This is a genomic window from Blastococcus mobilis (assembly GCF_900188025.1).
Lineage (GTDB): Bacteria > Actinomycetota > Actinomycetes > Mycobacteriales > Geodermatophilaceae > Blastococcus_B > Blastococcus_B mobilis.
Genome location: NZ_FZNO01000033.1, coordinates 1 through 43,652, shown reverse-complemented (window position 1 = coordinate 43,652; position 43,652 = coordinate 1). Strand labels below are relative to the sequence as shown.

General features: G+C 73.6%; 46 protein-coding genes, 1 tRNA gene and 1 rRNA gene. 39 read left to right on the top strand and 9 right to left on the bottom strand.

The features are described 5' to 3' along the window. A 5S ribosomal RNA gene (gene rrf, locus CHB94_RS21575) occupies positions 1-82 on the top strand; the annotation flags it as partial. A 279-nt stretch (positions 83-361) separates the two neighbouring features. Here the strand turns inward: rrf and CHB94_RS24690 are convergent. Beyond that, complete coding sequence (locus CHB94_RS24690; RefSeq protein ID WP_141137598.1) at positions 362-1,012, bottom strand: hypothetical protein; 651 nt, start codon at positions 1,010-1,012, stop codon at positions 362-364. A gap of 273 nt (positions 1,013-1,285) precedes the next feature. On the opposite strand from CHB94_RS24690, the gene CHB94_RS21565 reads away from it, so the two are divergent. Together CHB94_RS21565 and CHB94_RS21560 are read left to right on the top strand one after the other, a co-directional pair. Further along, positions 1,286-2,224 (top strand): tetratricopeptide repeat protein, encoded by a 939-nt coding sequence (locus tag CHB94_RS21565; RefSeq protein ID WP_141137597.1) that lies wholly within the window; start codon positions 1,286-1,288, stop codon positions 2,222-2,224. Positions 2,225-2,324: 100 nt separating this feature from the next. Further along, positions 2,325-2,684 (top strand): single-stranded DNA-binding protein, encoded by a 360-nt coding sequence (locus tag CHB94_RS21560; RefSeq protein WP_089338605.1) that lies wholly within the window; start codon positions 2,325-2,327, stop codon positions 2,682-2,684. Positions 2,685-2,698: 14 nt separating this feature from the next. Here the strand turns inward: CHB94_RS21560 and CHB94_RS21555 are convergent, their stop codons facing one another. Beyond that, positions 2,699-3,904 carry a DUF1015 domain-containing protein gene (locus CHB94_RS21555; protein WP_438264949.1) on the bottom strand — a complete coding sequence of 402 codons (1,206 nt, stop codon included), beginning with the start codon at positions 3,902-3,904 and terminating at the stop codon, positions 2,699-2,701. A 220-nt stretch (positions 3,905-4,124) separates the two neighbouring features. Between CHB94_RS21555 and CHB94_RS21550 the strand changes: the two genes are divergently transcribed. Continuing rightward, positions 4,125-4,517, top strand: a complete 393-nt coding sequence (locus CHB94_RS21550; protein WP_089338603.1) for a tetratricopeptide repeat protein — start codon at positions 4,125-4,127, stop codon at positions 4,515-4,517. Positions 4,518-4,537: 20 nt separating this feature from the next. Continuing rightward, positions 4,538-5,614, top strand: a complete 1,077-nt coding sequence (locus CHB94_RS21545) for an HAD-IIA family hydrolase (protein WP_089338602.1) — start codon at positions 4,538-4,540, stop codon at positions 5,612-5,614. A gap of 13 nt (positions 5,615-5,627) precedes the next feature. Here CHB94_RS21545 and CHB94_RS21540 read toward each other — a convergent pair whose 3' ends face one another. Continuing rightward, positions 5,628-5,945, bottom strand: coding sequence for an SCP2 sterol-binding domain-containing protein (locus tag CHB94_RS21540; RefSeq protein ID WP_254920832.1), 318 nt, complete (start codon positions 5,943-5,945; stop codon positions 5,628-5,630). A gap of 193 nt (positions 5,946-6,138) precedes the next feature. Here CHB94_RS21540 and CHB94_RS21535 point away from each other — a divergent pair, with 193 nt between their 5' ends. The 5 genes from CHB94_RS21535 to CHB94_RS21515 all read left to right on the top strand — a co-directional run bounded on the left by CHB94_RS21535 (position 6,139) and on the right by CHB94_RS21515 (position 10,873). Continuing rightward, positions 6,139-6,345, top strand: a complete 207-nt coding sequence (locus CHB94_RS21535) for a hypothetical protein (protein ID WP_089338600.1) — start codon at positions 6,139-6,141, stop codon at positions 6,343-6,345. Continuing rightward, on the top strand, positions 6,345-7,142 hold the full coding sequence (locus tag CHB94_RS21530; RefSeq protein ID WP_089338599.1) for a TlyA family RNA methyltransferase: 798 nt from the start codon (positions 6,345-6,347) through the stop codon (positions 7,140-7,142). The genes CHB94_RS21535 and CHB94_RS21530 overlap by 1 nt, the downstream gene beginning before the upstream one ends. A gap of 73 nt (positions 7,143-7,215) precedes the next feature. Beyond that, positions 7,216-8,274, top strand: coding sequence for an NAD kinase (locus tag CHB94_RS21525; RefSeq protein ID WP_089338598.1), 1,059 nt, complete (start codon positions 7,216-7,218; stop codon positions 8,272-8,274). Then, positions 8,249-10,078, top strand: coding sequence for a DNA repair protein RecN (recN, locus tag CHB94_RS21520; RefSeq protein ID WP_254920831.1), 1,830 nt, complete (start codon positions 8,249-8,251; stop codon positions 10,076-10,078). The genes CHB94_RS21525 and recN overlap by 26 nt, the downstream gene beginning before the upstream one ends. A gap of 84 nt (positions 10,079-10,162) precedes the next feature. Beyond that, positions 10,163-10,873, top strand: a complete 711-nt coding sequence (locus CHB94_RS21515) for a class I SAM-dependent methyltransferase (protein ID WP_089338597.1) — start codon at positions 10,163-10,165, stop codon at positions 10,871-10,873. 164 nt (positions 10,874-11,037) lie between these two features. Here the strand turns inward: CHB94_RS21515 and CHB94_RS21510 are convergent, their stop codons facing one another. After that, on the bottom strand, positions 11,038-11,883 hold the full coding sequence (locus CHB94_RS21510; protein WP_254920830.1) for a TetR/AcrR family transcriptional regulator: 846 nt from the start codon (positions 11,881-11,883) through the stop codon (positions 11,038-11,040). Positions 11,884-12,047: 164 nt separating this feature from the next. On the opposite strand from CHB94_RS21510, the gene steA reads away from it, so the two are divergent. Genes steA through CHB94_RS21470 form a run of 8 tightly spaced genes read left to right on the top strand, consistent with a single transcriptional unit; the run spans position 12,048 to position 22,538 of the window. Then, positions 12,048-13,235, top strand: coding sequence for a putative cytokinetic ring protein SteA (gene steA, locus CHB94_RS21505; RefSeq protein ID WP_089338596.1), 1,188 nt, complete (start codon positions 12,048-12,050; stop codon positions 13,233-13,235). Beyond that, positions 13,232-14,182: a copper transporter gene (locus CHB94_RS21500; protein ID WP_089338595.1), complete on the top strand. Its 951-nt coding sequence runs from the start codon at positions 13,232-13,234 to the stop codon at positions 14,180-14,182. The genes steA and CHB94_RS21500 overlap by 4 nt, the downstream gene beginning before the upstream one ends. A gap of 11 nt (positions 14,183-14,193) precedes the next feature. Then, on the top strand, positions 14,194-15,030 hold the full coding sequence (locus CHB94_RS21495) for a hypothetical protein (RefSeq protein WP_089338613.1): 837 nt from the start codon (positions 14,194-14,196) through the stop codon (positions 15,028-15,030). Beyond that, positions 15,027-16,709 (top strand): murein biosynthesis integral membrane protein MurJ, encoded by a 1,683-nt coding sequence (murJ, locus tag CHB94_RS21490; RefSeq protein ID WP_089338594.1) that lies wholly within the window; start codon positions 15,027-15,029, stop codon positions 16,707-16,709. The genes CHB94_RS21495 and murJ overlap by 4 nt, the downstream gene beginning before the upstream one ends. Next, complete coding sequence (locus CHB94_RS21485; protein WP_089338593.1) at positions 16,702-17,853, top strand: glycosyltransferase family 4 protein; 1,152 nt, start codon at positions 16,702-16,704, stop codon at positions 17,851-17,853. Before murJ ends, CHB94_RS21485 begins: the two co-directional genes overlap by 8 nt. Then, complete coding sequence (locus CHB94_RS21480; protein ID WP_089338592.1) at positions 17,850-20,210, top strand: hypothetical protein; 2,361 nt, start codon at positions 17,850-17,852, stop codon at positions 20,208-20,210. Before CHB94_RS21485 ends, CHB94_RS21480 begins: the two co-directional genes overlap by 4 nt. After that, positions 20,185-21,924, top strand: a complete 1,740-nt coding sequence (gene pyrG / locus CHB94_RS21475) for a CTP synthase (RefSeq protein WP_089338591.1) — start codon at positions 20,185-20,187, stop codon at positions 21,922-21,924. Before CHB94_RS21480 ends, pyrG begins: the two co-directional genes overlap by 26 nt. Next, complete coding sequence (locus CHB94_RS21470; protein ID WP_089338590.1) at positions 21,924-22,538, top strand: NUDIX domain-containing protein; 615 nt, start codon at positions 21,924-21,926, stop codon at positions 22,536-22,538. The genes pyrG and CHB94_RS21470 overlap by 1 nt, the downstream gene beginning before the upstream one ends. A 123-nt stretch (positions 22,539-22,661) precedes the next feature. Here the strand turns inward: CHB94_RS21470 and CHB94_RS21465 are convergent, their stop codons facing one another. Continuing rightward, positions 22,662-23,270: a hypothetical protein gene (locus tag CHB94_RS21465; RefSeq protein ID WP_089338589.1), complete on the bottom strand. Its 609-nt coding sequence runs from the start codon at positions 23,268-23,270 to the stop codon at positions 22,662-22,664. 273 nt (positions 23,271-23,543) lie between these two features. On the opposite strand from CHB94_RS21465, the gene ald reads away from it, so the two are divergent. The 12 genes from ald to CHB94_RS21405 all read left to right on the top strand — a co-directional run bounded on the left by ald (position 23,544) and on the right by CHB94_RS21405 (position 33,403). After that, positions 23,544-24,659 carry an alanine dehydrogenase gene (gene ald / locus CHB94_RS21460; RefSeq protein ID WP_089338588.1) on the top strand — a complete coding sequence of 372 codons (1,116 nt, stop codon included), beginning with the start codon at positions 23,544-23,546 and terminating at the stop codon, positions 24,657-24,659. Continuing rightward, on the top strand, positions 24,656-25,606 hold the full coding sequence (locus CHB94_RS21455) for a site-specific tyrosine recombinase XerD (protein WP_089338612.1): 951 nt from the start codon (positions 24,656-24,658) through the stop codon (positions 25,604-25,606). The genes ald and CHB94_RS21455 overlap by 4 nt, the downstream gene beginning before the upstream one ends. A 214-nt stretch (positions 25,607-25,820) precedes the next feature. Next, positions 25,821-26,723 (top strand): ParA family protein, encoded by a 903-nt coding sequence (locus CHB94_RS21450; RefSeq protein WP_089338587.1) that lies wholly within the window; start codon positions 25,821-25,823, stop codon positions 26,721-26,723. After that, on the top strand, positions 26,720-27,232 hold the full coding sequence (locus CHB94_RS21445) for a hypothetical protein (protein ID WP_089338586.1): 513 nt from the start codon (positions 26,720-26,722) through the stop codon (positions 27,230-27,232). The genes CHB94_RS21450 and CHB94_RS21445 overlap by 4 nt, the downstream gene beginning before the upstream one ends. 169 nt (positions 27,233-27,401) lie before the next feature. Beyond that, on the top strand, positions 27,402-28,232 hold the full coding sequence (locus tag CHB94_RS21440) for a segregation and condensation protein A (protein ID WP_254920829.1): 831 nt from the start codon (positions 27,402-27,404) through the stop codon (positions 28,230-28,232). Continuing rightward, positions 28,229-29,092 carry an SMC-Scp complex subunit ScpB gene (gene scpB / locus CHB94_RS21435; RefSeq protein ID WP_089338584.1) on the top strand — a complete coding sequence of 288 codons (864 nt, stop codon included), beginning with the start codon at positions 28,229-28,231 and terminating at the stop codon, positions 29,090-29,092. The genes CHB94_RS21440 and scpB overlap by 4 nt, the downstream gene beginning before the upstream one ends. A gap of 197 nt (positions 29,093-29,289) precedes the next feature. Next, positions 29,290-30,135, top strand: a complete 846-nt coding sequence (locus tag CHB94_RS21430) for a pseudouridine synthase (RefSeq protein ID WP_089338611.1) — start codon at positions 29,290-29,292, stop codon at positions 30,133-30,135. A gap of 168 nt (positions 30,136-30,303) precedes the next feature. After that, positions 30,304-30,666 carry a chorismate mutase gene (aroH, locus tag CHB94_RS21425; protein ID WP_089338583.1) on the top strand — a complete coding sequence of 121 codons (363 nt, stop codon included), beginning with the start codon at positions 30,304-30,306 and terminating at the stop codon, positions 30,664-30,666. After that, the gene (gene cmk / locus CHB94_RS21420) at positions 30,663-31,358 is read left to right on the top strand and encodes a (d)CMP kinase (protein ID WP_089338582.1); all 696 of its coding nucleotides are present in this window, start codon (positions 30,663-30,665) and stop codon (positions 31,356-31,358) included. Before aroH ends, cmk begins: the two co-directional genes overlap by 4 nt. Then, the gene (der, locus tag CHB94_RS21415) at positions 31,355-32,701 is read left to right on the top strand and encodes a ribosome biogenesis GTPase Der (protein WP_089338581.1); all 1,347 of its coding nucleotides are present in this window, start codon (positions 31,355-31,357) and stop codon (positions 32,699-32,701) included. The genes cmk and der overlap by 4 nt, the downstream gene beginning before the upstream one ends. Positions 32,702-32,982: 281 nt before the next feature. After that, on the top strand, positions 32,983-33,339 hold the full coding sequence (locus tag CHB94_RS21410) for a hypothetical protein (RefSeq protein WP_089338580.1): 357 nt from the start codon (positions 32,983-32,985) through the stop codon (positions 33,337-33,339). Next, positions 33,330-33,403: transfer RNA gene (locus CHB94_RS21405), tRNA-Pro, on the top strand. Before CHB94_RS21410 ends, CHB94_RS21405 begins: the two co-directional genes overlap by 10 nt. Here CHB94_RS21405 and CHB94_RS21400 read toward each other — a convergent pair. From CHB94_RS21400 to CHB94_RS21385, 4 genes are all read right to left on the bottom strand, one after another. Continuing rightward, positions 33,395-33,691 carry a tyrosine-type recombinase/integrase gene (locus CHB94_RS21400; protein WP_176445681.1) on the bottom strand — a complete coding sequence of 99 codons (297 nt, stop codon included), beginning with the start codon at positions 33,689-33,691 and terminating at the stop codon, positions 33,395-33,397. The genes CHB94_RS21405 and CHB94_RS21400 overlap by 9 nt on opposite strands. 141 nt (positions 33,692-33,832) lie before the next feature. Beyond that, positions 33,833-34,624: a sulfite exporter TauE/SafE family protein gene (locus CHB94_RS21395; protein ID WP_089338578.1), complete on the bottom strand. Its 792-nt coding sequence runs from the start codon at positions 34,622-34,624 to the stop codon at positions 33,833-33,835. After that, a complete protein-coding gene (locus CHB94_RS21390; RefSeq protein ID WP_089338577.1) occupies positions 34,621-34,974 on the bottom strand; it encodes a rhodanese-like domain-containing protein in 354 nt (117 codons plus the stop codon). The genes CHB94_RS21395 and CHB94_RS21390 overlap by 4 nt, the downstream gene beginning before the upstream one ends. A gap of 19 nt (positions 34,975-34,993) precedes the next feature. Continuing rightward, positions 34,994-35,809 carry a GntR family transcriptional regulator gene (locus tag CHB94_RS21385; RefSeq protein ID WP_089338610.1) on the bottom strand — a complete coding sequence of 272 codons (816 nt, stop codon included), beginning with the start codon at positions 35,807-35,809 and terminating at the stop codon, positions 34,994-34,996. Between the two features lie 218 nt (positions 35,810-36,027). Between CHB94_RS21385 and CHB94_RS21380 the strand changes: the two genes are divergently transcribed. The 9 genes from CHB94_RS21380 (at position 36,028) to CHB94_RS26835 (ending at position 43,621) form a co-directional block, all read left to right on the top strand. Next, positions 36,028-36,711 carry a DsbA family protein gene (locus CHB94_RS21380; protein ID WP_254920833.1) on the top strand — a complete coding sequence of 228 codons (684 nt, stop codon included), beginning with the start codon at positions 36,028-36,030 and terminating at the stop codon, positions 36,709-36,711. Further along, on the top strand, positions 36,704-37,609 hold the full coding sequence (locus CHB94_RS21375; protein WP_089338575.1) for a cytochrome c biogenesis CcdA family protein: 906 nt from the start codon (positions 36,704-36,706) through the stop codon (positions 37,607-37,609). The genes CHB94_RS21380 and CHB94_RS21375 overlap by 8 nt, the downstream gene beginning before the upstream one ends. After that, positions 37,606-38,106, top strand: a complete 501-nt coding sequence (locus CHB94_RS21370; protein ID WP_217899424.1) for a hypothetical protein — start codon at positions 37,606-37,608, stop codon at positions 38,104-38,106. The genes CHB94_RS21375 and CHB94_RS21370 overlap by 4 nt, the downstream gene beginning before the upstream one ends. Before the next feature lie 31 nt (positions 38,107-38,137). Then, entirely contained in the window at positions 38,138-38,716 is a 579-nt protein-coding gene (locus CHB94_RS21365; protein ID WP_089338574.1) for a class I SAM-dependent methyltransferase, read from the top strand. A gap of 250 nt (positions 38,717-38,966) precedes the next feature. Further along, positions 38,967-39,449: a DUF2243 domain-containing protein gene (locus CHB94_RS21360; protein ID WP_089338573.1), complete on the top strand. Its 483-nt coding sequence runs from the start codon at positions 38,967-38,969 to the stop codon at positions 39,447-39,449. A 13-nt stretch (positions 39,450-39,462) separates the two neighbouring features. Continuing rightward, a complete protein-coding gene (locus tag CHB94_RS21355; RefSeq protein ID WP_217899423.1) occupies positions 39,463-40,308 on the top strand; it encodes a cytochrome c oxidase assembly protein in 846 nt (281 codons plus the stop codon). Between the two features lie 587 nt (positions 40,309-40,895). Continuing rightward, positions 40,896-41,285 carry a DUF302 domain-containing protein gene (locus tag CHB94_RS21345; RefSeq protein WP_089338571.1) on the top strand — a complete coding sequence of 130 codons (390 nt, stop codon included), beginning with the start codon at positions 40,896-40,898 and terminating at the stop codon, positions 41,283-41,285. Between the two features lie 52 nt (positions 41,286-41,337). Beyond that, positions 41,338-42,690 (top strand): MBL fold metallo-hydrolase, encoded by a 1,353-nt coding sequence (locus CHB94_RS21340; protein ID WP_089338570.1) that lies wholly within the window; start codon positions 41,338-41,340, stop codon positions 42,688-42,690. Positions 42,691-42,859: 169 nt separating this feature from the next. Continuing rightward, a complete protein-coding gene (locus tag CHB94_RS26835) occupies positions 42,860-43,621 on the top strand; it encodes a class II aldolase/adducin family protein (RefSeq protein WP_217899422.1) in 762 nt (253 codons plus the stop codon). Positions 43,622-43,652 lie beyond the last annotated feature (31 nt).

The following is a 43,652-nucleotide window of genomic DNA, read 5'->3' as shown; positions in this document are numbered from 1 at the left end:
CATTCCGAACCCGGAAGCTAAGCCTCTCAGCGCCGATGGTACTGCCCCGGAGACGGGGTGGGAGAGTAGGACGCCGCCGGACAACCATTCCCGAACGGGGGTCAGAGCCACGTGCTCTGGCCCCCGTTCGTTGTGTCCGGTTCTGCCGTCGGCGTTCTGCCGATGAGCGCCGCCAACCGAAGAGGTACTCCAGGTCATGACATCACCGCGACGCGGATCGGGTGGAGCGCGCGACGATCGCAGCTCCGGAGCGGGACGAGGCGCCGCAGGTAAGGGCAAGGCAGGCACCCCTCGTGGTGGCGCCGCCGGTCGTGGCAGTGCGCCCTCCGGGGGTGGAGCGCGCCATGGAGGAGCCGGTTCGTCACGGGGCTCCGTCGGCGGATCCGGCGGTCGGGCAGCGGGCGGCCGTGGCGCTGATTCCTCGCGTGACGAAAAGTCGACCTGGCAGGAGCGCCGACCACAGTCCGGCCGCCCGTCCGGTGATCGGCCGCAGTGGCAGGACCGTCGTCCGCAGGGTGACCGTCCCGCGGGTGACCGTCCGCAGTGGCAGGACCGTCGTCCGCAAGGTGACCGTCCGACTGGCGGTGGCTCCGCACGCCCCGGTGCTCCGCGCAGTGGTCGGTCCGCCGGTGATCGGCCGCAGTGGCAGGACCGTCGTCCGCAGGGTGACCGTCCCACGGGTGACCGTCCGCAGTGGCAGGACCGTCGTCCGCAGGGTGACCGCACTGACCGTCCCGGCCGTGCCGCGCCCGAGCGCGCCCCGGGCTCGCGGAACGCTCGCGGTCAGTGGCAGGAGCGGACCGAACGCAGCAGCCCTCACGGGGACCGGCCCCAGTGGCAGGACCGTCGTCCGCAGGGTGACCGTCCCACGGGTGACCGTCCGCAGTGGCAGGACCGTCGTCCGCAGGGTGACCGCACTGACCGTCCCGGCCGTGCCGCGCCCGAGCGCGCCCCGGGCTCGCGGAACGCTCGCGGTCAGTGGCAGGAGCGGACCGAACGCAGCAGCCCTCACGGGGACCGGCCCCAGTGGCAGGACCGTCGTCCGCAGGGTGACCGTCCCACGGGTGACCGTCCGCAGTGGCAGGACCGTCGTCCGCAGGGTGACCGACCGCAGCGGGCCTCGGGTCCTCGCTCCGACCGGTCGACCGGGGACCGCGCGCAGCGGTCCGGCGCTCCGGGTGGCGATCGTGGCAACTGGCGGGAGCGCCGTCCCTCCGACGACCGACGCGGTGCTCCGGCACGGGGCGCCGGCCGATCCACGGCTGGTGAGGAGCGGCGCCCGCCGTTGCCTCCCGGGCCGCAGATCCCGGACTGGGTGGATGCCCGCGATCTCGATCCCGCCGTGCGCGGCGCTCTCCGCGGCCTCGACCCCCGGAACGTCGAGCGGGTAGCCGGGCACCTCGTCGCCGCCGGGACCCTCGTGGAGGAGGACCCCGCTGCGGCGCTCGCCCACGCCCGTGCGGCTCGCGACCGGGCGTCGCGCGTGGCGGCGGTCCGCGAGGCGGTGGGCGTCGCTGCCTACCACGCCGAGGACTACGCCGAGGCGGCTCGGGAGCTGCGCGCCTACCGCCGGATGAGCGGTGACGCGAGCTACCGCGCCGTCCTGGCCGACTGCGAGCGGGCGCTGGGGCGACCGGAGGTGGCTCTGCGTCTCGTCGCCGAGGCGCTCGCGGACGATCCGGACCCGGAGGAGACCGCCGAGCTCCGGATCGTGGAGTCCGGCGCCCGGCTGGACCTCGGTGAGGCTGCCGCCGCTCGGCTCGTGCTCGAAGGTGCGCTCGGCAGCCCGCTCGACCCGGCATCTCTCGTGCCGGGGGATGCGCCCCGGCTTCGGCTCGCCGCCGCCTACGCCGATCTCCTTCAGATCCAGGGAGAGAACGAGCGCGCCATGGCGTGGTTCGTCGCCATCGCCGCGGCCGATCCCGAGGACCTCACCGGCGCCGTCGACCGCCTCGGCATCGAGTTCACCGATCTCGAGGACGAGCTCGACGAAGACGTCGACAGCGACGGCCTCGGGACCGAGGACAACGCTGATGCTGCGCAGCCGTCCAGGCAGCCGGCCGCTCCGGAGGTGGTGCGTCCGCTGCCCGAGGACGACCACCGCCAGGGTCGGAGCTTCGACGAGGAGGTGGAGGCGGAGGTGGCCGAACTCCTCGGCGAGACCGATCCGCCGTCGGACGGATCCGCTGCGGACGGCGATGAGCCAGCCGCTGACATGCACTGAGCCCCCGACGTTCGGGGGCTCCTCGTCCACAGTGCTCGGCGGCGTCCACAGATGCCGCTGAGCCCCCGGGCGGTCACCGCCGGTCCAGCACCCTCGCTGCATGAGCGTGGCTGTGATCGATCGGAACGACGTGGTCCTCCGCGGGCGGGTGTCCGCCCCGGCGGAGATCCGCACCCTGCCCAGCGGTGATTCGCTGCTGACCTTCCGGCTCGTCGTGCGGCGACCCGTGCCGCGGGCCCGCGGTCAGTCGGTGGACGTGCTGACCTGCATCACCTACGACCGCGGCCTGCAGCGGCGCGCGGCGATGTGGCAACCGGGCGACGTCGTCGAGGTCGAGGGGGCGCTGCAGCGGCGGTTCTGGCGCACCGGCAGCGGCACCGCCTCGGTCTGCGAGGTGAACTGCCGCAAGGGCCGGAAGGTCCCGCGATCCGCCCCCGGTTCCAGCGAGCGGACGGCGTGAAGCCGAGACCCCGGTCAGTCCGCCAGAGGGCGCAGCACCAGACCGGTCCGGGGCTTGGGCACGAACAGCGTGGACTTCCGTGGCATGCGTGCACCGGCCCGTGCCACCGCCGCGACGTCCCTCGGGGATGGCGCCCGCAGCAGCAGCGCCACACCGGCGCGCTCGGTCGCCAGCCGCAGGGCCTCCTCGGCGGAGTGGGCGATCAGCACCGAGTCGGGATCGTCCCGGCGGTGCCAGAGCAGGTCCAGGAGACCGTGGTGGGCCAGGACGACATCCAGCCCGCGCCAGGCAGGGGGCGCTTCGGACGGCACGGCCGCCAGAACGGCGTCGGACGGATGGCTGAGGCGGATCAGTCGCGCGCCGTCGGAGACGAGGAAGTCGCGCTCGCCGGGGTCGGTCACCCACCGGTCGACCGCGTCGGGGATCCCCCTCCCGTCGTCCGTCGACAACTCACTGACCCGGAAGCCGGTCGCTGCGGCACGGACCGCGGCGTCCAGGTCGAGGTCGGGAACCACGCGGTGGATCGGGTCGACGCGCAGGCCTCCGGGCCCCATCGGCGTCACCAGCGCCAGCACGCTTCCGCCGCTGGCCCGGGTGTCACGCGTACGGCCGTTGGCGCGGGCCGCGGCGAAGCGGTGGTGGCCGTCGGCGATGACGGCCCCGGTCCGGGCGAAGGCGGCGGTGAGCCGATCCAGCATCGGGCGCTCGGTCACCCGCCACAGCCGGTGCCCCACCCCGTCCGCGTCGTCCACCGTCATGGTCGGCGGACCCTGCCGCACCACCTCGGTGACGCCGGCCACCTCCCGGTCCGGATCATGGGCCAGCACGATCGGCTCCAGATCGGTCCCGGTCGCAGCCAGCAGCGCCCGCCGGCCCTCGACGGCCGCGGGGTAGGTGTCCTCATGGGGCAGCACCGCCGACGAACCGGGCGGGGGCAGCGTGACGGCGCCCAGCCAGCCGGCCGTCGCCGATCCACCTCCGCCCGGGCGCAGTTCGTACAGCCACAGCGCCGGCTCCTGGTCCCGGACCAGGACGCCCTCGTCCTGCCAGCGGCGCAGGGTGGTGGCGGCCAGCTCCGCGGAGCGCCCGGCGGGATCCCCCGTGGCGCCGGGGTGAGAGTCGGGTACCGGGAGAATGAGCCGCACGACGTTGTGCGGGTCGGCGCCGGCCAGTCGGTCGCGGCCGGCGGGCGTCACCAGGTCGTAGGCTGGCGAACTCACCCGCGCGAGATGCTCGGGGTCCTGCTGCCGATAGGTCAGGGCACGGAACGGACGGACGTCGAGTCCCGTCGCCGACACGGACGAGAGGGACGACGACGACTCCACCACGGGGTCGATCGTAGGAGCGAGCCGATCCAGCCCGCCGTGAGCGGTCCGTCCGGGCCGGGCGGGCCGGGTAGGGCGGGTCCGCCCGGCCCGGACGAGGGAGAAGGGGGCAGGGGTGCCGGAGACTTCTCCCGAGGGCGACGTGTACGAGTGGTACCAGCGCGGCGTCCAGTTCCTGCGCGACGGCAATCCCGCCGCTGCCGCCACCCTGCTCAGCCGTGCCGCCGACGCCGAGCCGGGCTCGCGCAGCATCCTCGAGGCGCTGGCGCGAGCCCAGTACGACGCCGGCCGCTACCAGGAGGCAGTCATCAGCTTCACCGCCCTGACAGCGGTCAGCCCCACCGACGACTACGCGCACTTCGGCCTCGGGCTGTCCGCCAGCAGGGCAGGAGAGCTGCGGCTGGCGGTCGAACACCTCGCCCTCGCGGTGGCGATGCGTCCCGACGCGAGCCACTACGCCCGGGCGTTGCGCGGTGTGCGTGCACGGCGGGCGGCGCAGTCCTCATGACCGCCGTCGATCCTGGAGCCATGAGTTCGATCGCCGCGGGCAGCAGCGCTCCACCGTGCGAGGTCTACGACGTCGCGCTGCTCGACCTCGACGGTGTCGTGTACGTCGGACCGGATGCCGTTCCGGGCGTCCCCGCTGCCCTGAGCGCCGTCCGGGCCGCCGGCATGCGACTGGGCTTCGTGACCAACAACGCCTCCCGGCCGCCGGACGAGGTCGCCGCGCATCTGACCCGGCTGGGTGTGCCGGCCGAGGCGACCGAGGTCATCACCAGCTCGCAGGCGGCTGCCACCGTGGTGGCGGAGCTGCTCGAGCCGGGCGCCCCCGTCCTGGCCGTCGGCGGGCCCGGGGTCGCGGCCGCGCTGACGGCGGCCGGTCTCACCGTCGTGGCGCGCGCCGAGGACAGCCCTGCCGCCGTCGTCCAGGGTTACGGCAGCGAGGTCGGCTGGATCCAGCTGGCCGAGGCAGTGGTGTCGGTCCGCGGGGGCGCCCGTCACGTCGCCACGAACAACGACCTCACCATTCCCTCACCCCGCGGCCCGCTGCCCGGCAACGGGGCGCTGGTGGGACTCGTGACCGCGGTGACCGGACAGCCGCCCTTGATCACCGGCAAGCCCGATCCGGCCATGCACGCCGAGTGCGTTCGCCGGACCAGGGCTCGACGACCCCTCGTCGTCGGCGACCGCCTCGACACCGACATCGAGGGAGCCCGCAGGGTCGGTGCGGCGAGCCTGCTGGTGTTCTCGGGGGTCACCGACCCTGCCCTGCTGCTCACCGCGGCCCCGCAGCACCGCCCGGACCTGATCGCCGCCGATGCCGCCGGCCTGCTGCGTCCCCACCCAGCGGTCTGCGTGGACGGGGCGTCCTGGCGGTGCGGGACGTGGTCGGTCCAGGCTGCCGAAGGAGAGGACCTCCTCGTCCTGGAGGCCGGGGGCGCGGACGGCCGGAGCGACGGCCTGGACGGGCTGCGGGCGCTCTGCGCGGCGCACTGGTCCCGGCACCCCCATGACGGCACTCCCGTGCGGGTCGTGGCAACCGGCTCCCGCGCGGAGGACGCGCTCGGCCGCTGGGGCCTGATCCCGCCCTCGGCCGCCGAGTAGCCCCGCCGGGGGCTCAGAGCAGCTTGCGCAGACGCAGCAGGTCGCGGAGACCGGCCTCCAGCTTCACCCGTCCGGTCGCCCAGGCGGGCCCGAAGTGAAGCTTGCCGTTGGTCAGCGCCACGAGGTCGTCGCTGGTCATCGTGAGCCGGATGTCGGCCCTCGGCACCGCGGGGCCGTGCGGCAACACGCGCAGGTCCCGCACCGCTCCGGAACCGAGCCGGCCGACCACGACCTCGTCCAGGTCGGTCAACCGGCAGGAGAGACTGCGGTCCAGTCCCTCCGCCGCGGGGTTCGCCGCGAGATCCCCGAGGATGGCCTGGAGGGCCTTCATGCACTGATCCATCGTCGCCACGCGGGCGGGCCTCCAACGCTGCACAGGGTTGTTGCCGGACCTGGAACGCTATCGCCCCGCTCGTGTGACCGTGCCCGTCGTCCCCGGCCGGTAATCTCGCCTGCGAACCGAATCAGCCGATCGGGCCGCCCCGGCGCCGCACCGGTGCCCCTCACAGCGGAAGGCGAGCGCGATGACCGAGCCGAGCCCGTCGCGACCTGTCCCGGGTCCGCCGCGCCCCGGCCCGCGCCCGGACACCCCTGCTGCTCCGGCGCCCGCCGCCGGGGCAGAGGATCGCTTCGCCGACCTCGCCGACCGGCCCATCGCCGAGCACGTGGCTGTCTTCGAGACCGAGCACGCCCGGCTCCAGCGCGAGCTCGGCACGATCGACCAGCTCTGATGGCCCGTCGCAGTCGGCTCGACGCGGAGCTCGTTCGTCGGGGCCTGGCCCGGTCCCGCGAGCACGCGGTCGCCCTCATCGCCGACGGCCGCGTCGCCGTGTCCGGGCAGGCCGCCACCAAGCCCGCCACCGGCGTCGACGCGGCGACGCCCGTGGTCGTCCGCACCGATCCCGACCAGCCCAGCTGGGTCTCCCGCGGCGCGCACAAGCTCCTCGGGGCGCTCGAGGCCTTCCCGGTTGCCGTCGCAGGACGGCGTGCGCTGGACGCCGGGGCGTCCACCGGCGGCTTCACCGAGGTGCTGCTCAGCCGTGGGGCGGCAGAGGTCGTCGCCGTCGACGTCGGCTACGGCGAGCTCGCCTGGTCGCTGCGCACCGACGAGCGGGTCCGCGTCCACGAGCGCACCAACGTCCGCACCCTCACCCCGGCAGCGATCGACGGGCCGGTGGACCTCGTCGTCGCCGACCTGTCCTTCATCTCGCTGCGCCTCGTCCTCCCGGCGCTCACCGCGTGCGCCACCCCGGACGCCGACGTCCTGCCGATGGTGAAACCGCAGTTCGAGGTGGGCCGGGAGCGGCTCGGAGCCGGCGGGGTGGTGCGCGACCCCGAACACCGGGTCCAGGCGGTGCTCGACGTCGGCGTGGCCGCGGCGGCGCTCGGCTGGGGCACCGCAGGGGTGGTCGCCAGCCCACTGCCCGGCCCGGCGGGCAACGTGGAGTTCTTCCTCTGGCTGCGCCGTGACGCGCCGCCACCGCAGGAGGACGACGTCCGTCGAGCAGTCCAGGAGGGCCCGACGTGAGCCAGCTCGCGAGCTCGGGCACAGACAGAGCACCGTCGCGAACGCGGGCGCCGGGCGCCGGCGAGGAGGCCAAGTGACACAGCTCAGCGAGGGCACGTCCGCACCGCGTGCGGAGTCCCGCCGCGTCCTCCTCACCGTGCACACCGGGCGCCGAGACATCGTCGAACTGGCCCGCACGTCGGCCGCGCGGCTGACCGCGGCCGGGATCGTCGTCCGGGTTCTCGCCGACGAGGCGGACGACCTCGACATCCACGACGCCGAGGTGGTGGCGGCCGACTCCACAGCGGCCGCGGGCGCGGAGATCGTCATGGTCTTCGGTGGCGACGGGACCTTCCTGCGCGCCGCGGAACTCGCGCGCTACACCGACGCCGCTCTGATGGGGGTCAATCTCGGCCGGGTGGGTTTCCTCGCCGAAACCGAGCCCGAGGCGGTCGAGGAGACCCTCCTGGCGATCGAGCGGTGCGAGTACTCCGTCGAGGAGCGGCTCGCCCTGGAGGTCGGCGTCCTCGACGGCAGCGGCTCCGTCGTGGGCGGCACGTGGGCCCTCAACGAGGTGTCCGTCGAGAAGGCCCAGCGCTCCCGGGTCCTCGACGTCGTCCTCGCCATCGACGGACGGCCGCTGACCAGCTTCGGCTGCGACGGAGTCCTGTGCGCGACGCCGACCGGCTCCACGGCCTACGCGTTCTCCGCCGGCGGCCCGGTCGTCTGGCCCGACGTCGAGGCGCTGCTCCTCGTGCCCAGCAACGCCCACGCCCTGTTCGCCCGGCCGCTGGTCACCTCGCCGAACTCGGTGCTGACCGTCGCCGTCCCGGCCGACGGCAACCGGTCGCGGGTCTCGGCCGACGGCCGCCGGATGGTGGAGGTGCCCGACGGTGGCCGGGTCGACGTGCGGCGCGCGGACCGCCCGGTGCGGATCGCCCGCGTGCACGCCTCGACCTTCGGGGACCGGCTGGTCGCGAAGTTCGGCCTGCCGGTCCGCGGTTTCCGCGACGCACGGCACCACGCCGGTCCCGGCCACGAGATCTACACCAGCCACAGCGTGCTCAGTCGCGACGTCGTGACGGGTAACGGCGCGACTGACGACGTCCCCGCGGCGGAGGTGACCGGTGCCGGCTCGCACGACGACGCCTGAAAGAGGACCCTCCTGCCCCCCACCCCTTGCTGACGCTCGGCGCGGGTCCCTGCAGGAGGGCCGTTCCAGCCCGTCACCTGGCCGGCTGACCGAGCTCCGGATCCGTGGCCTGGGGTCGATCGACGACGCCACGCTCGAGCTCGGCCCCGGCCTCACCGTCGTCACCGGGGAGACCGGCGCCGGCAAGACGATGGTGGTCACGGGGCTGACGTTGCTGTTCGGCGGCCGGGCGGATCCGGGGCGTGTCCGGGCCAGCGGCAAGGCCGGCGTCGAGGGACGGCTCGTTCTCCCGCCGGAGTCGCCGGCCTGGGAGCGGGCCGCCGACGCGGGGGCCGACCCGGACGACGACGGCAGCCTCATCCTCGCCCGCACCGTCAGCGCAGAAGGTCGGTCGAGAGCGTTCCTGGGCGGCCGCAGCGTCCCGGTCGGTGTGGTCTCCGAGCTCGCCGAGGGCCTGCTCGCCGTGCACGGGCAGACCGACCAGCTCCGGCTCTCCCGACCGGCCGAGCAACGCCGCGCCCTCGACCGCTACGCCGGACCGGCGCACCTCGCTCTGCTGGACCGCTACCGCGAGGTCCACCAGCGCTGGCGGCAGCTGGCCGCCGACCTCGAGCGGCGGCAGAGCCAGGCTCGTGAGCTGGCGCAGGCCGCGGACGTCCTGCGGCACGGACTCGAGGAGATCTCCGCCGCAGCACCCGAACCCGGTGAGGACGAGGCCCTCGACACCCAGGCCAAGCGGCTGGCCGACGCCGACGCCCTCCGCGCCGCGGCCGACGAGGCGCGCATGGCGCTGGTCGGCGACGTCACCGGGGATCTGGGCGGGGGAGAGGTGCCCCAGGACGCCACGACCTCCCTGGCCACTGCCGGCCGTGCGCTGGCCGGGTCCGACGATCCGACGCTCGTCCTCCTGGCCCAGGACCTCGCCGATGCCGTCGCCGTGGTGTCCGACGTGGCCGCGCAGCTGGCCGGCTACGTGGCCGACCTGGACGCCGACCCAGGTCGGCTGGCCGAGGTGCTGGACCGGCGCGCCGCCATCACCGCTCTGGTCCGCAAGTACGCCGATCCCGGGGAGGGGCTGGCCGGGGTGCTCGCCTGGGCGGAGGACGCGAGCCGGCGGTTGTCGGAGCTCGACGTCTCCGACGAGGCCCTGGCGTCGCTGGCGAACGCGCGGGACGCCGCGCGCGCCGAGGTCGACGAGCTCGCCGCGGCGATCTCCGCCGGCCGGCGCGCGGCCGCCGAGGGCTTCGCCGCGGAGGTGGGCGCTGAACTGGCCGGCCTGGCGATGAAGAGCGCGACCGTCTCCTTCTCCGTCGACAGCCACCCGGACGACCCGGGCCCCGAGGGCATCGACGAGGTGGCCCTCCTGCTGGCCGCCCATCCGGGCGCCCCGCCACGTCCGGTCCACAAGGGCGCCTCCGGGGGTGAGCTGTCGCGCGTCATGCTCGCCATCGAGGTGGTCTTCGCGGGCGCTGATCCGGTCCCGGTCATGGTCTTCGACGAGGTCGACGCGGGCGTCGGCGGCCAGGCCGCCGGTGAGATCGGGCGCCGCCTGGCGCGGCTGGCCCGCGACCACCAGGTCGTCGTCGTCACCCACCTCGCGCAGGTCGCGGCGTTCGCCGACACCCACCTCGTCGTGGACAAGTCGCCCGACGCCGGCGCCGGGGTCACCGCGACCGACATCCGGGCCGTCGGGGGTGAGGACCGGGTGCGGGAGCTGGCGCGGATGCTCTCCGGCCTCGCCGACAGCGACACCGGGCAGGCCCACGCCCGGGAACTGCTCGCGGTGGCTGCCACCCGCACCTGACCGGAAGCCCGGCGTGCCGTGTGGCACACGCCACGGACGGGTGATCGGCGCGTGCCCCACCTGTTCGCGGGGTAGTCGCCGGCCGTGACCTGCTTTTCCTCGGCTGACGAGTCCGCTCACTTCGGCTTCTCGGTCTGCATGCTCCTGCAGCACTACCGCTCGCAGCTGCGGTGGGAGGAGGAAGGGGTCGTCGAGCTCGGCACGGGTGACGCCACCGCCATCGCGGACGTCGTCGCTTCCCTGCCGGGACTGCGGGTCCGCAGCTTCGACATCAGTGCCCCGTCGGTGGAGACCGCCCGGGCCAACATCGCCGCCCGCGGCGTGGCCGACCGCTACACCGTCGAGCTCGGGGACTTCTTCGACCAGGCCGACTCCGCCGGCGGTGCGCCCGTCTCGACGGTCATCTCCAACCCGCCCTACATCCCCGCTCCCGACCGGAACATCCTCATGCCCGAGCTCTGGGGCGGCGTGCACGGCAACGACTTGATGCTGCAGCTGCTCAAGGCCGGCTACGACAACGTGATCGCCGCGGTGGCGAGCTACTCCGACCCGCTCGAGACGGTGCGCACGGCCGGTGACCTCGGCTACCGTGTGGCCAACTTCCTCGCGATGGGGCTGGACTTCGGCGCCTACAGCAGCGAGCCGAAGGTCCGCGACCACATCCGCCGGATGTGCGCCGAGGGGCGCGGCTGGGCCGGCGACGACGAGTACATGGTCGCCGTCGCCCTGTTCACCCGGAACCCGGACGTCCCGGGCGACCGCGCCGACCAGCTCCTCCGCGCGCTGCAGCTCTGACCCGACGAGGGGGCCCGAAGGGTCCCCGAGGAGGGTCAGGAAGCCGCCCTGCGAGGCGACCCGACGAGCGGGGCCCGGAGGGTCCCCGAGGCGGGGAAGACAAGGGCTCAGTGCAACGGGGAAACGGCACGTGGCCGCGGTCGTCGTCCGGAGGACGACAAGTGTCACCGCCGCTTGGCGTAGCCCGCCAGACCGAATTGCAGCAGAGAGAGGCCTCGCCGACCCTGCCGGCGCAGCTCGGCGGACAGCTCCAGCCCGCCCACGCCGGCCAGGACGCGGTCGCGGGCAAGCTCGAGCAGGGAGGCGTACAGCCCGAGGACGGCGTGCGCGGCCAGCCACGGCTCCACCTGGTCGGGGCGCGCGCCGGTCTCCTCGGCGATCAGCTCGGCGAGGGCGTTGGTGAGGTCGCCCAGGATCTCCCGCTCCCGCACCTGCAGCGTGCGACTGCCCCGGATGACCCGGGCCATGCGCGCGACGCCCACGGCAGCCTCGGGGCGGCCGAGCAGGCTGACCGCGGCGACGACGAAGCTGCCGGCCGCCGCGGACACCGACTCCCCGGCCGGACGCCGGCGCACCGCGTCCAGGAGCGCGGCCCGCATCGGCGGGTCGGCGTCGAAGACCAGTCCTTCCTTGACCGGGAAGTGGTTGAAGACGGTCTTCTCCACCACGCCCGCCCGCCGTGCGATCTCCATCACGCTGACCGCATCGAAGCCCCGCTCGGCGAACAGGTCCGTGGCGGCATCGACGATCTTGGTTCGCGTCTCCTGCCGGCGCCGCTCGCGCGCCCCCGCACCGCGTCCGGCCTTCTGCTTCTCGCGTCCCTCCGGCGAGGGCTCGACCGGTGCCGGGGTAGCCGGTGTCCGCACCGCGGGCGCGACCTCGGCCTCCGGGCGAACCGTGGGAACCGCCCTGATCACGGCCCCGGTCGGGACCACCGCGGTCGCGTCCTGCCCGGCCGGGGAGCCGGGGGCGGGGGTGGGTCGAGGCACGGCGTGGGCCACTCCAGTCACGCCTGCAACGTTAGTCACGACTCGGTAACGGTCCCGCTCATGCCCCCGAAGCGCCGCTACGGGCGTGTCGCTGCCACCGTGGTGTCGGACACGGTGCGTGACTGAGAGGTCGCCGAGGCGCGTCGGAAGACCGGCCGCTCACGGCATCGTGAAAGCATCGAGGCATGCGCATCGGCACCCTTCGGCGCGGTCGGGCACAGGACATCGGCCCCGGCGTCGCCGGCACCGTCCGGCTGGACCGCCGCACGAAGAACCTGACCAAGCGACTGCAGCCCGGTGACATCGCCGTCATCGACCACGTCGACATCGACCGGGTCAGCGCTGACGCGCTGGTCGCCTGCCGAGTCGCCGCGGTCGTCAATGCCTCGCCCAGCACCTCCGGCCGTTATCCCAACCTCGGCCCCGAGATTCTCATCAACGCCGGCATCCCGCTGCTCGACGACGTCGGCAAGGACGTGTTCGCCCGCTGCAAGGAGGGCGCGCACGTCCGGCTCGACGGCAACCAGCTGCTCACCGAGGACGGCGAGGTCGTCGCCGAGGGCACCGTGCACGACAGTGCCTCGGTCGCGCTGGCCATGGCCGAGGCCAAGGCCGGGCTCTCCACGCAGTTGGAGGCCTTCGCCACCAACACCATGGAGTACATGAAGCGGGAGCGCGCGCTCCTGCTCGACGGTGTGGGCGTCCCCGACGTCGAGACGCCGATCGAGGGCCGGCACGTGCTGGTCGTCGTCCGTGGCTACGACTACAAGGAGGACCTGCACGCCCTCCGCCCCTACATCCGCGACTACCGGCCCGTGCTCATCGGGGTCGATGGCGGTGCCGACGCGCTGCGGGAGGCCGGGTACCAGCCCGACATGATCGTCGGCGACATGGACTCGGTCAGCGACGACTCGCTGACCTGCGGGGCCGAGGTGGTCGTGCACGCCTACGCCGACGGCCGGGCCCCCGGCCTCGCGCGCGTCCAGGACCTCGGGGTCGAGGCGATCACCTTCCCGGCCTCGGCTACCAGCGAGGACATCGCCATGCTGCTCGCCGACGAGAAGGGGGCCACCCTGATCGTCGCCGTGGGGACGCATGCCACCCTGGTCGAGTTCCTGGACAAGGGACGCGGCGGCATGGCCTCGACCTTCCTCACCCGGCTCCGCCTGGGTGGCAAGCTCGTCGACGCCAAGGGCGTGAGCCGCCTCTACAAGAGCCGCATCTCCACCGCTGCCCTGGTGGTGCTCGTCCTCGCCGCGTTCATCGCCATCGGCTCGGCCCTCGCGGTGTCCGCGGTCGGGCGGGTGTACCTCGACCTTCTGCTCGACCAATGGAACAGCTTCGTGTTCTGGTTGGAGAACCTCTTCTCGTGATCGACTTCCGCTATCACCTGGTCTCGCTGATCGCCGTCTTCCTGGCGGTCGCGCTGGGGATCGTCATCGGCACCACCGCCCTCAACGAGCCGATCCTCGCCGACATCGAGAACCAGGTCGCCGACCTGGAGCAGGACAAGCGGGCGCTGGAGGACCGGACCCAGCTGCTGCAGACGCAGCTGGACACCGCCGACTCCTTCGAGCAGGCCGTCGCCCCCGCGCTCGTCGCGGACGCCCTGGCCGGGCGCAGCGTCCTGCTGGTCAGCGCCAACGAGGACGTCGCCCCCGAGCTCGTCGAGCAGATGACGGCGATCGTCGCCGAGGCCGGTGGCACGGTGAACGGCGCGATCTCGCTCCGGCCCGAGTACAGCGACCCGTCGAGCGCCTCCGGGCTGCAGAACTACGTCACCGGCCCCGGGCGGCCCGCGGGCCTGCAGCTTCCCGAGACCGACGACGCCGGGGAGCTGGTCGCCAGCCTGATCGGTCAGGTGCTCATGAAGCCGGCCGGCGGCGGGGCGGCAGCCGACGCCACGGCCGTGTCCTCGGTGCTCGCCGGCCTGACCGCGCTGGACGTGCTGTCCCAGGACAGCGACACGGTGGCGCCCGCCGACTACGCCGTCGTCCTGACCGCCGGCGCCTTCACCGGGGACGACGCCGCTGAGCGCAACGACACCCTCGTCGAACTCGTCTCCGCCCTGGACACGGCCGGGTCGGGAGCCGTCGTCGCCGGCGACGCCGCAGCCGCCGGGGAGAACGGCCTCATCGGCGCCGTGCGCTCCGACCCCACCCTGTCGGCGGCGATCTCCACCGTCGACAACGTGGGTACGCCGGCCGGCCGGATCAGCACCGTCCTGGCCCTGGGCCGGGAGGGCGAGGGCACCTCAGGCGCGTACGGCACCGGTGAGGGCACCCAGCCGGTGCCTCCGGTGCCCGCCGCCGCCCCGTGAGCCGGCGGGCGGTGACAGCCGGCCGCAGGGTGCGGCTCGCGCTCGCGGGCGCGGCTGCCGCGCGCGCGGCCCTGGCCGGGGCCGGCGCGCTGACCGCCCGCTCCGCCGGTGCCCCGTGGCGCCGCGTGAACTACGCGGGGCGCCCGGTGACCCTGCTCGGCGGGCCGGCTCTCGCCGCTTCCGCCACGGCCACCGCGGTGCTCGGCGCCCCCGTCGGCACGCGGGCGGCGGCCGCCCTCGTCGGTGCGGTCTCCGGCCTGGTCGGGGGATACGACGACCTGGCGGGTGCCCGCCCCGAGCAGGCCCGAGACAAGGGGTTCGCCGGCCATCTCGCCGCCCTGAGGGCCGGGCGCATCTCGGCCGGTGCGGTGAAGGTCGCGGGCATCGGGGCCGCGGCCGCCGCAGCCGCCGTCCTCACCCGCCGGGGGTCCGGCCCGGGAGCCATCGTCGACGGTGTCCTGTCCACCGGCCTGGTGGCGGGGACCGCGAACCTGGTCAACCTGCTCGACCTGCGGCCCGGTCGGGCCGGGAAGGCCGGTGCCCTCGTGGCGGCGGCCGGCCTCGGGGGAGCGGCCGGCGGGCTCGTCGCCGGCCCCCTCGGCGCCACCCTGGCGGTGCTGCCCGCGGACCTGGGGGAGCAGGTCATGCTCGGCGACTGCGGCGCCAACGCCGTCGGCGCGCTGCTCGGGCTGCGACTGGCCGCCCTGCGCGGGCGGGCCTCCCGCGCCGGACTGCTCGCCGGGGTGGTGGCTCTCACCCTCGCCAGCGAGAAGGTCAGCTTCACCAAGGTCATCGAGGCCACGCCGGGACTGCGCGAACTGGACCGTCTCGGCCGCCGACCGTCGTGAACCGTCGCACGGTCGCCCAGGGGGTCGCCGGCGCGGCGGCCCTGATCGCCGTCCTCACGCTGCTGGCCCGGCTCGCCGGGTTCGGCCGCACCCTCGTCTTCACCAACACCGTGGGCGCCGACAGCACCGGGGACACCTACCAGGCGGCGAACACCGTCCCGAACATCGTCTTCGAGGTCGTCGCCGGCGGCGCGCTGGCCAGCCTCGTCGTCCCCATGCTGGCCGGCGGCATCGCGGCGGGGGACCGGGAGCAGGTGCGCCGGACCGCATCGGCGCTCCTGGGCTGGACGCTGCTGGTCCTCACCCCGCTCGCCGTGGTGATCGCGCTGCTCGCCGAGCCGATCGCCCGCGTCCTGCTGGGCTCGGGCGGTGAGGCCGAGGTGGAGCTGGCCGCCCGCTTCCTGCTGGTGTTCGCCCCCCAGGTGGTGCTGTACGGGATCGGGATCGTCCTCACCGGCGTGCTGCAGGCCCACCGCCGTTTCGCCGGGCCGGCGATCGCCCCGCTGTTGTCGAGCCTGGTCGTCGCCGGGGCGTACCTGCTGTTCGCCGCCATCGGCGGCGCGCGGGACGTCGACGACCTCACCCGCCCCGCCGCGCTGGTCCTGGGCGTCGGGACGACGCTCGGCGTGGCGGCGCTGAGCCTGAGCCTGCTCGTCCCGGTGCGCGGACTGCGCCTCGGGATCCGGCCGTCACTGCGCTTCCCCGTGGGGGCGGCGCCGCGCGTCCGGCGGCTCGCGGTCGCCGGCGTCCTGACCCTGGCCGGCCAGCAGCTCGTGGCCGTGGTGGCCATCCGGCTGGCCGCGGACGGACCGGACGGCACGCAGGTCGTGTACGCCGCGGGGCTCACGCTGTTCCTGGTGCCGTGGGCGGCCCTCGCCGTCCCGCTGGCCACCTCGGCCTATCCCGGGCTCGCCGAGCGGGCCGACGCCGGTGACGCGGCCGGGTACCGCCGCGCCCTGGCGCCGGTCGCGGTGCTCGTCGTCGCCGCGTCTGCGGTGGCGGCCGGCCTGCTGGTGGCCGTCTCCGGTCCGATGGCACGGATCTTCCTGACCGGCGCCCCCGTACCGGTGGTGGCGGCGCTGCGCGACACGATCATCGCCTTCGCGCCCGGTCTCCCTGGTTACGCGCTCGTCGCGCTGTTGACCCGCGCCCTGTACGCACGGGGGCTCTGGAAGGCGCCGACGGTCTGCGTCGTCGGCGGCTGGTTGCTGGCCGTGGCCGCTGACCTCGTCCTGGCCCGGCTGCTGGCGCCGCAGGACCGGGGGCTCGCGCTCGCCGCCGGCCACAGCCTGGGCGTCACCGTCGCCGGACTGGCTCTGCTGGCCGTGGTGGCCCGCGCCGCCGGTCCAGGTGCGCTGACCGGCGTCGGGCGCAGCGGTCTCGCCGCGCTGGCCGCCGCCACGCTCGGCGCCGGCGCCGGGATGCTCACCGCCCGTGCGCTCGGCGCCGACCCGGTCCCCGGGGGGCTCGGAGCGGCCGTCATCACCGGCCTGCTCACCGGCGCGGTCGCCCTGGCCGTCGCCCTGGCCGTCATGATGGGCACGGCGCGTCGCCCGTTGGCGGAGGCATGGCAAACGCTGCGCGCAGCCGAGCGCCAGGGCCCGCCGGACGGCGAGGCGCACCCGCCCGTTCCCCGGCTGAGGCCGTCGTCCGATCGACAGGAGGTGCACGGTGACTGAGCGGTCGCCCCTGCACGGTCGGCGCATCGCCGAGGTTCTCGCCACGAGCGCGGGCGGCGTCGGCAGCCACGTCCGGACGATCGTTCCCGCTCTGCGGGCGGCCGGCGCCATCGTGCGGGTCTGTGGCGCACCGGCGACGGAGGAGCTCTTCGGCTTCACCGCCACGGGGGCCGACTTCCGCCCCGTCGGCATCTCCACCGGGTTGGCGCCGATCGCCGACAGCCGAGCCGTGGCCCAGCTCCGGCATGCCGTGGCGGGCTTCGACCTGCTGCACGCCCACGGGCTGCGGGCCGGGCTGGTCGCCGCGGTCGCCCGGCGGCTCTCGGGTGACCGGCGACGGCCCCTCGTGCTCACCCTGCACAACGCCCTCCAGGACAGCGCGGGGGTCCGGCATCAGGTGCTCCGCGCGGGCGAGGGGACGACGATCCGCGCCGCCGACATGGTGCTGGCCGTCTCCGGCGACCTCGCCGACAACGCCCGCCGGCTCGGCGCGCGCGACGTGCGGGTCGTGCCCGCGCTCGCCCCGCCGCAGCCCCCTGCCACGCGCACCCGCGACGAGGTGCGGGAGGAGCTGGGACTGGACGCCGGGCGGCCTCTGGTGGTGGCCGTGGGCCGGCTGCACCCGCAGAAGGGCTACGACATCCTGCTCGACGCCGTGGCGCGGTGGGAGGCCGACGGCCGTCTGCGCCCGGCCCCCCTGGTGGCGATCGCCGGCGACGGCCCGCTGGAGGCCCAGCTGGCCGATCGCATCCGCGCCGAGCGGCTCCCCGTGCTGCTGCTCGGGCGGCGCTCCGACATCGCCGATCTGCTGGGCGCCGCGGACCTGTGTGTGCTCCCCTCGCGCTGGGAGGGCAGTCCCTTCACCGGGCAGGAGGCGCTGCGGGCCGGAACGCCGCTGGTCGCCACCCGCGCCGGCGGCATGCCCGAGCTGTTCGGCGACGCCGCCTCGCTGGTGCCCGTCGGTGATCCGAGGGCGCTCGCCGACGCCGTCGTCCGGGTGCTCACCGATCCTGCCCACGCGGCGGGGCTGGCCGCGGCCGGCCCGCGGCAGGCGGCCACCTGGCCCGACGAGGCCGCGGCGGGCCGGCAGCTGATCGCGATCTACCGGGAGCTGCTGGGCGCTCCGGCAGACGGCGCCCCATGAGCGCCCTGGGGCGTGGGGTCGCGCTGCTGGTCGTCGTGCTGACGGTGCTGCTCGCCGGTGCCGGGCCCGTCGCTGCGCGCAGCGACGGCACGCAGACCGCCACTGCCGACTCCGTGCTCGTGATCGGCGTGCCCGGCCTCACCTGGAGCGACGTCGACCCCGACGGCACGCCGGAGCTGTGGGCCCTCGCCGGGGACTCGGCCATCGGCGCGCTGTCGGTCCGCGCCGCCCGGTCCACGACCTGCGTCCTCGACGGCTGGGCCACCCTGGGCGCCGGCAACCGGGCCCGGGTGCCCGGTCCCGACGAGGGGCTCCCGCCGGTGCCGTTGCCCCAGGTGCCCCTGCCGGAGGACCAGGCAGGCGCGCCGTCGGAGGGCGACGGCGCGGCACCCGAACCGCAGCTGGACACCTCCCTGTCCCACTGCGGGCTCCAGGAACGGGCCGCCTCCATCGCCCTCGCCGACCCGATCGCCACCGTCGAGCGCACCGGCCGCGACGAGGGGACCCGGCGCTTCGGCGCGGAGCCGGCGGCGCTGGGGGAGTCCGTGGGCTGCGCGACGGTGTCGGGGCGGGCCGCCACGCTGGCGGTGGCCGCGCCCGACGTGGCGGTCACCCGCATCGACGACCTGCCCACCGACCCGGGGCAGCTGGCGGACGCGCTGTCGGGCTGCCCGCTCGCCCTCGTCTCCCTGGACCAGCTCACCGACGCCGGTGAGCCCGGCGCGGAGAAGACCGACGACGGCACCGACGCCGAACCGCGCGCGGCCGCCCTGCTGCAGATCGACCGGGTCGTCGGCCAGCTGCGGGCCGCCGTCGCGGCCCTGCCCGGCGACACGCTGGTGCTGCTGGCCGGGATCGCCGAGGTGAACGACGGCCGCCCCCAGCTGCACGTGGTCATGGCCGACGGGGGCGGTTTCGCCGAGCCCCGGTGGCTGACCTCCTCCAGCACGGGGCGGGCCCCCTTCGCCCAGCTCATCGACCTCGCGCCGACGGCCCTGCGGGCGCTGTCCCTGGACCAGCCCTCGTCGATGAACGGTCAGCCGCTGCAGGCCACCGGGGAACGCCCCGCGCTCGACGCTGCCGTCGAGGAGCTGGAACACGTCAACACCGCCGCCACCGTGCACCACCGCAACGTCGGCTCCTTCTTCTGGCTGCTGGTGGCGGTCTGCGCCGTCCTCGTGGGGCTCGCGATGGCGGTGCTCGGGGGCTGGCAGCGGCGCCCGGTCCCCGCCGTGCGCGGCGCGCGGACCCGCGGCCTGCTCCGCGTTCTCGCGCTGGCAGTCGCCGCGCTGCCGGTGGCGACGTACCTCGCGGGGCTGATTCCCTGGGAGCGGGCGGATGCCCCGGTACCGGCCCTCGGTGCCGCGGTCGCCGGCGCGGACCTCGTCGTGGTGGTGCTGGCCCTCACGGGTCCGTGGCGCCGGCACCGGGTGGGGCCGCCGCTCGTCGTCCTCACCGTCACGCTCGGCACGCTGGTGCTCGACGTCCTGACCGGCTCCACCCTCGAACTCAACGGGCTGCTCGGGTACGACGCCATCGTCGCCGGCCGGTTCACCGGCTACGGCAACCTCAGCTTCGGGCTGCTGTCGGTGAGCGCGCTGCTGGTCACCGCAGCCGTGGCGACCGTCGTCGGCCGCAGGACGGATGCCGGTCGGGCTCGGCTCGCCACCGCCGCCACGGTCCTGGTGGTGGGACTGGTCGCCGTCGCCGTCATCGGGGCGCCCGGGCTCGGCCGGGACTTCGGCGGCGTGCTGGCGGCCCTGCCGGGCTTCCTGCTCCTGGCGATGCTCATGGCCCGGGTGCGCGTCACCCTGGTGCGGCTGGCCGCCATCCTCGGCGTCGCGGTGCTGGCCGTCGGCACCGTCGCGGTGCTGGACTGGCTGGGCGCGCCCGCCGAGCGCAGCCACCTCGGCCGCTTCGTCGAACAGGTGCTCACCGGCGAGGCCTGGACCGTGATCAGCCGCAAGGCCCAGGCCAACCTGGACATCCTGCTGGGCAGCCCGCTGGCCTGGATGCTCCCCGTCGCCCTCGTCGCCGCCGCCTGGCTGCTGCGCCCCGGTGGCCTGCTGCGGGGCGGGGCCGGCCTGCCGCCTGCCGAGGCCTTCGCCCTGCGCGCCGGGGCGAGCGCCGGCGCCCTGAGCCTCGCCCTGGGCGCCGCGGTCAACGACTCCGGGGTCGCGCTCCCCGCCGCCGCGGCAGCGCTGGTCGTGCCCCTGCTGGTGTGGCTCGCCGCCGGGACCGGCGAGGGGGATGCCTCCACGGGGGTGAGCGCCGGGGGATCGTCGCGCTCGGACGCGGTCGAGGGCGCCGACCGTGTTACGGTCGTATCCCGTGGGTCGACCGTCTGGAACGCATGATCACTCCGGGAACAACAGCCTCCTTCTCCACAACAATCAGCCGACGAAGTTCGTCTTCGTCACCGGCGGCGTTGTGTCCTCTCTCGGCAAGGGGCTGACAGCCAGTTCGCTGGGCGCCTTGCTCTCCAGCCGTGGCCTCCGGGTCACGATGCAGAAGCTGGACCCCTACCTCAACGTCGATCCGGGAACGATGAACCCGTTCCAGCACGGCGAGGTCTTCGTCACCGAGGACGGTGCGGAGACCGACCTCGACATCGGTCACTACGAGCGCTTCCTGGACACCGACCTGACCGGCCGGGCGAACGTGACGACCGGTCAGGTCTACTCGGAGGTCATCGCCAAGGAGCGCCGTGGTGAGTACCTCGGTGACACCGTGCAGGTCATCCCGCACATCACCAACGAGATCAAGGCGCGCATCCTGGCCGGCGCCGACGCCGCCGAGCGCGTCGACGTGGTCATCACCGAGATCGGCGGCACCGTCGGCGACATCGAGTCGCTGCCCTTCCTCGAGGCGGCCCGCCAGGTGCGGCACGAGATCGGTCGCGACAACTGCTTCTTCCTGCACATCTCGCTGGTGCCCTACATCGCGCCGTCGGGGGAGCTGAAGACCAAGCCGACCCAGCACTCCGTGGCCGCTCTGCGCAGCATCGGCATCCAGCCCGACGCGCTGGTCTGCCGCTCCGACCGGGACATCACCACCGGGCTCAAGCGCAAGATCAGCCTGATGTGCGACGTCGACGCCGAGGGCGTCATCTCGTGCCCCGACGCGCCGTCCATCTACGACATTCCCAAGGTGCTGCACCGGGAAGGCCTCGACGCCTACGTCGTCCGCCGGCTGGGGCTGCCCTTCCGGGACGTCGACTGGACCGTCTGGGGCGACCTGCTCGACCGGGTGCACGCCCCCAAGGAGACCGTCACCATCGCCCTGGTCGGGAAGTACATCGACCTGCCCGACGCCTACTTGTCGGTGACCGAGGCGCTGCGGGCCGGTGGCTTCGCCCACCGCAGCCGGGTGCAGATCCGCTGGGTGCCCTCGGACGACTGCGAGACTCCCGAGGGCGCCGAGAGGGCCCTGGCCGGTGTCGACGGCGTCTGCGTGCCCGGCGGTTTCGGGGTCCGCGGGATCGACGGCAAGCTCGGCGCCCTGAAGTACACGCGGACCAACGGAATCCCCACCCTCGGGCTGTGCCTGGGCCTGCAGTGCATGGTCATCGAGTACGCCCGCAACGTGGCCGGGCTGGAGAAGGCCAACTCGGCGGAATTCGACCCCGACACGCCCGACGCCGTCATCGCGACGATGGCCAGCCAGGTCGACGTGATCTCGGGTGAGCGCGGGCTGGGCGGCACGATGCGGCTGGGCAGCTACCCGGCGAGCCTGCAGAAGGGCTCGGTCGCCGCGGCCGCCTACGGGTCGACCGACATCACCGAGCGACACCGGCACCGCTACGAGGTCGCCAACGCCTACCGCGATCGGCTGACCGAGGCCGGTCTGGTCTTCTCCGGCACCTCGCCCGACGGGCTGCTGGTGGAGTTCGCCGAGCTTCCCCGCGAGTCCCACCCGTTCTTCGTCGGCACCCAGGCGCACCCCGAGCTCAAGAGCCGGCCCACCCGGCCGCACCCGCTGTTCGCCGCCTTCGTGCAGGCGGCGATCGACTTCCAGGAGGCCGCGCGCCTGCCGGTGCCGATGGACGAGCCGGAGAAGGTCGGCATCTGATGCCCGGGCCGGGGGTGGACGCCGACGACCGTCCGCACGAGTTCCGGGTGCTCGCCAGCGAAACCCTCTTCGAGGGGCACGTCATCTCGCTGCGCCGGGACACGGTGGCGATGCCTGGCGGGGGCGACAGCGTGCGGGAGATCGTGACGCACCCCGGCGCGGTCGCGGTGGTCGCGCTCGACGACCAGGACCGCGTCGTGCTGCTGCGCCAGTACCGCCACCCCGTCGCCACCCACCTGTGGGAGCTGCCGGCCGGGCTCCGCGACGAGAACGGGGAGCCGCCGCTCCGCACCGCCCAGCGGGAACTCGCCGAGGAGGCGCTGCTGGCGGCCGGCCGCTGGTCGCTGCTCACCAGCGTCTACAACTCCCCGGGCTTCAGCGACGAGCTCGTGCTGATCTACCTCGCGGAGGAGCTCTCCGACGCGGTCCGCCCCGACGGCTTCGTCGTCGAGCACGAGGAGGCGGACATGACGGTCGAGCGCGTGCCGCTGGCCGAGGCGGTCCAGCGCGTGTTCGACGGGGACATCCGCAACTCCTCGGCCGTCGTCGGCGTGCTGGCGGCAGCCCAGGTCCGCAACAGCGCCCCGCGCCTGCGGCCCGCCGACGCCGGCTGACGAGGTAGAAGGACCTCTCTGCCCCCCGCGCTTCGCAGGCTCAGCGTGGGATCCTGCAGAGAGGCCGTTCCAGTACGTCAGCAGGCTCGGCGCGGGTCCCTGAAGGGTGGCCGTGCCAGCCGGTCACCGGTCCGGCAGGCGCAGGCCGAGCCGGCGCAGCTCCAGGGCCGCCAGCGCCCGGACGGCGGCCGGGTCGCCGGCCTGCAACGCCGCGCCGGTCCCGCCCGGGAGCGCGGCCAGCTGGTGGAGCGGGGCGGTGGCCAGCGCCCGGGCGGCGAGCACGTGCAGGTCCGGCGTGCCGGCCAGCAGCCGCTGCGCGGCTCCGGTGTCCCGCGCCCACCGCAGCCGCCAGGTGAGCCAGCGCATCAGCAGCCAGCCCACCGGCAGCAGCACGAGGACGACGGCGAGGACGGTGGCCAGCGTGTCGACGGCCTCCTGGGCGACCTGACCCGCGCCCGTCACCGAGCCGCCCGCCTCGGCGAGGGCGTCGAACGGCGTCGCCAGCTCGTCGCCGACGACCGGGACGTCCTCGGCGACACCGGCAGCGGACTCCATGTTGCGGGCGACCGAGTCGCCCAGGTTCTCGACGGCACGGCCGGGTTCGGCCAGCTCCAGTACCGCTCCGTGGACGGTTCGCGCCACGAGCACCCAGATCAGGACCCAGACGAGCATCCCGGCGTCCGCGGCCGCCTGACGGGCGCGCTGGGGCGGGTGCTTGGCGTAGAGCTGCATCGCTGCATCCTCCGGCGCGGTGGCCCGGCGCGCAGGTGCTGTCGGCGACACGGGCCGACGCGCTCTCCGGAGCGCCCAGGACGGTCCGGTTGGCCAGGCGGGCGCCGGCGGGACGTGCCCCGGTGGGAGGGAGAAGCGCCCGCGTGCACGGGTCACGGGTGTGTCCGTGCCTACACTCCGCCCGAGGCGCGTCCGGACCGGGCCGCCCACGCCGCGGGAAGGGTCCCCGTCACCGTCGGGGAAGTGCCCGCCACAGCGCAGGGAGAGTCGAGGATGCGGGTCGGGGTTCCCCGAGAGGTCAAGAACCGTGAATACCGGGTGGCGCTCACCCCGGCCGGGGTGACCGAGCTGGTCCGCGCCGGGCACGAGGTGCTCGTCGAGCGCGCCGCGGGGGAGGGTTCCTCGATCCCCGACGCCGACTTCGCCGCCGCGGGCGCCCGCATCGTGGCCGATGCCGACGATGTCTGGGCCGACGCGGATCTGCTGCTCAAGGTCAAGGAGCCGATCGCCGAGGAGTACGACCGGCTGCGGGCGGGCCAGACCCTGTTCACCTACCTGCACCTGGCCGCGTCGAAGGAGTGCACCGACGCGCTGGTGGCGTCGGGCACGACCGCGATCGCCTACGAGACGGTGCAGACGGCGGACGGGGCGCTCCCGCTGCTCGCCCCGATGTCGGAGGTCGCCGGCCGGATGGCACCGCAGGTGGGCGCGCACAGCCTCGAGCGGGCCCACGGCGGTCGCGGCGTCCTGCTCGGCGGAGTCTCGGGGGTCTATGCGGCCAAGGTCGTCGTCATCGGTGCCGGCGTCTCCGGGATGAACGCCGCCGCCATCGCCCTGGGCATGCAGGCGGAGGTCGTCGTCCTCGACCGGGACATCGACAAGCTGCGAGCCGCCGACCGGATCTACCAGGGGCACCTGCAGACCGTCGCGTCCAACGCCTACGAGGTCGAACGCGCCGTCCTGGACGCCGACCTGGTCATCGGCGCGGTCCTCGTGCCCGGCGCCAAGGCACCCACCCTGGTGAGCAACGAGCTGGTGTCCCGGATGAAGCCGGGATCGGTCCTCGTGGACATCGCCGTCGACCAGGGCGGCTGCTTCGAGGACACCCGACCCACCACGCACGACGACCCGACCTTCCGGGTGCACGATTCGGTCTTCTACTGCGTGGCCAACATGCCCGGCGCCGTCCCGAACACCTCCACGCACGCGCTGACCAACGTCACGCTGCCCTACGTGATGGCGCTGGCCAACGAGGGCACCGCCGCCGCGACGCGGGGCAATCCGGCACTGGCCCACGGGGTCAACGTGGTCGCCGGACAGGTCGTCCTGCCGGAGGTCGCCGAGGCGCACGGCATGACGGCGGTGCCGCTCCAGGAGGTGCTGTCCTGACGACAGCGACGACCGGCCCGGCGCTGGAGCGGGTCGTCACCGGCTACCTGGACCACCTGACGGTGGAGCGCGGGCTCGCAGCCAACACGATCGCCTCCTACCGCCGGGACCTGCGCCGGTACACCGCCTACCTGGCTGCAGCGGGCGTCCGCGGCCTGGGCGAGGTCGCCGAGTCCGACGTCTCCGGATTCCTCACTGCCCTCCGCGCGGGCGACGACGAGCACCCGGCGCTGTCGGCGACGTCGGCGGCCCGCGCGGTGGTCGCCGTCCGGGGACTGCACCGGTTCGCCCTGCTCGACGGGCTCGTCCCCGACGACGTGGCGCACGAGGTGCGCCCGCCGACCCCGGCCCGCCGGCTGCCCAAGGCGGTGCCCGTGGAATCGGTCGTGGCGCTCATCGAGGCGGCGGGCGGCGTCGAGGGGCCGCGCGGGCTGCGTGATCGGGCCCTGCTCGAGCTGCTGTACGGCACCGGGGCGCGCATCTCCGAGGCGGTGGGCTTGGCCGTCGACGACGTCGACCGGGGGCAGGCGGCGGTCCGGCTGGCGGGCAAGGGGGGCAAGGAGCGGGTCGTGCCCGTGGGCAGCTACGCGCTGCGCGCCGTGGAGGACTACCTCGTGCGGGCCCGCCCGGCACTGGCCGCCAACGGGCGGGGCGGTGTCCGGGGCGGGGCGTTGTTCCTCAACGTCCGGGGCGGGCCGCTCTCCAGGCAGAGCGCCTGGACGATCCTCCGGTCCGCGGCCGAGCGCGCCGGCCTGCCTGACGAGGTGTCACCGCACACGTTGCGCCACTCCTTCGCGACCCACCTGCTCGACGGTGGGGCCGACGTGCGCGTGGTGCAGGAACTCCTCGGTCACGCCTCGGTGACGACGACGCAGGTGTACACGCTGGTCACCGTCGACCGCCTCCGGGAGGTCTACGCGACCAGTCACCCGAGGGCCCTGACCTGACACCGGGCGGGGCTCCATCTTGGCAGGATCTGGCGCCGACTCGGCTTGAGCAGTCACAGGAGTTGTCACTGGTCGCCATGTCGACATGTGGTCCGGCGTGCCTGCGTCGGAACGTCGGCCACGCTTCGTAGCGTCCTCATCACCCGAGCGGGCAGCACGGCTGACCGCATCCGGATCGACCGGGATCGGGCTCGACGTGGAGGCAACAAGACCCATGGCTATCCGAGCGGACGCGGCCTCTGCCGTCGCGCGCCCGCACGACAGCGGCCCCGAGATGGGTGCGGCCGCGCGGCAGGACCCGGCGCGGGCACGGCAGCGCCCGCTGCCCGAGCCGAAGCCCCTCACCGAGCACGGGCCTGCCCGCATCATCGCGCTGTGCAACCAGAAGGGCGGCGTCGGCAAGACGACGTCGACCATCAACCTGGGCGCCGCCCTGACCGAGTACGGCCGGCGCGTCCTGCTGATCGACCTCGACCCCCAGGGGGCGCTGTCGGTCGGCCTCGGCATCCCGGCCCAGAACATGGATCGGACCATCTACAACGCCCTGATGGAGCGGAAGACGACGCTCGCCGACGTGCGCGTCCACACCGACATCCCGCGGCTGGACCTGGTGCCCAGCAACATCGACCTCTCGGCGGCCGAGGTGCAGCTGGTCAGCGAGGTGGCGCGCGAGCAGACCTTGCTGCGGGTGCTGGCCGACGTCCGCAACGAGTACGACTACATCCTCATCGACTGCCAGCCCTCGCTGGGCCTGCTCACGGTCAATGCGCTGACCGCCGCACAGGGCGTGATCATCCCGTTGGAGTGCGAGTTCTTCTCCCTCCGCGGGGTCGCCCTCCTGGTCGACACGATCGACAAGGTCAAGGAACGGCTGAACCCGTCGCTGGAGATCTCCGGGATCCTCGCGACGATGTACGACACGCGGACCGTGCACTGCCGCGAGGTCTTCAGCCGGGTCGTCGAGGCCTTCGACGACACGGTCTTCCAGACCGTCATCCAGCGCACCGTGCGATTCCCGGAGACCACGGTCGCCGGCCAGCCGATCACCACGTGGGCGCCCACGTCGACGGGCGCCGCGGCGTACCGCGACCTCGCCAAGGAGGTGCTGGCTCTGTGACTCGCCGGCCCGTTCTGCCGGGTGCCTCGGAGCTGTTCCGACGCACCGACTCGGGATCCTCGGCCCCCGAGGTGACCGAGCTGCCGAGCCTGAGCGTGACCACCAGCTCGCCTGCCCTGCGGAGCACGTCGCCCCGCCGTGACGAGGTGGGGGAGTCCGCAGCCGGCTCCCCCCTCACGCTGGTGCCCGGCGGCGCGGCGGCCCAGGAGGACCAGCTCGCCGGCTTCCGTGGCGCGCCCCAGCCGGCGCCACCCCTGCGCCCGGCCGTCCCGACCCGGGGCCGCCCGGCTCGTCGTACGGACCGCGCCAAGCACGACGAGAAGATCACCGTCTACATCTCCGCCGACGAGCTCCTGGCCCTGGAGAGCGCCCGGTTGACCCTTCGCGGACAGCACGGGCTGGCCGCCGACCGCGGCCGCATCGTCCGCGAGGCGATCTCGGTCCTGCTCGCGGACCTCGGTGAGCGCGGGGACGACTCGATCCTCGTCCAGCGGCTGCGCGGGAACTGAGCACGGTGTCGTCCTGGCGGACGACACCGTGCGGGTCGCCGTCCTGCCGACACCGGCGGCCGGGTGCCGTCCTGGTCGCGCGGACCCGTGGCGTCCGTCCCGCGCCGCGCTGCGCGCCCCGCTCGTCGCGACCACGGATCGTGTCGTCGACCTTCTCTAGGCTGCGGTGGTGACCGAGGCGCAGGCGGGTTCGCGTTTCACGGTCAAGCTCACCAACTTCGAGGGCCCGTTCGACCTGCTCCTGCAGTTGATCGGCAAGCACAAGCTCGACGTCACCGAGATCGCGCTGTCGAAGGTCACCGACGAGTTCATCGCCCATCTGCGGGCGCTCGGGGACCAGCTGGACCTGGACCAGGCCAGCGAGTTCCTGGTGGTCGCCTCCACCCTGCTCGACCTGAAGGCGGCCAGGCTCCTGCCGGCCGCCGACGTGGAGGACGAGGAGGACCTGGAACTCCTCGAGGCCCGCGATCTGCTCTTCGCCCGGCTGTTGCAGTACAAGGCCTACAAGCAGGCGGCCCTGTTCCTGCGGGAGCGGGAGACCGAGGCCGCGCACCGTTTCGCCCGCTCGGCCGCGCTCGAGCCACGGTTCGCCGAGCTGGTGCCGGAGGTGGCCCTCGACCTGACCCCCGAGCAGTTCGCCGCCCTGGCCGCGCGGGTCCTGGCCCCCAAGGCGCCGGAGGTGGTGAGCGTCTCGCACCTGCACGCGCCGCCGGTGAGCGTCTCCGAGCAGTTGCTGGCCGTCCGGAACCACCTGGTGCGTTCGGGCACCGCCACCTTCCGCGCACTGACCGCCGATTGCGGCCACACCCTGGAGATCGTCGCGCGCTTCCTGGCGCTGCTGGAGCTCTACCGGCAGCAGCGGGTGGTCTTCGAGCAGCTGACCCCCCTGGGGGAGCTGCACGTGCGCTGGACCGGTGGCACGGCGCCAGCGGACCGCCACAGCGACGACGTGGACGGCGCGGTTGAGGACTCTGCGGACGTGGACGAGGAGTACGTGTGAGCCCGGAGCAGGCAGGACCGGACGAGGACCGTTCCCCCATTTCCTGGGACGTGCTGGCGGCCGAGCTCGCGGCCACTCGTGAGGTCGACGCTCGACGCGACGAGCACGACCCGGGGACGTGGGACGCGGTCGCGGCGGAGCTGGCGGCCCGGGTGGCCGAGCAGCCGGTCGACGCGCCGCCCGAGCCGGCGCCCGTGCCGGTGGAGCCGGAGCCTCCGCAGGACCCGACGCCGGCGGACGTCCCGGCGGGGGAGCCGGCGCCCGAGGTGCCGGCGGACGAGGTGCCGGCGGACGAGCCGCTGGAGCTGCTCACCCCCGAGGAGCTGCAGGGCGGGCTCGAGGCGCTGCTGTTCGTCATGGACGACCCGGTCGACGAGGAGACCCTCGCGGCGGCCCTGCGCTGCCCGGTCGCGGAGGTCCGCGCGGGCCTGTCCGCGCTCGCCGACGGCTACGACCAGCGGCGGTCCGGGCTCACGCTGCGGCAGGTGGGAGGGGGGTGGCGCCTCTACACCCGGGACGAGCACGCCCCGGTCGTCCAGCGCTACCTGATCGACGGCCAGCGCAGCCGGCTCACGCAGGCGGCCCTGGAGACCCTCGCCGTCATCGCCTACCGCCAGCCGGTCACCCGCGCCCGCGTCTCCGCCATCCGGGGCGTCGGCGTCGACGGCGTCATGCGCACCCTGCTCACGCGCGGACTGGTGCACGAGGTGGGCAGCGATCCCGACAGCGGCGGTCGCCTCTACGCGACGACACCCCTGTTCCTGGAGCGGCTCGGCCTCCGCAGCCTCGAGGACCTGCCGGAGCTGGCACCGCTGCTGCCCGAGACCTCGACCATGCTCGACGAGCACCCCGACAGCTGACCAGTTCCCTCGTCCGAAAGCGTTTCGGGGAACGAGAGACGTCGGGTGAGCGGGCGTGCCGGTGCGGCCCGGTCCTCGGCCCGGACGTGGCGAGAACGGCGACCTTGGTCACCTTCGACGGCCCGGGCTGCCTCAGCCGGGCGAGAACTGCGTCCTGTGGGAAAGAGGGTTCCCCGCGGGTGGGAGACTGGGTGGCGATGAACTCAGCGACACCGAACGACGAGAGCACCACCGAGGCCGGCGACGGCTGGTCGGAAGACATGGAGCTGGCACCGGTACACCCCGGCGACCGGCCGTCCGCCGAGCCCGGCGACGACCGCCAGGGTGAGCGGCTGCAGAAGGTGCTGGCCCGTGCGGGGGTCGGCTCCCGGCGGGTCTGCGAGGACATGATCGAGGCCGGCCGGATCAGCGTGAACGGCAGGCAGGTCACCGTGCAGGGCATGCGGGTCGATCCGGCCAAGGACAAGTTCGCCGTGGACGGCGTGCGCATCGAGGTCCGCGAGGATCGCGTCACCTACGCGATGAACAAGCCCCCGGGCGTGATCACCGCGATGAGCGACGACCGCAACCGGCCGACCGTCGGCGACATGGTGGGCGACCTGGCCAAGGGCCTGGTCCACGTCGGCCGGCTGGACCAGGACACCGAGGGCCTGCTGCTCCTCACCAACGACGGCGAGCTGGCGCACCGGCTGGCCCACCCGTCCTACGAGGTCCGCAAGACCTACCTCGCCCAGGTCTCCGGTTCGGTGCCGCGCGACATGGCCCGACGCCTGCGGGCCGGGGTGGAGCTGGAGGACGGCCCCGTCGCGGTGGACGCGTTCCGGGTGGTGGACACCCACGCCGGGCAGTCGGTGGTCGAGGTCGTGCTGCACGAGGGTCGCAAGCACATCGTCCGGCGTCTGCTGGCGCACGTCGGCCTCCCGGTGTCCCGGCTCACGCGCACCGCCGTCGGCCCCATCCAGCTGCAGCGGATGCGCTCGGGGTCGATCCGCAAGCTGACCAAGGAGGAACTCGGCACGCTCCAGGAGCTCGTCGGCCTGTGAGGGGTGGTACCGCCTCCGCGACGGGGCGGACGCCGGGAGCGGCGAACCTAGACTCGACGAGGCTCCGGCGATCCGGACGCCGACGGAGCCGACAGGTCGTGAGCGTCGCAGCGAGCAGCGGAGCGACCGCGGAGGCGACCGGTCACATCGACGAACGAGGAGGAGTGCATGGCCGTCCGAGCCATCCGGGGTGCGACGCAGGTCGACGCAGACGACCGGGAGCAGGTGCTCGAGGCCACCCGTGAGCTGGTCAGCGCCGTGCTGGAGCGCAACGAACTGGCCCACGACGACGTGATCAGCATCCTGTTCACAGCCACGCCCGACCTCGTGTCAGAGTTCCCCGCCCTGGCCGCGCGCGAGCTCGGTATGGGTGACGTGCCGCTCATGTGCGCCACCGAGATGGACGTGCCGCACGCGCTCCCGCGGGTGCTGCGGCTGATGGCGCACGTCGAGACGGGAAAGACCCGGGCCGAGGTCCAGCACGTGTACCTCCGCGGCGCGACCGCCCTGCGCCGGGACATCGCGCAGTGAGCGCCAGCTTCCGTGGGCAGGTCACTCTCGACGGGCCGTCGGGCACCGGCAAGTCCACCGTCGCCCGCGGCGTTGCCGGTCGCCTGGGCGCCGCCTACCTCGACACCGGGGCCATGTACCGCGCGGCGACCGTGGCGGTGCTCGATGCCGGTGTCGACCCCGAGGACGCCGACGCGGTGACCCGCACGGTCGCCGGGGCGCGGATCGAGGTGGGCACGGAGTCGGGCGTCGAGCTCGTGCTGGTCGACGGGGTGGACGTGGCCACCCGCATCCGCGGCGCCGAGGTGACCCGCCACGTCTCCGCCGTCTCCGCCGTTCCCGCCGTGCGCCGTCAGCTGGTGGAGCAGCAGCGCGGGCTGGTGGCTGCCGCCGACGCGGTGGTGGTCGAGGGCCGCGACATCGGCACCGTCGTCCTGCCCGACGCGACACTGAAGATCTACCTGACGGCGGCCCCCGAGGTCCGCGCCGAGCGGCGGGCCGGCCAGCTCGGCATCACCGACGCCGAGGAGATCGCCGCGCTCGCCCAGGACCTCCGTCGTCGCGACGAGTACGACAGCAGCCGGGCCGACAGCCCCCTGCGTCCCGCCGACGACGCCGTCGTGGTGGACAGCACGAACCTGGACCAGCAGGGCGTGATCGAGCGGATCGTCGAGCTCGCCGGGTCCGCGGTAGGAGTGGGGGAGCGGTCATGACGGAGGAGACTTCCGGGCCGCTGCCCGTGGTCGCGATCGTGGGTCGCCCCAACGTCGGCAAGTCGACGCTGGTCAACCGGTTCCTGGGCCGCCGCGCCGCCGTCGTCCAGGACACCCCGGGCGTGACCCGCGACCGGATCAGCTACGAGGCCCTCTGGAACGGCAAGCGGTTCACCGTCGTCGACACCGGCGGCTGGGACCCGAAGGCCAGCGGGCTCGGTGCGTCGATCACCCGTCAGGCCGAGCACGCGATGAAGACCGCCGACGTCATCGTCTTCGTGGTCGACAGCCAGGTCGGCGCCACCGACACCGACCTCGCCGCGGCCCGCATCCTGCGCCGCAGTGACCGGCCGGTGATCCTCGTCGCCAACAAGGTCGACGACGAGCGCAGCGAGGCCAACGCCGCCGAGCTCTGGTCGCTCGGCGTGGGGGAGCCGCAGCCGGTCAGCGCGCTGCACGGCCGCGCCAGCGGCGACCTCCTCGACCTCGTCCTCGAGGCCATGCCCGAGGCGCCGCGCGAACAGCTCGTGGAGGAGGGTCCGCGACGGGTCGCGCTGGTCGGCCGGCCGAACGTCGGCAAGTCCAGCCTGCTCAACCGGTTGGCCAAGGACGAGCGGTCCGTCGTCGACTCGGTCGCCGGGACGACGGTGGACCCGGTCGACTCGATTGTCACCCTGGGCGGTGAGGAGTGGCGGTTCGTCGACACCGCCGGGCTGCGCCGCAAGGTGAACACCGCCAGCGGCATGGAGTACTACGCCAGCCTGCGCACCGAGGCCGCCATCCAGGCGGCCGAGGTCGCCGTCGTCCTCCTGGCCGCCGACGAGGTGATCAGCGAGCAGGACCAGCGCGTCATCAGCCAGGTCGTCGACGCCGGCCGGGCGCTGGTGATCGCGATCAACAAGTGGGACACCCTCGACGAGGACCGGCACATCCAGCTGGAGAAGGAGATCGAACGCGAGCTCTCCCGCGTGCGCTGGGCGTCCCGGGTGAACATCTCGGCACAGTCCGGGCGCGGCGTCAACAAGCTCGCCGACCACCTGCGTGCGGCGCTGGCCTCGTGGGAGTCCCGCGTGCCCACCTCCGAGCTGAACTCGTTCGTGCGGGCCCTGGTCCAGGAGACGCCGCCACCAGCGCGCGGCGGGCGCGCCCCGAAGATCAAGTACGTCACCCAGGCCGACATCCGGCCGCCCAGGTTCGTGGTCTTCTCGACCGGTTTCCTCGAGGCCGGGTACCGCCGGTTCCTCGAGCGCAAGATCCGGGAAAGGTGGGGATTCGAGGGGACGCCGATCGAGGTCTCGGTGAAGGTCCGCGAGGGCCGGGGGAGCGACCGACCGAAGGGCTGAACCGGCCGGGTCGTCGGTATCGGGGCGACAGGATCGGGACGACCGGGTCGGGCCGGTGGACGGCTTCGTCACCAGCGGTGGCCCCGTCAACCCGCTGGTTCTCGTGGCCCGTCATCCGGAGCAGGTCCGCACGCTCGTCGCCCGCGAGCCCCTGGCGGCCCAAGTCCTGCCGGATCGCGGAGCGGCAGTCGCTGCGTGCCGGCACGTGCACCGGACCTACCGGCGCAGTGGCCTGGGCCCGGCGATGGCGACGTTCATCCGGCTGGTCGGACAGAACGATTGTGTCCTGCACGCACCACGAACACGACTTCGCCGCCCTCTCTGCGGCGTCGACGCGCGTCATCTCGGCCGCTGGTGCCGCTTCCGAGGGCCAGCTGGCTCACCGCGCCGCCGTCGCCCAACTGCCGGGGAACGAGCCCCTCACGTTCCCCGGCGACCAGGGCGGCTTCCTCGGCGGCGAGTACGGCGTGACGGGGGGGCCGGACGCATTCGCCGCCGCGCTGCGCCAGGTCCTCACCGTCGCCGGCTGGATCCCATGCCGGCGAGGGGCTGACCACCGGGCGGTGCGGGACGACGTGTGCGGTAACCTGCTCCTGCAGCGATCGGGCGGTGTGAGCCGCCCGGCGCTCGGGCTGTAGCGCAGCTTGGTAGCGCACTTGACTGGGGGTCAAGGGGTCGCAGGTTCAAATCCTGTCAGCCCGACAGCGGGAACCGCAGCTCAGGGGCCGTTCCGGAGAGATCCGGAACGGCCCCTGACCGCTTCTCCACCACCTTGAGCGGGACGCCGCGGGTGAGCATGACGCTGGCCGCCGAGTGGCGCAGCGTGTGCAGCCCGGCGTGCGGCAGCCCGGCCTTGGCGGCGGCGACCCGGAGCGCCCGAAAGGCGTTCCGCGGATCGCACGGGTCGCCGAACTCGGTGGTGAACACGAAGCCGGTCTGCCGCCAGGCTGAGCCGGACAGTTCGACGTAGTCGTCAGGATCAGCAGGCACGGTGGCTCGGGCCAGCACTCCGCCGGTGTAGGCGTCAATCAGTCCACAGCAAGGCACGAAACCAGTCAGCCGAAGGGTCACGCCCGCTGCCACCGGCCGCCAGCTCATCACCGATGGACACCGACCCGGCCATGCTCACAGTCAGCCGAGGAGCGAGACCAGGCTCGACGTGGCGGTGTAGACCGCGACGGCGATGAGCAGGACGGCGAAGGCGCGGGTGAGGGTCGTGCCGGGGACGCGGTCGGTCACCGTCTTGCCGCCCAGCGACCCCGCGATGGCAGCAAGCGTGAACGGGACGATCACGGCCCAGTCGAAGTGGGCCGTGCCGGCCCGCGCCAGCAGCGCGCCGGCGGAGTTGATCGAGATGACGACCAGTGACGTGGCGACCGCCTGTGGCATGGACATGCCTAGGGCGAGGGTGAGGGCCGGGACGATCACGAAGCCCCCGCCGACGCCGAAGAAGCCGGTCATGAAGCCGACCACCAGACCGGCGCCGCCGACCTTTCCGATCCGTCCGGGTGTCCAGCGCCGTGCGGGCTCTTGAGCGTCGTTCTGCTGCGGCGGCGCGGGCTCCTCGCCTCGACTGTTGGCGAGCATGCCCACTGCGGCGACGACGATGACCGCGGCGAAGGCGAGCAGGAGGACGTCGGGGTCCACGAGCTGGTTGGCGGCGGTCCCGGCGAAGCCGGCCGCGATGCCGGTGGCCCCGAAGACGACGCCGACGCCCCAGCGCACCTGCCCGCTGCGGGCGTGGCCGAGCGCGGCGATGACCGAGCTGATGCCGACGATGAACAGGCTGCTGGTCGTCGCGGCACGGGCGTCCTGGCCGATGACGTACACCAGGGCGGGCACGGTCAGGATCGAGCCGCCGCCGCCGAGTGCGCCCAGGCTCAGGCCGATGAGCAGTCCGAGCCCGACCGCGGCGACGGTCACGCGACCGCGCCCGGCTTCCCGTCGTCGGTGACGACCGGCAGGCCCGCCTGGGCCCACGCCTTCATGCCGCCCGTCAGGTTGTGCACCCGCACCCCTGCTGCGGCCAGGGTGTCGGCGGCCTTGCCGGAGCGGTTGCCGGACCGGCAGATGGCGATGACCGGTTGCGCCTGCGGAACCGCTGCCGGGGTGACCTGGCCGAGCGGGAGGTGCTCGGCCTGGGGGGCGTGGCCGGCTGCCCACTCCTGCGGCTCGCGGACGTCGAGCAGCACTGCCTCGCCTCGTTCGAGCAGCTCGGCGGCCTCGACGGGATTCAGGTCGGGGAGCCGGGTGGGCGGGGACGCCTCGGTCATGGTCGTTCCTTCCTTGGGGTCAGCCGAAGCTCGGCGTGAGCGTCGAGACGGGGATCCCGCCGCTGGGTGGCTCGGTCGCTCCGGGCCCGGGGTTCAGCGTGCTGGTCAGTGCGAAGCGGTCGGCCCGGATGAGGGTGTGCCGCCACTCGATGGGGACGCCGGAGCTCGTTCCGGTCCGCTGGACCGAGAAGACTGCCGACGGTGGCTGCAGGCCGAGTGCGTCGTGCTCAGCGCGGCTCGGGATGACCGCCCGGACCGTCTCCTGCCCGCCGGTGATGGCGATGCCGGTCCGGGCGAGCTCCTCGTAGAGGCTGGTGCGGCGGAAGTCGACGTCCAGCAGCGGTTCGCCGACGGACGCGGGCAGCCATACGCGGTCGAGGGCCAGCGGCCGGTCGTCGGCCAGGCGTAGCCGCTCGAGGTGGACGAGGGGTGTCGACTCCTCCAGTCCCAGCCGGGGAGCGATGACGCCGTCGGCCCGCACGGTCAGCACGCGGACCACAGATGTCTGCACCAACCCGCGGGCCTCCACGGAGGAGAACAGCGAGTAGGCGACCCCTGTGGGCTGGGCGATGACCGGGTCGGGTGCGGCGAGCCGTGGTCGCCGCCCGCGCCCGGTGCTGATCACGCCGTCGACACGCAACTGGCGCAACGCCTCCCGGACCGTGTGCCGGCTGACCGAGTACTGGAGGCCGAGCTCGAACTCACCCGGGAGGCCGCGACCGAACTCCCCTCGGTCCAGCCGGCTCCGGAGATCGTGGGCCAGCTGGCGCCACAGCGGCGTGCTAGAGCTTCGGTCCAGCCGTACTGCCGGCGGTCCGGATGGTCCCTCCGACATCGGCCCTCCAGATCCGAACCCTGGGCGGGTGGTGGAACGCCTCAGCGAACCGCCCTTGTACGGTCAACACTAGATCGGTTGTCTGGACAACGGCGCGCCGACCTCGGCGCGCTAGGGGGAACATCGTGCCCAGCCCTGATCCATCCACGCGGAGCGGATCCGCCACCGGTCGATCCTCGACGGCACAGGCCCTGCGCGGGCCGCTCATCGCGTTGGCCGTGGTCGTCGTGCTCGGCGTCGTCGCCGTCGTCTGGGGTCTCGGTCGCGGGGACGGGAAGGATGGTGGCGGCGCCCCGGTCGCGGACGTGCGCCACGACGGCGGGAGCGAGACGGGAGAACCGGCCGACACGCTGGCCCGGCGCATCCCCGGCGACCCGCTGGCCCAGGGGGACGCCGACGCGCCGGTCGTCCTCGTCATGTGGGAGGACTTCCAATGCCCCTTCTGTGCGAAGTTCGCCCAGGAGACCGAGCCCGTGCTCGTCGACCGGTTCGTCGAGGACGGCATCCTGCGGCTGGAGTGGCGGGACTTCCCCTACTTCGGTGAGCAGTCGGTCCAGGCGGCACGGGCCGCGCGGGCGGCGGGGGAGCAGGGCGCCTTCTGGCAGTACCACGACGCGGTGTACGCCTTGGGGTTCCCGCCGAACAGCGGGCAGCTGACTGACGAGGTGCTGACCGGGGTCGCCGCAGATCTCGGCCTCGACGTCGAGCGGTTCACGGCGACGATGCAGTCGCAGCAGACCCTCGACGCGGTCACCGCCGACTTCCAGGAGGGTCAGCAACTCGGCATCGCGGGCACGCCCGCCTTCCTCGTCAACGGCCGTCCGATCATGGGCGCGCAGCCCACCGACACCTTCGTCGAGGCCATCGAGCAGGCTGCCCAGCAGGCCGCGTCCGATGGGTGAGCTCGGACTCGCGGCCGCGTTCCTCGGCGGCTCGCTGACGCTCATCAGCCCCTGCAGCGCGCTCCTGCTGCCGTCCTTCTTCGCCTACGCCTTCGCGCATCCGCGTGAGCTGCTCGCCCGGACCGTCGTCTTCTGGCTGGGTCTCTGCCTGACCCTGGTGCCCCTCGGGGTGGGGTCGGCGCTTGTCTCGACGCTCTTCTACGGGCACCGGGAGGTGCTGATCGCCGTCGCCGGCTGGACGATCATCGCTCTCGGGATGGTGCAGCTCCTCGGTGGCGGCTTCAGCCTGCCGGGAGCTGACCGGCTCCGCGCCCGGGTCGCCACCCCGGGCCGGGCCCGTGGGTGGGCGGGGACCTTTGCGCTGGGCGCGGTCTACGGCCTCGCCGGATTCTGCTCCGGGCCCATCCTCGGCGCCGTCCTCACCCTCGCCGCGACCGACGGCGGCGTGGTCGGCGGAGGGCTGCTGCTGGCCGTCTACGCCCTCGGGATGGCGGCGCCGATGTTCGTGCTCGCGCTGCTGTGGGACCGGTTCGACCTCGGACGGCGCCGGTGGCTGCGCGGCCGCCCGCTGCGCATCGGCGGCCGGCAGCTGCACACGAGCCAGCTGATCTCCGGCGCGCTGTTCGTCGCCATCGGCTGGCTGTTCCTCCGCTTCGACGGCACCGCCGGCATCACCGGCGTCCTCGGGTTCGGGGATACCACGGACCTCGAGTTCGAGGCGCAGCGCTGGATCACCGAGCTGTCCGCGCGCGATCTCGACGTCTGGTTGCTGGCGGCCGCCGCGGCGCTCCTCCTCGGCGTCATCGCGCTCCGCCTGCACCGGATCCGGAACGGGACCACTGATGCCTGCACTGACGACGACAGGCTCGATGTGCTCGACCGACAGGAGTCCCGATGACCTCGATGTACCTGGCGCTCCGGGCTTGGGGCCGCCGGCGCTGGCTCACGGCGCTCGCGATGACCGCGGTCGGCGTGGTGGTGGTCGCCGTCCCGACCGACCTCATCGACACGCCGGTCTTCAGCCGGGAAGTGCCGCCCACGTGGTGGTCCTGGCCGGCTCTGCTGGCGAGCGCGGTGCTCGCCGGGTTGCTCGTGGCCACCTACGCGCGGGAACCAGGTTCGCCGGGCCCGGCTCCGGACGAGGACGAGCGCCGGTCGCGCTTGTGGGGCGGTGCCGGCGGACTCCTGACCTTCTTCGCCGTGGGTTGTCCGGTCTGCAACAAGCTGGTCCTGCTGGCCCTGGGCGCCAGCGGTGCGATGACGTACTTCGAGCCGGTCCAGCCGGTGCTCTCCGTTCTCGCGCTGCTCCTGCTGGCGTGGGCGCTGACCCGCAGACTGCGGGGGGAGTGGGCGTGTGCTGTGCCCGCTTCGCCGACCGCGCGGCAGGCCCGCTGACCCGGACCGGAACCGATCGGGAGGAGACGACGTGGACGCCGCTGAGTGGGACCGCCGCTACGCCGAGGCACGGCAGTGGTCGGTGGAGCCGAACCGCACTGCTGCAGAGCTGATTGGATCGCTGCCACCCGGCCGGGCCCTGGACGTCGCGACCGGTGAAGGACGCATGGCGCTGTGGCTGGCCGCCGGAGGGTGGGAGGTCGAGGCGATCGACTTCTCGGCCGTCGGCCTCCGCCGGGGGCAGGAGAACGCGCCGCCGGGAGCGCAGGTCACGTGGCGCGTCGCCGACGTGATCACCGCCGACCTGGGCAACGGGCAGTTCGACCTGGTACTGGTGCTCTACCTGCACCTGCCGCGCGCCCGACTGGTCGACGTGCTGGCGCGTTCCGCCGCCGCCGTTCGCCCGGGCGGGCACCTGCTGGTCCTCGGCCACGACCGGGAGAACATCACCCGCAGGACCGGCGGCCCGCAGGACCCTGACCTGCTCTACGACCCGGAGCTGCTCGGTGGGGCGGTCCCCGGCTGGCGCATCTCACGCCTCGATCGGATCGACCGGTCGACCGACTCCGGCACCGCTGTCGACACGCTCCTGTTCGCGCAGCGCCCCTGAATCCGGGGCCGTAGGCGCCGTGCGAGTGCCGCCCGCACCAGCACGGATATCGGCGACGCGGACGTGGACGGGCCCGGTCATCGGCCTGGTGTAGGTCCGCCGATGAGGGGCTATGCCCGCGGGGCAGTTCCTGGGAAGGAATCACGTGGCCATCTGGTCGGCCGCGACGGGTCTGGTCGCCGAAAACTCGGTTCCGCCGTACCTGCAGCTTCGCGGGCCCGTCGGCGTTTCATCACGCGGGAGGCAGCGCATGACCCCGACCCAGCACCTGTCGGTCACCGTCGACCGCCGCCGGTCGGTGCTCACCGGCATCATGCTCGGCGTCGCGATCATGGCCGCGATCGACGAGATCGTCTTCCACCAGTTGCTGCGCTGGCACCACTTCTACGACCGGTCGACCCCTGACATCAGCCTGCTGTCGGACGGGTTGTTCCAGACGGCCTACCTGGTGCTGTTGGTCGCCGGGTTCTTCTGGTTCGCGGACCTCCGCCGCCGCGGAACCCTGGCACCGCGGTCCGCGTGGGCCGGCTTCGTGCTCGGCCTCGGCGCCTTCCACCTGTTCGACGGGATCGTCGACCACAAGATCCTGCGCCTGCACCAGATCCGCTACGGCGTCGACCTGCTGCCCTACGACCTGGCCTGGAACGGTGCCGCGGTGGTGCTGCTGCTGGTGGGCGCCTTCATGATCTGGCGCTCCCGGGACGAGGGGCGCACGCCGGCTGCCAGACGTTGAGACGTTGAGCGTCATGGGCGTCGCCCTCGTACCCCTGGCCCACGGCGGCTCCCACGATGCCGGCGCCTCGGCCGCGATGTGGCTGCCGTCGGTGCTGGTCACGGCCCTGCTGGTTGCCGGATACCTCGTCGGCCTCGCCCGGCTGCACGGCAACGGCCGCGGGTGGAGCAGCCGTCGGACGGCAAGCTTCCTGCTGGGGGCCGTCCTGGTCGGCGCGGCGCTGACCCCGGCGGTCGACGCGGACACGGCCAGCGGCCACATGGCGCAGCACCTGCTGCTGGGCATGTTCGCCCCGATCGCGCTCGTGCTCGGTGCACCGCTGTCCCTGCTGCTGGCCGGGCTCCCGGTCGCCGCGCGTCGGCCGGTCGCGGCGGTCCTGCGGTCCCGGCCACTGCACGCGCTGTCGCACGTGGCCACCGCCGCTGTGCTCAGCATCGGTGGCCTCTACCTGCTCTACCTCACGCCGCTGTACGCCCTCAGCATCCGCTCGGAGGTCGTGCACCACCTGCTGCACCTGCACTTCCTGCTGGCCGGCTACCTGTTCGCCTGGGCGGTGGCCGGCCCTGATCCCGCTCCGCGCCGTCCAGGGATGGGCGTACGGCTGGCGGTCCTGGTCGCAGCCGGTGGCGCCCACGCCTTCTTGGCCAAGCTGCTGTACTCCCGCGCCGCGAGCCTGCCGGCGGGCAGTGGCCACGCCGCCGCCGAGGTCGAGGCCGCGGCGCAGTTGATGTACTACGGCGGCCACGTCGCGGACCTGCTGCTTCTCGTCGCGGTGTTCGCCACCTGGTACCGCCGCACGGGGCGCGCGCTCGCGCGGCAACCGGGTGCGGCGCTCAGCGGCGTGCCCGCCGGCGGGTGAGTGCGCGCGCCCCATGCCGTGAAAGGGCTGCTTTCGCCATCAGAAGGGAACGGCCGCCCGGTGTGCGTCCGCGACGGCAGAGGTCAGGCGCCGCCACCGGAGACGGCGGCGGGCTGAGGCGGAGCTGCTCTCGACCGGGGCGGCGGGCGGTGCGGCCACGTCGGCCGCGGGACCGAGGCCGAACGGCTGAGTGGGAACGGGAGCGGTGATCTCGGTCAACGGGTCCTTCGACAGGCGTGCGGGCGGACGCGGGGGCCGCTGAGGGTCGCTCAGCGGGAGGGCGTGCCGGCCGGACACAGCCGGTCGTCGACCATGAGCGGGGTCACCGCGAGCAGGCACACGCAGAACGCGGGCCGGCTCCTCGCATAACCCCAGTACATGGATCGAGATTATGCAGAGAGCAGCGAGGAGGCAACGTCGCAGGTGAGGGGCGACCGTGGTGCCTCGTCGGCACGTGGATCCGCGGGGTACGAGGACGGCGGTGGGGGTACCGACGGCAAGACCTCGTCGCACCGACCGGCGGCCCGGGCCGGTGGACCGCGCAGCGTCGTCGGGCGGCGTCCCGGAAGGACCGGAAGGAGTCGTGCATGGAGTACCGACGCACCCTCGACCTCGCTCTACCGTTCGCGGAGGCGGTGACGCGCACGAGAGAGGCGCTGGCCGAGCAGGGCTTCGGCGTCCTGACCGAGATCGACGTGAAGGCCACTCTGCGCCAGAAGCGGGGAGTGGAGATGGAGCCCTACCTGATCCTGGGCGCCTGCGCTCCCGACCTGGCACAGCAGGCGCTGGAGATCGAGCGCGGCGTCGGCGTCCTGCTGCCGTGCAACGTCGTGGTGAGCCAGACCGGCGACGGCTCGACGGTGCAGGTCATGCACCCGCAGACCATGGTCTCGATGACCGGGCGGCCGGAGTTGCAGCCGATGGCCGACGAGGCCGGTCGCCGTCTGGACGCGGCGCTGGCCGCGCCCCGGCGCTGAGCCGCCGGGCGCTCGTGGTTTGTACCCTACGGGGTAGGGAACGATGACGTGCATGTTCGACGTGCAGACGATCGAGACCTCCAGCCTGGGTGACCGGAGCTACCTCGTCGACGATGGCGAGGTCGCCGTCGTGGTCGATCCGCAGCGCGACATCGACCGGGTGGTGGACCTGGTCGCCGGACGCGGCGTGCGGATCAGCCATGTCCTGGAGACGCACGTGCACAACGACTACGTGACCGGCGGTCCGGAGCTCGCGCGCCGGGCGGGCGCCGCCTACGTCCTCCCGAGCGGGAGCGGCGTGGAGGTCGACCACGTCGCGGTGTCCGACGGCGACGTGATCGAGGCGGGCCGGATGCGCTTGCGGGTCGTGCACACTCCCGGCCACACCCACCACCACGTCAGCTACGCCCTCGCCGGCAGCGACGGCACCGTCCAGGCCGTGTTCACCGGCGGATCGATGCTCTACGGGGCCACCGGCCGTACGGACCTGGTCAGCCCGGAGGCCACCGACGAGCTGACCCACGCGCAGTACCACTCGGTGCGGCGGCTGGCCCGCGAGCTGCCGGCCGAGGCGCAGGTGTTCCCGACGCACGGCTTCGGCAGCTTCTGCTCAGCCACTCCGACCAGCGGCACGTCGTCGACCATCGGTGAGCAGCAGCGGGTCAACCCCGCGCTGACGCAGGCCGAGCAGCAGTACGTCGACACCCTCCTCGCGGGGCTGGACGTCTACCCGGCCTACTACGCCCGCATGGCGCCGATCAACCGGCGTGGGCCCGCGCCGGTCGACCTCTCCCTCCCGGAGCGGGTCGACCCGGGAGAGCTGCGCCGGCGGATCGAGGCCGGCGAGTGGGTGGTCGACCTGCGCGAGCGCACCGCGTTCGCCGCCGGTCATCTGGCCGACTCGATGAACTTCGAGCTCGGCACCAACTTCGTGACCTACCTCGGGTGGCTCTACCGCTGGGGAGCGCCGCTGACCCTGATCGGCGAGAGCGAGGAGCAGGTGGCCGAGGCCCGCCGCGAGCTGGTGCGGATTGGCGTCGACGAGCTGGCCGGCGCTGCGATCGGGGACATCGAGTCCGTCGCCGACGGGCAGCCGTTGCGCTCGTACCCGGTCAGCGACTTCTCCGGCCTGGCCGAGGCGATGGAGCGGGGGCCGGTGCAGGTCCTCGATGCCCGGCGCAACGACGAGCGGGCGAACGGCTTCGTGCGCGGCTCGCAGCACATCCCGCTGCACGAGCTCGCCGACCGGCTCGACGAGGTGCCGCGGGGCGAGGTGTGGGTCTACTGCGGATCGGGCTACCGGGCGTCGATCGCCGCCTCGGTGCTGGACCGGCCCGGCCGCTCCATCGTCCTGATCAACGACTCCTACGACGCCGCTGGGAAGGCGGGGCTGGAGGACGAGTAGCCGACCGAGAGAGCCGGTGCGCGCACCGGATGACCAGTGGATGACCAGTGCTGACGGAGGTGTCCGGCTCCACGGGAATCCGGGCTCGCGCTGACGGCCACGGCTGCCCGGGGACCGGCGACGATTGCAGCGCTTGCCCTCCTCAGTCGCACCGACCGAAGGAGACGCCATGTCGGGGCAGTTGAAGGCCGACGAGCTACGCGGTCGTGTGGTCGGGGCGGCGAACGCCCTCTTCACCGCTGGGGTGATGTCCCATTCCGGCCACGGGAACCTCAGTGCGCGAATCGACGCGCAGCGGTTTTTGCTCACCACGACGGGTGTCGTCCGGGATCTGCGCTTTGACCAGTTGGCGACGGTGACCGTCGAAGGTGCGGTGGAGGACGGCGATCTGGCGCCCGAGAACGCTGAGATCGTGGCCATGCACAGCGTTGTCTACCGGGCCCGCTCCGACGTGGCCGCCATCATCCACACACACTCACCGGCCGTCACGGCGTTCGCTCTTGCGCACCAGCCGCTGCCGTGCCGAGCCGAGCCGCTCCTGCGATTCGGGCAGGCTGAGCCGGTGCCGGTGGCACCCTGGGGCCCGCGCGGATCCCAGGTGTCGGTCCGTGGCATCGCAGCTCTCCTCGCGGAGACCCCGACGACCAGCGCAGTTCTGCTGGCCAATCACGGGCTGCTCTGCTTCGGAGAAGACCCGCTCTCGACCGCTCGTCTCGTCGTGGCGATGGAGGAAGCTGCGAGGCCGAGCTGGCGGCCAGTGCCATCGGTGGCGCAGTGGACTTCCCGGGCGATGCCCTGCGGAAAGTACGTGAGTCGATGGGGCGGGTCCGACCCCGGCCGTGACCCTCGGACGAGGGAACTCAGGCCAGGGAGAGGAAGAGCTTCTCGAGTCGGGCGCGGTCGAGGGTGTTGCCGTCCTCGCCGGCGGTGATGCACTGCTCGAGGCCGGTGGCGATGATGGC

Bases quoted from the DNA above. Each gene is read 5' to 3' on its own strand.
- CHB94_RS21560 (WP_089338605.1), top strand. From the start codon at position 2,325: ATGAGCGTGGCTGTGATCGATCGGAACGACGTGGTCCTCCGCGGGCGG.
- CHB94_RS21545 (WP_089338602.1), top strand. From the start codon at position 4,538: ATGAGTTCGATCGCCGCGGGCAGCAGCGCTCCACCGTGCGAGGTCTAC.
- CHB94_RS21540 (WP_254920832.1), bottom strand. From the start codon at position 5,945: ATGAAGGCCCTCCAGGCCATCCTCGGGGATCTCGCGGCGAACCCCGCG.
- CHB94_RS21535 (WP_089338600.1), top strand. From the start codon at position 6,139: ATGACCGAGCCGAGCCCGTCGCGACCTGTCCCGGGTCCGCCGCGCCCC.
- CHB94_RS21530 (WP_089338599.1), top strand. From the start codon at position 6,345: ATGGCCCGTCGCAGTCGGCTCGACGCGGAGCTCGTTCGTCGGGGCCTG.
- steA (WP_089338596.1), top strand. From the start codon at position 12,048: ATGCGCATCGGCACCCTTCGGCGCGGTCGGGCACAGGACATCGGCCCC.
- CHB94_RS21480 (WP_089338592.1), top strand. From the start codon at position 17,850: ATGAGCGCCCTGGGGCGTGGGGTCGCGCTGCTGGTCGTCGTGCTGACG.
- CHB94_RS21470 (WP_089338590.1), top strand. From the start codon at position 21,924: ATGCCCGGGCCGGGGGTGGACGCCGACGACCGTCCGCACGAGTTCCGG.
- CHB94_RS21465 (WP_089338589.1), bottom strand. From the start codon at position 23,270: ATGCAGCTCTACGCCAAGCACCCGCCCCAGCGCGCCCGTCAGGCGGCC.
- ald (WP_089338588.1), top strand. From the start codon at position 23,544: ATGCGGGTCGGGGTTCCCCGAGAGGTCAAGAACCGTGAATACCGGGTG.
- CHB94_RS21450 (WP_089338587.1), top strand. From the start codon at position 25,821: ATGGCTATCCGAGCGGACGCGGCCTCTGCCGTCGCGCGCCCGCACGAC.
- CHB94_RS21430 (WP_089338611.1), top strand. From the start codon at position 29,290: ATGAACTCAGCGACACCGAACGACGAGAGCACCACCGAGGCCGGCGAC.
- aroH (WP_089338583.1), top strand. From the start codon at position 30,304: ATGGCCGTCCGAGCCATCCGGGGTGCGACGCAGGTCGACGCAGACGAC.
- der (WP_089338581.1), top strand. From the start codon at position 31,355: ATGACGGAGGAGACTTCCGGGCCGCTGCCCGTGGTCGCGATCGTGGGT.
- CHB94_RS21390 (WP_089338577.1), bottom strand. From the start codon at position 34,974: ATGACCGAGGCGTCCCCGCCCACCCGGCTCCCCGACCTGAATCCCGTC.
- CHB94_RS21385 (WP_089338610.1), bottom strand. From the start codon at position 35,809: ATGTCGGAGGGACCATCCGGACCGCCGGCAGTACGGCTGGACCGAAGC.
- CHB94_RS21375 (WP_089338575.1), top strand. From the start codon at position 36,704: ATGGGTGAGCTCGGACTCGCGGCCGCGTTCCTCGGCGGCTCGCTGACG.
- CHB94_RS21370 (WP_217899424.1), top strand. From the start codon at position 37,606: ATGACCTCGATGTACCTGGCGCTCCGGGCTTGGGGCCGCCGGCGCTGG.
- CHB94_RS21360 (WP_089338573.1), top strand. From the start codon at position 38,967: ATGACCCCGACCCAGCACCTGTCGGTCACCGTCGACCGCCGCCGGTCG.
- CHB94_RS21355 (WP_217899423.1), top strand. From the start codon at position 39,463: ATGGGCGTCGCCCTCGTACCCCTGGCCCACGGCGGCTCCCACGATGCC.
- CHB94_RS21345 (WP_089338571.1), top strand. From the start codon at position 40,896: ATGGAGTACCGACGCACCCTCGACCTCGCTCTACCGTTCGCGGAGGCG.
- CHB94_RS21340 (WP_089338570.1), top strand. From the start codon at position 41,338: ATGTTCGACGTGCAGACGATCGAGACCTCCAGCCTGGGTGACCGGAGC.
- CHB94_RS26835 (WP_217899422.1), top strand. From the start codon at position 42,860: ATGTCGGGGCAGTTGAAGGCCGACGAGCTACGCGGTCGTGTGGTCGGG.